This is a genomic window from Streptomyces rhizosphaerihabitans (assembly GCF_025399795.1).
In the GTDB taxonomy this organism is placed as follows: domain Bacteria; phylum Actinomycetota; class Actinomycetes; order Streptomycetales; family Streptomycetaceae; genus Streptomyces; species Streptomyces rhizosphaerihabitans.
On sequence record NZ_JAODTZ010000047.1, the window covers coordinates 1 to 57,671 of the forward strand.

Below are 57,671 nucleotides of genomic sequence, written 5' to 3' on the forward strand. Positions count from 1 at the left end.
CGCCGCGACGCGGTCCGCGACGGCCGCCCGTTCCGACTCCGAGCGCAGGCCCAGCAGCAGCGGGACACGGCCCTCGACGGGACGTACGCCCAGCAGGACCGGGACACCGACCGAGGCCAGCTCCTCGGCGACCGCGCGGGCCAGGACCGCCCAGCCGCCGCCGGGGGCGAGGCCGTCGGCGAGTCGCATCACGACCGGCAGGAGCGGGCCGGCGCCGGGCTTGAAGCCGAGCACCCGGGCCTGTGCGGGCGCGTCCTCGGCCTCGATACGGCCCTCGGCGAGGTCGGTCAGGAAGTCGCCGCGCCCCCGCGCGGCCAGTTCCTCCTCCTGGCGTGCCTGCATCAGCACGACCGCCAGGATGCCGGCGGCCCGTTCGGCGGCGATCCGGTGCACCGGGGCGACCGGCGCGCCGACCGGCAGCAGAACCAGGCGGGCCCGTACGGAACCGGTGCCGGGGCCGCCGCCGGGCACGTCCACCAGGGTGGTCCCCGCGGGCGGCTCCTCCTTGTGCTGGCCGCGCAGCCCCTCCCAGACCTGGAGCGGGTCGGCGCCCGTGGAGCCGGCCCCGGCGGCGTACAGGAGCTGTCCGTCGGCCGTCTCCAGGAAGACCGGGTTTCCGCTGAAGTCGGCCAGAATGCGCAGGACTTGAGGCACTCCGCCGCCGCCGAGCAGGGCCTCGGTGCAGCGCCGGTGGACTTCTTCGGCCTGTTGGAGCAGCGCGTAGTGGCCGTTGACGATCTCGGTGTGGATCTCCTCCGTGACCGTCACGAAGGGCACCTCGCGATGCAGCTGGACCAGCGGCAGACCGGTGGACCGCGCCGTCTCCACGAGCGCGGCGGGCAGCCGGGTGAAGCGCGGGCCGAGCTCCACGACGAGCGCCGCGATTCCGCGCTCGGCGAGGGTGCGGACGAACGCGCGCTGGTCGGCCGGGCGGGTGCCGAGACCGTAGCCCGTGGTCAGCAGCAGTTCGCCGCCCTTGAGCAGCGAGGCGATGTTCGGGACCTCGCCCGCGTGCACCCAGCGCACGGTCCGTTGCAGCCGGTCGGCCCCCGCGATGATCTCCGGCAGCCCGCTGCGCAGTCCGGGCAGCTCAAGCGCCCGCTGCACGGTGATTCCGGCGCCTTGGGTGTCGTAACGGCTGTCCATGCAGCGGACGCTACCCGCGGACGGGTTCCGGAGGCATCTCCGGCCGGTGGCAGGACATGCCGGGCTCCGTCGCGGGCGGCGCCCCGGCAGACACGGCGAGGGCCGGAGGGCCCGGGAACGCCGCGGTCAAGCCACCGGTACCGGGGTGATGTTGTGGTTGAAGCGGAAGACGTTGTCCGGGTCGTACTCGGCCTTCACCGCGGCCAGCCGCCGCAGGTTCTCGGCGCCGAGGCCGGCCGTCACGCGGTCGGTGCCCTCGTCCCCGATGAAGTTCAGATAGACCGCGCCGGTGCTCCACGGCCGGACGTCCTCGCGGACCTTCCTGACCCACGCGACGCACCGTTCGTCGTCGGCGGGGCTCTCCCAGATCCCGAAGGGGTGCACGGCCCAGGGCGCGTCCCGGTAGGGGACCGGGAACCGGGACGGGCCGGCGGCGATGGCGCCGCCCTGCGGGAACAGCGCGTGCTGGTTGCCGGTGGGGACCGGCATGGCGTCGCCGAGGGCGCAGTAGACGTCCACGAAGTCGTCGGGCGCGCCGGTCAGGTACTCCGCCGACCAGTAGTTCCGCATCCCGGGCGGGTCGTCGAGCATGCACTGGAAGTCGGGGTAGGGCAGGGCGGTGACGATCTCGACCTCGTGCGGCAGCGCCAGCAGCGGTTGGGCGACCTTGCGCATGTCGTCCTCGCCGCCCGCGTACGCGACCAGCGCGCCGCACAGCCGCTTGCCGACCAGGTGCTCGGGCATGAACTCCTCGGGCGGGCCGGTCAGGTAGATGACGCCGCCGCTCGCCTCCGGGGGACCGTTCTCGATGATCTCGCGGTAGATGCGGACCACGTCGGGGCCGGCGTCCGGCTGGAACATCACCATGGCGATCGAGAACTCGGGCAGCGGGTGCAGCTTGAGGGTCAGCGCGGTGGCGACGCCGAAGTTCCCGCCGCCGCCGTGCAGGGCCCAGAACAGCTCCGGGTTCTCCTGGTCGGTGGCGCGCACCGGCGAACCGTCGGCGGTCACCAGCTCGACCCCGAGCAGATTGTCGACGGCGAGGCCGAGCGACCGGTCCAGCCAGCCGCTGCCGCCGCCGAGAACGAAGCCTCCGACGCCGGTCGTCGAGACACGGCCGCCGGTGGTCGCGAGGCCGTAGGGCTGGGCGGCCCGGTCGAGATGGCTCATGACGGCGCCGCCCTCGACCCGTACGGTCTCGGATCCGGGGTGGACGGTGACCGCGTGCATCCGGCTGAGGTCGATGACCAGACCGCCGTCGTTGAGCGACATGCCGGAGACGCTGTGGCCGCCACCCCGCACCGCGATCGGCAGATCCAGCTCCCGCGCGAAGCGCACCGCGCGCGACACGTCGCTCTCGCCCTCGCACAGCGCGATCACGGCGGGCCGCCGGTCGATCATCGCGTTGAAGATCGTCCGGGCTTCGTCGTACCCCGGATCGTCCGGGGTGACCACGTCACCGGAGAGATCGGCGCGGAGTGCGACCAGTGCCGCGCCCGCTTTCGAAAGGGGAGCCATGGGGAGCCGCCCCCTTCCATGAGGGGACAGGACTGCTTCCAGGCTAGGCGGGTACGGCGGATCGGGCACGCCGGGGAGGCGGTGTCCCGGGCGCCCGATCCGGGGCGGGTTCAGCCGCCGTACGCCCCGCTCGCCGTCAGCCGCAGGGCCGTGTCGATCAGCGGAACGTGGCTGAAGGCCTGCGGGAAGTTCCCGACCTGGCGCTGCAGGCGCGGGTCCCACTCCTCGGCCAGCAGCCCGAGGTCGTTGCGCAGGGCCAGCAGGCGCTCGAAGAGCTTGCGGGCCTCGTCGACCCGGCCGATCATCGCGAGGTCGTCGGCCATCCAGAACGAGCACGCGAGGAACGCGCCCTCGTCGCCTTCGAGACCGTCCACGCCCGCGTTCTCGCCGGAGGTCGGATAACGCAGGATGAAGCCGTCCGAGGTGGACAGCTCGCGCTGGATCGCCTCGATGGTGCCGATCACCCGCTTGTCGTCCGGCGGCAGGAAGCCCATCTGCGGGATGAGCAGCAGCGAGGCGTCGAGCTCCTTCGAGCCGTACGACTGCGTGAACGTGTTCCGGTCCTTGTCGTAGCCCTTCTCGCACACGTCCCGGTGGATGTCGTCACGCAGTTCGCGCCACTTCTCCAGCGGCCCGTCCGCGTCCCCGGACTCGATGAGCTTGATGGTGCGGTCGACGGCGACCCAGGCCATCACCTTGGAGTGCACGAAGTGCCGCCGCGGACCCCGGACTTCCCAGATTCCCTCGTCCGGCTGGTCCCAGTGGCTCTCCAGGTAGCGGATCAGCTTCAACTGGAGCAGCGAGGCGTAGTCGTTGCGGGACAGACCCGTCATATGGGCCAGGTGCAGGGCCTCGGTGACCTCGCCGTAGACGTCGAGCTGGAGCTGGTGCGCCGCTCCGTTGCCGACCCGTACGGGCGCCGAACCCTCGTACCCGGGAAGCCAGTCGAGCTCGGCCTCGCCCAACTCCCGTTCCCCCGCGATGCCGTACATGATCTGGAGGTTCTCCGGGTCGCCCGCGACCGCGCGCAGCAGCCACTCGCGCCAGGCGCGGGCCTCCTCGCGGTAGCCGGTGCGCAGCAGCGAGGAGAGGGTGATGGCCGCGTCGCGCAGCCAGGTGTAGCGGTAGTCCCAGTTGCGTACGCCGCCGATCTCCTCCGGGAGGGAGGTGGTGGGCGCGGCGACGATGCCGCCCGTGGGCGCGTACGTCAGGGCCTTCAGCGTGATCAGGGAGCGGACGACGGCCTCGCGGTAGGGGCCGTGGTACGTGCACTGGTCGACCCAGTCGCGCCAGAACTCCTCGGTCGCCTCAAGGGACTGCTCCGGTTCGGGCAGCGGGGGCGGCTGCTTGTGCGAGGGCTCCCACGAGATTGTGAAGGCGATCCGGTCGCCCGGCGCCACCGTGAAGTCGGCGTACGTGGTCAGATCCTTGCCGTACGTCTCGCAGTCCGTGTCGAACCAGACCGAGTCCGGTCCGGCGACCGCGACCGTGCGCCCCTCGTGCCGATGCACCCAGGGCACCACGCGGCCGTACGAGAAACGCATCCGCAGCGCGGAGCGCATCGGTACCCGGCCCGTGACGCCCTCGACGATGCGGATCAGCTGCGGTGCGCCGTCACGAGGGGGCATGAAATCGGTCACCCGGACCGTACCGCGCGGTGTGTCCCACTCGGATTCGAGGATCAGTGAGTCGCCGTGGTACCGGCGGCGACTCGCGGTGGGGGGCTGGGCGTCGGCCGCGTGCGCGGGTCCGAGCCGCCAGAATCCGTGTTCCTCCGTACCCAGCAGTCCCGCGAAGATGGCATGGGAGTCGAAGCGGGGCAGGCACAGCCAGTCGACTGTGCCGTCCCGGCAGACCAGCGCTGCTGTCTGCATGTCTCCGATGAGTGCGTAGTCCTCGATGCGCCCGGCCACGTGCATCTCCAGTCGAACGGCCACGTCGCCCCTTCGCGGGGCGGTCGCTCTTGCGGTCAAAGGGAACGTAGGTACTGCGGAACAGTAGGCAATGGGATGGTCGATACCTGCGGAACGTCGATGATGGGGGACGTCCGTCATGCGTCGCTGCGAAACGTCAGTTGTCGGTGCGATGGGCGATGCGATTGTCGTCTCGAAACGAACTGACAGGCCCTCTTTGTTCCGGATACGTGCGGGATGGTGCCGTGTGCCGGAAGGCTCGGCAGCGAGTGTCCGAGCAGGATACGACGCACGTGGGAGATCCGCGTGCTGCTCCGGGCAACCCGGCTGAGCCGATCGAGTGAGCGGTGTGCGAGGTGTGTGCCCGGGTGTGCACGGAGCGTGGCCGGAAGCGGCCTCGTCCGGTCGCTGATACCCTGGTAGCCCGTGGACCGGTGGGCAAGAAACCCCCGAACCGCAGCGACGGCACCCCCGGAAATCTCCGGGCCCCACGCCGGCACGCACCCCAGACCGCGACCACGGGAGCCCCCTCTTGGCCATGCCGCCCAGTGCTTTTCGAAACAGCACAGCCACGACGACCAAGCACATCTTCGTCACCGGGGGTGTCGCCTCCTCCCTCGGCAAGGGACTGACCGCCTCCAGCCTGGGCGCGCTGCTCAAGGCGCGGGGTCTGCGCGTCACGATGCAGAAGCTCGACCCGTACCTGAACGTCGACCCGGGCACCATGAACCCGTTCCAGCACGGCGAGGTGTTCGTCACCAACGACGGCGCCGAGACGGACCTGGACATCGGGCACTACGAGCGCTTCCTCGACGTGGACCTGGACGGCTCGGCCAACGTGACCACCGGCCAGGTGTACTCCACCGTCATCGCCAAGGAGCGGCGCGGCGAGTACCTCGGTGACACCGTGCAGGTCATCCCGCACATCACCAACGAGATCAAGCACCGCATCCGCCGCATGGCGACCGACGACGTCGACGTCGTCATCACCGAGGTCGGCGGCACGGTCGGCGACATCGAGTCCCTGCCCTTCCTGGAGACGGTCCGCCAGGTCCGTCACGAGGTCGGCCGCGACAACGTGTTCGTCGTGCACATCTCGCTCCTCCCGTACATCGGCCCGTCCGGTGAGCTGAAGACCAAGCCGACGCAGCACTCGGTCGCGGCGCTGCGCAACATCGGTATCCAGCCGGACGCGATCGTGCTGCGGGCCGACCGCGAGGTGCCCACCGCCATCAAGCGCAAGATCTCGCTGATGTGCGACGTCGACGAGGCCGCCGTGGTGGCGGCGATCGACGCCAAGTCGATCTACGACATCCCGAAGGTCCTGCACACCGAGGGCCTGGACGCCTACGTCGTCCGCAAGCTGGACCTGCCGTTCCGTGACGTGGACTGGACGACCTGGGACGACCTGCTCGACCGCGTCCACAACCCGGTCCACGAGATCACCATGGCGCTCGTCGGCAAGTACATCGACCTGCCCGACGCCTACCTCTCGGTCACCGAGGCGCTGCGCGCCGGCGGTTTCGCCAACAAGGCCCGCGTCAAGATCAAGTGGGTCACCTCGGACGACTGCAAGACCCCCGCGGGCGCGGCCAAGCAGCTCGGCGACGTCGACGCGATCTGCATCCCCGGCGGCTTCGGCGACCGCGGCGTGTCCGGCAAGGTCGGCGCGATCCAGTACGCCCGCGAGAACAAGATCCCGCTGCTCGGCCTGTGCCTCGGCCTGCAGTGCATCGTGATCGAGGCCGCGCGCAACCTGGCCGACATCCCCGACGCCAACTCCACCGAGTTCGACTCCGGCACCGGCCACCCGGTCATCTCCACGATGGCCGAGCAGCTCGACATCGTGGCGGGCGAGGGCGACATGGGCGGCACCATGCGCCTGGGCATGTATCCGGCCAAGCTCGCCGAGGGCTCGATCGTGCGCGAGGTGTACGACGGCAAGGAGTACGTGGAGGAGCGCCACCGGCACCGCTACGAGGTGAACAACGCCTACCGCGCCGAGCTGGAGAAGAAGGCCGGCCTGCAGTTCTCCGGCACCTCCCCGGACGGCAAGCTCGTCGAGTACGTCGAGTACCCGCGCGATGTCCACCCGTACCTGGTCGCGACGCAGGCGCACCCCGAGCTGCGCTCCCGCCCGACCCGGCCGCACCCGCTCTTCGCGGGCCTGGTCAAGGCCGCGGTGGCGCGCAAGACGGGCAAGTAAGGCCGAGCAGAACCAGGTTGTACGGTGACCGGGGTGCGGGTCCGCGGGTGTTCCCGCGGGCGCGTGCCCCGGTTCCGTCACCGGACCGGACTCTTTCTGCGTGTGGGAGGACAGGCCATGACGATCAAGGACACCCCCGAGGAGTGGGAGGTCCGGGCGACCGAGACCCCCTTCAAGGGCAACAAGACCTCGGTGCGCACCGACGACGTGGTCATGCCCGACGGATCGGTCGTGCGCCGCGACTACCAGGTCCACCCGGGCTCGGTGGCCGTACTCGCCCTGGACGCCGAGGACCGCGTCGTGATCCTGCGCCAGTACCGCCACCCGGTGCGCCAGAAGCTCTGGGAGATCCCGGCGGGTCTGCTCGACATCCCCGGTGAGAACCCGCTGCACGCCGCCCAGCGCGAGCTGTACGAGGAGGCGCACGTCAAGGCGGAGAGCTGGGGCGTGCTGACCGACGTCTACACCACGCCCGGCGGCTGCGACGAAGCCATCCGGATCTTCCTGGCCCGCGATCTCTCCGAGGTGGAGGGCGAGCGGTTCGAGGTCGAGGACGAGGAGGCCGACATGGAGCTGGCCCGCGTCCCTCTCGGCGAACTCGTCCGCGGTGTGCTGGCCGGCGATCTGCACAACAACTGCCTGGTCGTGGGCGTCCTCTCGCTCGTTGCCGCGCGGCAGGGCGATGGACTCGAGGCGCTGCGCCCGGCCGGGGCACCGTGGCCCGCACGCCCCTTCGAGGCCTGATCCCGCCGCTGGAGCGACTCCGCCGTCCCGCTGCTCCGCCCCGGACGGGCCGTATACGCCCATCCGGGGATGCCAGTCCTACGATCGGCTGATCCGATCGGGGGACGTCTCCGTCGCGCTCCGCCCGGATCGTCGCAGAGCGTGAACTAGGCTCTGGAAACGCCCGAACCGGAGTCCCGGCGGGCTTGCGCGTGCAGTGGAACGGGAGCGTGGCCCGTGGCGGATCAGGCAGTGGACGACGGCGGCACCAAGGTGTCGGCCAAGGGGCAGCGCCCGGCTGCCGGGTCCGCTCCTACGAAGAGTCAGTTCCTGGGCCGTGCAAGAGAGTTGAAGGAACTCCGGGCGGACATCGAGCGGGCGGGCCTCGACACCATCGCCGGCCGCAAGGCCCCGCGGGCCAGGGTGCTGCTCATCGCGGGCAAGCCCGGCTCCGGCCGCAGCGCGCTCGCCGCTCAGCTCGCCGCGCAGGTCGCCGAGAGTTACCCCGACGGCATACTGCGCGCCCGGCTCACCGAACCCGACGGCACGCCGGTGTCCACCGAGGCCACCGCGCGGGAACTGCTCACCGCCCTCGGACTGTCCACGCCCCCCGGAGCCGACGCCGACGACCTCGGCGAGCGGTTGCGCGAGGCCCTCGCGATCCGCCGGGCGGTGCTCCTGCTCGATGACGCGGCAGACGCCGAACAGGTCGACGCGCTGCTGCCCGACTCCCCGGACTGCCTGGTCATCGCCGTCTCCGGCGGGCCGCTGACCGGCATCGCGGACGTCCGCCCCTGCACCCTCGGCGGCCTGGACACCAAGTCCGCCCTCGAACTCCTCGACCACTTCACCGGCTCGGTGCGCATCACCGTCGACCCGCTCGCCGCCGAAGGGCTGGTCGAACTGTGCGCGGGCCAGCCCACCGCGCTGGTGCTGGCCGGCGGCTGGCTCGCAGCGCGCCCTGCCTCCGCCGTCGCCGACCTCGCCAAGCAGCTGCGCACCGAGGGCGAGGACGGCACCCCGCTGGCCCGTGTCTTCCGGCTCTCGTACGCCTCCCTGCCGAGCACCTCGGCGCGGATACTGCGACTGCTCTCGCTGGCCCCCGCGGGCCTCGTCGATCCGCACACCGCCTCCGCGCTGGCCGGCTGCTCGGTCCAGGCGGCACACACCGCGCTGGACGAATTCGTCGCCCTCGGCCTGCTGCGGGCGGTTCCCTCGCCGCTGCCGCAGTACGAGGTCCCCGGCTGTTTCCAGCCACTGCTCCGGGCGCTCGTCGACACCCATGACCGGCCCGCCGAGGTGCAGCTGGCCCGCGCCCGGATGCTGGAACGGACCGTACGGCTGCTGGTGTCCTGCCGTGCCATCACCGAGACCGACAGCTCGCCGGCCCGCGAGAAGCTCGCCGGAATGCCGCGTGCCCTGCGCTTCTCCAGCCCCCGGGCGGCAGAGGACTGGCTGCGCGTCCGGCAGCCCGCGCTGCTCGCCTCGGCCCGGCTGGCGGTCGCCGACGGGGAGCTGGACACCCTTGCCCGACGGCTGATGGCCGCCCTGGTGCGGGCGATGGTCGTCCATTTCGGCACCCGGGCCGCGGCGTCCGAGCTGTACGGGATCCACCGGCTCGTCCTGGATGTCGCCGAACGCCGGAACCTGCCCCGCGAGAAGGCCGCGGCCCTGCTCAATCTGGCCGATCTGGACGCGCAGACCGGCCGCAGGACCGACGCCCTCGCCCGCTACCGTGCCGCGCTCGACGCCGGACGCGAGGCGAACGACCCGTACGCGACCGGCCGCGCGATGGAATCCGTAGGCGGTGCCCACCAGGAGCTCGGGGACCACGACCGGGCCGCCGACTGGTACGGCAGGGCGCTCGCCCAGCGGCTCGCGCGGGACGAGCGTGTGGACGCCGCCCGGCTGTACGGGCGCATCGCCACCGTGCACACCTACGCGGGTCGCTACGGCGAGGCGCAGGTCAACTGGCGCGCCGCGGTCGCCGGGCACCGCAAGAACGGTGATGTCGCCTCCCAGGCAAGGGCGTTGAGCGAGATGGCGCGCGTCCAGGAGTACGCGGGGCGGCCCGAGGAGTCGCTGCGCACCTGCCAGGAGGCGGTCGAATGGGCGCGTCGCGCGGACGACGCACGCCTGCAGGCCGCGCTGCAGCTCAGGCTGGCCGACACTCTGGACCGGCTCGGCGACCCGGCCGCCGCCCGGCTGCACCGCGCGGCGGCCGAGCGCATGCTGGGAGATGAGCTCCCGGAGAGCGCATCCGGCATGGAACACGACGCTAACGCCTACGAAATCCGCAGTGCATCCGCTGAAGATTGATGCATTGAAAGGCTAGACAGAGAGAACCCCTTCATTAGACTGGCTCCGCCGCGTTCTTCCGTGGTGTCTCCCGGTGTGCTCCCGTACGTCGGGTATGACATGCATTGCCTGGCTTGCATCGCCTCGGCATGCATAGCCCCAGAGCCCTCTGAATCAAGGACCGTGATCGACGTGAAGGTCGGCATCCCCCGCGAGGTCAAGAACAACGAGTTCCGGGTGGCCATCACCCCCGCCGGCGTGCACGAGCTCGTGCGCCACGGCCACCAGGTCTTCGTCGAGCAGAACGCCGGTGTCGGCTCCTCGATCACGGACGAGGAGTACGTCTTCGCCGGTGCGCAGATCCTGCCCACTGCAGACGAGGTCTGGGCCACCGCCGACCTGCTGCTGAAGGTCAAGGAGCCCATCGCGGAGGAGTACCACCGGCTCCGCAAGGACCAGACGCTCTTCACCTACCTGCACCTGGCTGCCTCCAGGGAGTGCACGGACGCGCTCCTGGAGTCCGGCACCACGGCGATCGCGTACGAGACCGTCGAGCTGCCCAGCCGCGCGCTGCCGCTGCTCGCCCCGATGTCCGAGGTCGCGGGCCGTCTCGCTCCGCAGGTCGGCGCCTACCACCTGATGCGCGCCAACGGCGGCCGCGGTGTCCTGCCCGGCGGTGTCCCGGGTGTGCTGGCGGCCAAGGCCGTCGTCATCGGCGGTGGCGTCTCCGGCTGGAACGCCGCGCAGATCGCCATCGGCATGGGCTTCCACGTGACCCTGCTCGACCGCGACATCAACAAGCTCAAGGAGGCGGACAAGATCTTCGGTACGAAGATCCAGACCGTCGTCTCCAACGCCTTCGAGCTGGAGAAGGCCTGCCTCGAGGCCGACCTCGTCATCGGTGCCGTGCTGATCCCCGGCGCCAAGGCTCCGAAGCTGGTCACCAACGAGCTCGTCTCGCGGATGAAGGCGGGAAGTGTCCTTGTCGACATCGCGATCGACCAGGGCGGCTGCTTCGAGGACTCGCGTCCGACCACGCACGCCGAGCCGACCTTCCCGGTCCACAACTCGGTCTTCTACTGCGTCGCCAACATGCCCGGCGCGGTGCCCAACACCTCGACGTACGCGCTGACCAATGCCACGCTGCCGTACATCGTCGAGCTCGCCAACCGCGGCTGGGTCGAGGCGCTGCGCCGTGACGACGCACTGGCCAAGGGCCTCAACACCCATGACGGCAAGGTTGTCTACCGCGAGGTCGCCGAGGCCCACGGGCTGGAGCACGTCGAGCTGGAGAGCCTGCTCGGCTGAGTTTCCCGGCGGCTCCAGGAGTCGACATCGCGGCCGACTCCAAGCCGACAAAAGGCGATACGTCAACACGGGTCGTCAACACCGCGCACCCGGCCGGACCTTGCCCGACAAGGTCCGGCCGGGTGTGTGTCGGGTCACTTTGCGACACTCGTTCAACTCGCCGCGAACGTAACTCTTCAACCGATTCGCACACCGGTGAAACCTGCCGTGCGACGGCCTTACGCCCTTGACAGAGGGGTGTTCGGTTGCCGACACATCGGGTCGGGTCCGGCGGATTGTGTTGCTGCGGACCGGTGACACGCCATAGAGTCGCCAACCGTCGGCATGGTGCCACGCTGACCTATCGAGAAGTTTCCTGGTCACCAAGGAGGTAAGACGACTTGTGAATGAGTCGACATTTACTCCCGGGGGTGGTCAACCAGGAATGCCGGCGCGGGGCCAGAGCCCCACGGGGCTCGAGGCTGTCGGCTCCGTCGCTGTCCGCACCTTCGCAGCCCATCAGAGTCCCCGGATGACTCAGACAGCACACCCGAGCATGGATGGCCATCACGTGAACGCCATGGCCGGCAACGGAAGTGGCGGGAACCACACCCACTTCGCCGACTACGACGAACTGCCCGAGGGGCACTTCTACGACCCCGACGCCGAGTACGAGCCCGATCCGGAGTACGCGGCCACGCTCGCGCCCGACGCGGCCCGTCAGCGCCGTGAGCGCGTCGGACCGACCGGACGCCCGCTGCCCTACTTCCCGATCCCGGGTCCGCTGACCAGTCACGGCCCCGCGACGATCATCGCGATGTGCAACCAGAAGGGCGGCGTGGGCAAGACCACGTCGACCATCAACCTGGGGGCCGCGCTCGCGGAGTACGGACGCCGGGTGCTGCTCGTCGACTTCGACCCGCAGGGCGCGCTGTCCGTGGGTCTCGGCGTCAACCCGATGGAGCTCGACCTCACCGTCTACAACCTGCTCATGGAGCGGGGCATGGCGGCCGACGAGGTGCTCCTGAAGACGGCGGTCCCGAACATGGACCTGCTGCCCAGCAACATCGACCTGTCCGCCGCCGAAGTACAGCTGGTGAGCGAGGTCGCCCGCGAGTCCACGCTGCAGCGTGCCCTGAAGCCGCTGATGGCCGACTACGACTACATCGTGATCGACTGTCAGCCCTCGCTCGGCCTGCTCACCGTGAACGCGCTGACGGCGGCCCACAAGGTGATCGTGCCGCTGGAGTGCGAGTTCTTCGCGCTGCGCGGTGTCGCACTGCTCACCGAGACGATCGAGAAGGTCCAGGAACGGCTCAACCCCGAGCTGGAGCTCGACGGCATCCTCGCCACGATGTACGACTCCCGCACGGTGCACAGCCGTGAGGTGCTCGCGCGCGTCGTCGAGGCCTTCGACGATCACGTCTACCACACCGTGATCGGCCGGACCGTCCGCTTCCCGGAGACCACGGTCGCCGGTGAGCCGATCACCACGTACGCCTCCAACTCCGTCGGTGCCGCCGCCTATCGTCAGCTCGCCAGGGAGGTGCTCGCCCGGTGTCACGCCGAGTGAGTCTCCCGGGGGCCGACGAACTGTTCCGTACCACCGGGGGCATGGCGCTCCAGTCGTCCACCCCCAACCGTCGGACCAACGGCGAGGCCCGGGTGCCGGCTCCGGCCGGCGAGAGCGACGCGGCGGCCGGGGAGGACGCGCCCCAGTCGGTGCCCGTCCAGGGCGGTGACGGGGAGGGCGACGAACATGTCGCCGCCGGCGCCGAGTCGTCCGACGCGGGAGAGTCCCGCAGCCGGGGCGGTGCCCCGGACCGCTCGGGGCGGCGTCAGTCGGTGCAGGAAGGCTCTGCCGCCCCTTCCACGTCCGTGCAGTCGTCCCGCAAGCGGGGGCGCGCCGCGAACCGCCGGCCCAGCGGGCGGGAGCGGCACGACGAGAAGATCACGGTGTACGTGTCCGCCGAGGAGCTGATGGACCTCGAGCACGCGCGCCTGGTGCTCCGTGGGGAACACGGCCTCGCCGTCGACCGCGGGAGGATCGTCCGCGAGGCGGTCGCCGTGGTCCTCGCCGATCTGGAATCCCGCGGGGACGCGAGCATTCTCGTACGACGGCTGCGCGGGCGGTAGCGGTAGCCTTCGACGGCTATGACCTCGAACGTCCCGCCCCCGTCCGCCGCCTCCGGCGGTCGTCGGCGTGCGCTGGGGCGTGGCCCGGGGACCGCGCCGGCCCCCGTCGAGACACCGTCCGAGCCGTCCGGCCCGTCCACCGAGCCGCCCGGGCCGCCCCCAGAGGGCGCCGAGAGGCCCGGAGGGCCCGGGACACCGTCCGAGCCCTCCGGGACGCCCGGAGGAGGCCCTGAGCCGTCCGTGATGCCCAGGACCTCGGGGGAACCGCCCGGGACGCCTGGAGGCGGCCCTGAGCGGTCCGCGAGGCCCGCGGGGCCGCTGGAGCGATCGGCGGCGGCCGCAGAGGTGGCAGAGGTCGCCGAGGCGCCCCCGCCACCCCCGAGCCCGGCCGAGCCGACGCTGACCCCCACCGAGCCGTCCGGCCCGTCCACCGAGCCACCCGGGCCGCCCCCAGAGGGCGCCGAGAGGCCCGGAGGGCCCGGGACACCGTCCGAGCCCTCCGGGACGCCCGGAGGAGGCCCTGAGCCGTCCGTGATGCCCGGGATGCCGGCGGAGCCGCCTGAGGCGTCGGCGGAGGAACCTGGGCCGTTCGCCAGGTCTGAGACGCCGGTCGTGCCGCCCGGGGCACCCGGGGAGGGCACTGAACCGGCCGCGACGCGCCCGGCACCCCTGAGCGCCACCGAGCCGCGGGGGAAGCCCGCCGAGCCGTCCGGGGTGCCCGGGGCGGGCACTGAACCGGCCGCGATGTCCGCGGGCGTGTCCGTGCCGTCCGCCTCGCCCGAGCCGCCCGTCGAGCGTTCGGCGACGCCAGGGAAGGCGTCCGGCCCGGCTCCGGGGTCCGCGGTGCCCCCGGAGGGGGGCTCCGACGTTCCCGCCGACTCCGGTGACGGTGTCTTCAAGGTGCGGCTCTCGAATTTCGAGGGGCCCTTCGATCTGCTGCTCCAGCTGATCTCCAAGCACAAGCTCGACGTCACGGAGGTGGCGCTCTCCAAGGTCACCGACGAGTTCATGGCGCACATCAGGGCGATGGGCCCGGACTGGGACCTCGACCAGACCACCGAGTTCCTGGTCGTCGCGGCGACGCTGCTCGATCTGAAGGCGGCCCGGCTGCTGCCGACCGCCGAGGTCGAGGACGAGGCCGATCTGGCCCTCCTGGAGGCGCGGGACCTGCTGTTCGCGCGGCTGCTCCAGTACCGCGCGTACAAACAGATCGCGGACATCTTCAACGCGCGTCTCGAAGAGGAGGCCCGCCGCTACCCCCGTACCGTCGGCCTGGAGGCGCAGTACGCCGAACTGCTGCCCGAGGTCGTCATCAGCATCGGAGCGGAGGGGTTCGCGAAGCTCGCCGTGAAGGCGATGCAGCCGAAGCCCAAGCCGCAGGTGTATGTCGACCACATCCACGCGCCGCTCGTCAGCGTGCAGGAACAGGCCCGGATCGTGGTGGCGCGGCTCCGGGAACTCGGCGAGGCCAGCTTCCGCTCGCTCGTCGAGGACACCGACGACACCCTCACGGTGGTCGCCCGCTTCCTGGCCCTGCTGGAGCTCTACCGGGAGAAGGTCGTCGCCCTGGACCAGGAGGAGGCCCTGGGGGACCTCATGGTGCGCTGGACGGGCGGGGAGGGCGACGACCGGCCGAAGGTGACCGACGAGTTCGACCGGCCCCCGGAAGCGGTGAAGGGCGAGACAGGGCGCGGCACCAAGGAGGAGAAGGCGTGAGCGAGGAGACCACCCACACCCCCGCGGGGCCGCGCACCGTCGCCGACCTCGGTCTCGGGCCCGCCCTGGAGGCCGTCCTGATGGTGGTGGACGAGCCGGCCACCGAGGAACACCTCGCCAGGATCCTCGAGCGGCCCAAGCGGCAGATCGCGGACGCACTGCGCGCGCTGGCCGACGAATACACCGTCCAGGGCCGCGGTTTCGAGCTCAGGCTGATCGCGGGCGGCTGGCGCTTCTACTCGCGTCCCGAGTACGCGAGTGCCGTCGAACGCTTCGTCCTGGACGGTCAGCAGGCCCGGCTCACCCAGGCGGCCCTGGAGACGCTCGCCGTCGTCGCGTACCGCCAGCCGGTCAGCCGATCCAGGGTCTCGGCGGTCCGCGGAGTCAACTGTGACGGCGTGATGCGCACCCTCCTTCAGCGCGGTCTGGTCGAGGAGGCGGGCACGGAACCCGAAACAGGTGCGATCCTGTACACGACGACGAACTACTTCCTGGAGCGAATGGGCCTGCGCGGTCTGGACGAGCTCCCGGAGCTCGCGCCCTTCCTCCCCGAGGCGGACGCGATCGAGGCCGAGACGCTGGAAGGGGTCCCGTCGTTCGATCCGGATGCACCGGATGCAGATGCAGACGACACGACGACGACGGAACTTTGATGCGAAGCAGTGGCAGTGGCAGTGGCAGTGGCAGCGGCAGGAACAGCGGGAGCGGCAACCCGCGGGGAACCGGTGGGAGCGGCGGTTCGCGCGGGAGCGGCAGTCCCCGTGGGACCGGCGGGGGCGGCGGCTCGCGTGGCAGCGGCAACCCGCGTGGGACCGGCGGGGGCGGCGGCTCGCGTGGAGCCGGTGGGAGCGGCAACCCTCGTGGAGCCGGCGGGAGCGGCAACCCTCGTGGAGCCGGTGGGAGCGGCACCCGTGGGACGGGTGGGAGCGGCTCCCAGCCGAGGAGTGCGGCGGCAGGCCGTGACGATCAGCCGAAGCGTCCCAGCAAGCCCCGTCCCGAGGAGCGCCGCTACGACGTAGGCCCCGGGGGCACGCACGAAGGCCCGAAGTCCGGGCGCGGAGCCTCGGCGCGCGGTGGCGCCAAGGGCGGCCCCAAGCAGGGCCAGCAGCGCGGCGGCCGTACCGAGCCCGCGCGCTCCCGCGAGTACGAGACCCGGACCGAGGAGCGCAACCGCGACCGGTACGCGGGCAAGCCGGAGATCAAGCTGCCCAAGACCTTCCCGGGCGCCGAGGAGGAGGGCGAGCGCCTGCAGAAGATCCTCGCGCGGGCGGGCTACGGCTCCCGGCGCGCCTGTGAGGAGCTGGTCGACCAGGCCAGGGTCGAGGTCAACGGCCAGATCGTCCTGGAGCAGGGTCTGCGCGTCGACACGGAGAAGGACGAGATCAAGGTCGACGGGCTGACCGTCGCGACGCAGTCGTACCAGTTCTTCTCGCTGAACAAGCCGTTCGGTGTCGTCTCCACGATGGAGGACAACGAGGGCCGCCAGTGCCTCGGCGACTACGTGACGAACCGCGAGACGCGGCTCTTCCACGTGGGCCGGCTCGACACCGAGACCGAGGGCGTCATCCTGCTCACCAACCACGGCGAGCTGGCGCACCGGCTGACCCATCCCAAGTACGGCGTGAAGAAGGTCTACCTCGCGCACGTCCAGGGCCCGATCCCGCGTGACCTGGGCAAGCGGCTCAAGGACGGCATCCAGCTGGAGGACGGGTACGCCAAGGCGGACCACTTCCGGGTCGTCGAGCAGACCGGCAAGAACTACCTCGTCGAGGTGACCCTGCACGAGGGCCGCAAGCACATCGTGCGCCGCATGCTCGCCGAGGCCGGCTTCCCGGTCGACAAGCTGGTGCGCGTCTCCTTCGGCCCGATCACCCTGGGCGACCAGAAGTCGGGCTGGCTGCGCCGCCTGTCGAACACCGAGGTCGGCATGCTCATGGCCGAGGTCGGTCTCTAACCCCGGAAGCCCCGGAGTCCCACGGCTCCCGCGGTCCCGCGGAGCTCCACGCGTACGACGGCCGGTCCCGGAACTTCTCCGGGGCCGGCCGATTCGTTTTCGCCTCCCCGGCGGTCTGTACCGGTGAGCGGACCACCGGTGTGCCCCGGTGCGCCCCGTGCGAGCGAAGGGAGCGGCGATGACCGCGACGACGGACCGCGACGATTTCGTCCGGCTGACCGATCCGTACCGGCGGGAGCTGCTCGCCCACTGCTACCGCATGCTCGGCTCGGTCGACGACGCCGAGGACCTCGTCCAGGAGACGTATCTGCGGGCCTGGCGGTCCTACGAGGGGTACGAGGGCCGGGCTTCCTTGCGCACCTGGCTCTACCGGATCGCCACCAACACGTGTCTGACGGCCCTGGAGGGGCGAGGGCGCCGTCCACTTCCCACCGGGCTCGGCGGGCCGGGAGACGCACCCGAGGGGCCTCTGCGGGCCCCCGCGACGGACATCCCCTGGCTCCAGCCACTGCCCGACAGGCTCGTCGACCCGGCGACCGTCGTCGCGGCGCGCGGAAGCCTGCGGCTCGCCCTGGTCGCCGCGCTGCAGAACCTGCCCGCGCGGCAGCGGGCCGTGCTCATCCTGCGGGACGTGCTGGCCTGGCGGGCCTCCGAGGTGGCCGCCCTGCTCGACACGTCGACCGCGGCGGTCAAGAGCACCCTCCAGCGCGCGCGTGCCCGGCTCGACGAGGTCGCGCCGGAGGAGGACCTGGTGGTCGAGCCCGACGGGACCGACGACCGCGAACTCCTCGACCGCTATGTGAAGGCCTTCGAGGACGCCGACATGGAGTCGCTGCTGGGGCTGCTGCGGGACGGGGTCGAGCTGGAGATGCCGCCCCACCTGGAGTGGTTCAGCGGCAAGAAGGACGTCCTGCGGTTCCTGGGCGTACGGGTGCTGTCCGGGCGCGGGACGGGCTGGATCCGCATGGTGCCCGTCCGGGCCAACGGGCAGCCCGCCGTGGCAGCCTACGAGCGCGGGATCGACGGCGTGCTGCGAGCGCACTCCGTGCAGGTGCTCACCGTCGAGGCGGGCGGTGTCGCACGGCTCACCGTCTTCCTGGACCCGGGGCTGTTCGCCGCCTTCGACCTGCCCCGGATCCTCCCGTGAATCCCGGAGAGCTCCTGGAGCGGTCGTTCGCGTACACGCTGGGCAGCGTCGCCGCCGTGCCGCGCGAGGGCCTGCGGTGGCCGACGCCGTGCGCCGAGTGGGACCTCGGGGAATTGCTCCGCCACCTCGACGACTCGGTGGAAGCGCTCTACGAAGGCGTCGCGGACGGGCGGGTCGGGCTGTGTCCGGCTCGCCCCGCCGCCGATCCGGTGTGCGCCTTCCGCGAGCGGGCCGGCGCCCTCCTCGGCGCCTGGACGGCGGTGTCCGCGGCGCCGCGCGTCCCGGCCGTGGGGGACCGGTCCCTCGACGCGGGGCTGCTGGTGGCCGTCGGCGCCCTGGAGATCGCGGTGCACGGCTGGGACGTCGCGCGGGCCTGCGGGCGGGGGCGGCCGATCCCGTCCGCGCTCGCCGTGGAACTGCTGCCTCTCGCGCACCTCGTGGTCGCGGACGCCGACCGCGGTGTGCGCTTCGCCGACCCCGTCGGCGTACCGCCGCGGACCCTGCCCGGCGGCCTGCTCCTCGCCTTCCTCGGCCGGCGCCCGCAGCCGCGATTCCTTTTCGGCGCGGGTCCGGTCCGTCTTCCGTGATCGATCCTCACGGAAGGAACCGTCATGACCGAAACCGCCGCACGCGCTCCCGTCCAGCAGCCGTCCGCCGTGCCCGCACCGCGTGTATGGACCGTGATCCTGGCCGGACTCGGGGCGCTGCTCTGTTCTCTCGACGTGGTCGTCGTGGCCACCGCCCTGCCCGCCCTGCGGGCCGACTTCGGGGCGAGCCTGTCCGACCTGGAGTGGACGATCAACGCGTACAACCTCGTGTTCGCCTGCCTCACCCTGACCGGTGCCGCGCTCGGCGACCGCTTCGGGCGGCGGCGCATGTACGTCGTCGGGCTCGCCGTCTTCACGCTGGCCTCGGCCCTCGCGGCGCTCGCCCCGGGGCCGGGCCAGCTCATCGCCGCGCGGGTGCTTCAGGGAGCCGGCGCCGCCGTCCTGCTGCCGCTCACCCTGACCCTGATCAGCGAGGCGTTCCCGGCCGAGAAGCGGGGCGTCGCGATCGGAGTGTGGGGTGGGGTGACCGGCCTCGGTGTCGCGGCCGGTCCCGTGCTGGGAGGCGCCGTCACCGAGGGCCTGTCCTGGCAGTGGATCTTCTGGCTGAACGTGCCGACCGGGCTCGCGATGCTGCCGCTGGCCGCGCTGAAACTGCGCGAGAGCCGCGGCCCCCGTCCGCAACTCGATGTCTTGGGGCTGCTGTTGGCCGCCGTCGGACTGACCGGCCTCGCCTGGGCACCGGTGCGGGCCCCGCAGGCGGGCTGGGGGAGCGCCGAGGTTCTGGGCGCGCTGGCCGTCGGAGTCGTCTTCACGGCGGCCTTCCTCGGCTGGGAGCGGTCGGGGGCGCGCTACCCGATGCTGCCGCTCGGGTACTTCCGGCGGCGCGCCTTCTCCACTGCCAACGGCGTCGCCTTCCTGACGTTCATGTCGCTGCTCGGCTCTCTGTTCATGATCACGCAGCTGTTCCAACTCGGGCTGGGCAACTCGCCGTTGCAGGCCGGCGTCCGCATTCTGGTGTGGACCGGCATGCCCCTGCTCGTGGCACCGCTCGCGGGCGCGCTCGCCGACCGGTTCGGGAACAGGCCCTTCATGCTCGGCGGACTCGTTCTCCAGGCGACAGGCCTCGGACTGCTGGCCTGGCAGGTGCAGCCCGGTGTCGGCTACGGACGGCTGGTGCTGCCGCTGATCGTCGCGGGCATCGGTATCTCCATGGTCTTCCCCACGGTCGCGAACGCCGTGACCTCCTCGGTGCCGCCCGCCGACGCGGGTGTCGCCGCCGGCGTCAACAACGCGCTGCGCGAGCTGGGCGGGGTCTTCGGGATCGCCGTCGCCGCGGCCGTGTTCACGCGCTACGGGGGCTACGGCTCGGCGGACGACTTCGTCAACGGCTGCGGTCCGGCGCTGTGGGTCTCGGCGGGAGTCGCGGCCGCTGGAGCGCTCGTGGCCGCCCTCGCTCCGGCGCGCGCTCGGGCGCAGGGACCGGACGCGCACCGCGCCGAGGTCCGGCAGCCGGAGACGTCGCGCGCCCGGGTCTAGCGATCGGCCCGTCCTCCGCCACCCCGGCACGCAAGGCCGCCATGGCTTCCGTACCGGCGCCGGGAAACCGCAACTTCCCTGGCCGAAAGCCTTGTTGACATCCTCTCACCCCCTTTATAGTCGTACTGACCATGGTCAGACTGACCATAAAGAGGGGGTGTGGGGGTGGCGACAGGGGAAAGCCGTGCGCCGGGGGGCGCGGCACCCGAGGGCTACGACAAGTACGCCTTCGAGCCCTTCGCCGTCACCGTCGACCTGGCCGTCCTGACGGTGCGCGCGGGCGCACTCCAGGTGCTGCTCGTCGAGCGGGGCCGGGAACCGTACGCCGGCCGCTGGGCCCTGCCCGGCGGCTTCGTGCTGCCCCGCGAGTCGGCGGAGGCGGCGGCCCGGCGTGAACTCGCCGAGGAGACCGGTCTGTCGGACATCTCGGGACTCCACCTGGAACAGCTGCGCACCTACAGCGAACCCGACCGCGACCCTCGTATGCGGATCGTCTCCGTCGCGTTCGCCGCGCTGCTGCCCGACGCTCCCGAACCCCACGGCGGCGGTGACGCGGCGCAGGCCCAGTGGCTGCGCTTCAATGCGCTCGGTCCGCTCGCCTTCGACCACGACCGGATCCTCGCGGACGCCCACGAACGCGTGGGCGCCAAACTGGAGTACTCCTGTCTCGCCACGTCCTTCTGCCCGCCCGAGTTCACCCTCGGAGAGCTGCAGCACGTCTACGAGACGGTGTGGGGCACCGCGCTCGACCGGCCCAACTTCCGGCGCAAGGTCCTCGCCACGCCCGGATTCGTCGAACAGGTCCCCGGTGCCGCGCGTCTCACCGGCGGCCGCGGCAAACCCGCCGCCCTCTACCGCGCGGGCGGCGCCAAGGTTCTGCACCCACCCCTGCTGCGTCCCACCTCGTAAGGACGGCCCCGATGACCAGCACGACCCTAGCGAAGCGCGCCGCCACCGGTTCCCTTATCGGCCTGGCCCTCGGCGACGCGCTCGGGTTCCCCACCGAGTTCAACACCGTGCCCGACATCCTCGAGAAGTGCGGCCCCTGGCGGCAGATGGCACTGCCCAGGCCCGCGATCGTCACCGACGACACCCAGATGACACTGGCGCTGGCCAAGGGACTGCGCACCGCCATGGACCGCGGTCTGCTCGGCCCGCTGCGGATGGAACGGCCGGTGCGCGAGGAGTTCGTGGACTGGTACCAGTCGCCCGAGAACAACCGCGCCCCCGGCCGCACCTGCCTCGTCGCCTGCAACCTCCTCAAGAACGACGGACTCCGCTGGCAGGAGGCCAGTCAGACCGGCTCCAAGGGCTGCGGCGCCAACATGCGCGTGGCACCCGTCGGACTCGTCGGCGGGCTCAGTGACGAACAGCGCGCGGGCGCCGCACAGCTCCAGGCCGCGCTCACCCACGGCCACCCCACCGCGCTCGCCGCCTCGGACCTCACCGCGCACGCCGTCCGGCTGCTCAGCCAGGGCGTCGAGCCGGCGGCCCTGATCGGTCTGCTGCGCTCGTACGCGCACGAGAACCGGCACCGCTACCACTCCCGCTGGCTCGGCGACCTGTGGACCTTCTGCCACGACGCCACACCGGAGCAGTACATCTCCCGCGGCTGGGACGAGTGCATCGCAGTCCTGGACAACCTCCGGAACGCCGTGCGCACCGTTTCTCCCGAGGACGACCCCTGCCTGGCCACCGGCGCGGGCTGGATCGCCGAGGAGGCGCTCGCCACCGGCCTGCTGTGCTTCCTGATGTTCGCCGACGAACCCGTCACCGCGCTGCGCCGGGCCGCCTGCACCTCGGGCGACTCCGACTCCATCGCCTGCCTGACCGGGGCGTTCGCGGGCGCCTACCACGGCTCGGAGGCCTGGCCGACGGCCTGGGCCGACCGCATCGAGTACCAGAGCGACCTCATGTCGCTGGGAGCGCTCTGGGATGCTTGAGGGATGACAGACGTCCTCGGTACCGGCACCGACCTCGCGAGCGTGGTGGGCGAACAGCCCGACCCCGTGCTCTTCGCCACCGTCTCCGGGGCACACCTGTACGGCTTCCCCTCGCGCGACTCCGACGTCGACCTGCGCGGCGTCCATCTCCTGGCGACGGCCGACCTGGTCGGACTGAGCGAACCGGAGGAGACCCGGTCCCGCATGTGGTGGGAGAGCGGCGTCGAGATGGACCTGGTCACCCACGACCTGCGCAAGTTCGTACGGCTGATGCTGCGGCGCAACGGCTATGTACTGGAACAGCTGCTCTCGCCGCTGGTCGTGCACACCGGAGACGAACACCGTGAACTGATCTCGCTCGCCCCGGGGGTCCTCACCCGTCATCACGCCCACCACTACCGGGGGTTCGCGACCACCCAGTGGCGGCTCTTCGAGAAGAGCGGCGAACTCAAGCCGCTGCTCTACACGTTCCGTGTGCTGCTCACCGGCATCCACCTCATGCGCAGCGGCGAGGTGCAGGCCGATCTGCCCACGCTGGCCGGGCAGATCGCCTCTCCCGCGTATCTGCCGGACCTGATCGCCGCGAAGGCGGAGCGGGAGCACGGGGCCGCGGACGTCCCGCGCGCACGCGTGGAGGAGGATGTGGAGCGGCTGCACACGCTCCTCGACGAGGCACAGGACGCCTCGGCGCTGCCGGACGCCCCCTCCGCGTACGACGCTCTGCACGCCTTCGTCGTCAGGGTCCGTCTGGACGGCGTCCGGGGAGGTCGGGACGGTGTCCGGGGCCCGGAAGGGGTCGGGGAAGGTCTACCGGCCCCCGGCGGTGTCCTGGAGCGCTGAGGCGCGGCGGACCCGGACCAGGAAGTCCTCCACGCGCGCGTGGTCCGGCTCGGGCGGCAGCGGGCTGCGGGCGGCCGCCTCGTCGGTCTCCGTCGCCAGCCGGGACATCCAGCGCTCGAACTCGCCCCAGGACACCTCGCCCCGCTTCACCGCGAGCAGCGGCTCGCGCTGCTCCAGGACGTCGATCGTCAGGGTCCCGGTGCGCAGCAGATCGCGCGAGCTCATCAGCAGGCGCAGCAGATGCATGGCGTGCTTCCAGCGCGGGGCGCCGTACTTGCGGACGTCGGCCGCCAGCTTCTTGTGCTGGCCCAGCGCATAGCGGGCGAACGTCTCGTGCGCCTGACGGGACAGGAACGCCTGCCGGAGGGCGAGGAGTTCGCGCCCGGTGTCGTCCACGTACTCGACCAGCGGCGAGTGCAGACACTCCAGGATGTTCGGGTTGGCGCGCAGCGCGAGCGCGCAGAACCGCTCCAGCTCCCAGCTGAACTGCTCCTCCGCCGGGCCCTCGACATGCGTCGGCGGCTTCTCGAAGCGCCAGAACAGCGCCGTCGGGGCGAGGAAGACGCCCCGGCGGTCCGTGTCGCTGCCGTCCGTGGCCAGCCCGAAGGCACGTGAGCCCATCACGCAGGAGTAGACCGTGTGGTCCCGCACCAGTGAGACCGCGGAGGCCGAGATCCTGGACGCTGAGTCCGCAGAGGCCGAGATCCCGGACGCCGAGTCCGCCGGCGCGGGTGACACGGGGGGCATTTCCGGTGCCGGGGACGCCGGGGGTACCTCGGATGCCGTGGAGGTCTGGGATACGGGAAGCTCGGAACGCATGCCCGGAGCGTACGGGCCCTCTCACGCCAGGCGGATCGAGTTTCCCTCCACCGTGATCTTCTCCGCGGGCAGCGGACGCGGCGCCGGACCGGCTTTCACCGCCCCGTCCTCGACGCTGAACCTGCTTCCGTGGCACGGGCAGTCGATGGTGCCGTTCGCGACCTTGTTCACCGTGCAGCCCTGGTGCGTGCAGATCGCCGAGAAGGCCTTGAAGTCGCCCTTCGCCGGCTGGGTGACCACGATCTTCTGGTCCTTGAAGATCGTGCCCCCGCCGACCGGGATGTCGCTCGTCGTGGCGAGCTCCTGGCCGCTGGACGCCTTCGGGGACGAGTCCGAGGAGCTGTCGCCGCTTCCGTACTGGCTGCATCCCGCGAGCAGCGCGGACGCCCCCGTGGCGAGGATCACCGTGCGCCGCGTCGAGCGGTTGGTCATGTCGTCACTCCGAATGTACGGAAGAACCAGAAGGCGGACGTCAGCCAGATGGCCGTGAGCACGGCGAAGACGAGGCCGCCGATGATGGGCAGCAGCCAGCCGGGCAGGCGCTCCCAGCGGAGCAGCAGCATCTTGGCACTGAAGGCACCGAAGAAGAAGCACCCCAGGAGCGAGTGCCAAAGGACGCGTGTGCTGTACGTCTGATAGCCCAACGCGTACAGACAGTGCACCGCCACCGGCACCGCCACCAGGAACGCGATCCGTCCCGACCACCGGTGCAGCGCGGACGCCCAGCCCGGGCCCGGCAGCTTCCCGTACATCATGAGCGCCGAGACGAGCTGGACGAGCGCGAAGAAGAACGCCGTCGTCGCCAGCCAGGACTTCACGGCCCCCGTGCTGCTGAAACCGGCGAGATTGAAGGCCGTTCCCGCGGGGTCGTGGACCTTGCCGTAGACGCCGAGACCGACCGCGACCGCCGCGGCGACCAGGGCCGGCACGAGATAGCGGGCCGGGTTCGGGCCGCCGTGGGCGGGTGGCGGAGAGGGGAAGCCCCGGGTGGCGGCGTTCGGGTCCACGGTCATGAACGGCTCCCTGTGGAAGAGGCGGTCAGGGGGTGACAGGACGCGCGATGATCTTCTGTCCGTCGATCGTCACGGCGCCGGTCTCCGGGTCGATCACCGGTGCCGCCGAAGGTGTGCCGTCGCGCTCGACGACACCGACCTGCTTGCCACCCGGCAGCACGATCCAGCCGCCGTCGACCTTCGCGCCGCGCACGGTGGCTGTCGCCCGGTACAGGCCGGAGGGCTTGATCGCCCGGTCGGCCGTGAAGCCGTAGCGCTGCCCGCCGACGGAGGCGGTGCCGCGAATCCGCTTGCCGTCCTGGAGGGTTCCGTTCAGCTCGTCGCCGTTGCCGCCCGTGAGCTTCATGGTGCCGTCGTCCTTGACGTCACCCTTCAGCCAGGACTCCTTGTCGTGCCCGTCGCAGAAGTACGCGATCGCCTTGCCGCCCCGCAGGGAGACAGCGACCGCCGAGGAGTTGTCGTCGGTGCGGCCCGCGTAGTCGGCGTTGGGCAGGGCGCGGCGGGACGGCGAGGGGCTGGGCGAGGTGCTCGGTGACGGCGAGGAGGAGGCCGATGGGGCACTGGCCGACACCGAGACGCCCGGCGACGCCTGCCGGTACGGGTTCGACGCGTTCTTCGTCCCCGTCATCGCGTTGAGCGACAACATGAACACGGCGAACACGAGCCCCGCGAGAAGGGTGAGAAGGGGTCCTGGACGCTTCATTCGGGCCTCCCCCGAGGCGAGTCTCCTGCAATGAGAGCGGACTCGCGCGCTCGCGTCCAGAGGCGCACGGGCGCGTTCTCGCCACAAGTGACGGAATAGGGCGATTAGGGTGACATCGGCCGAGTCTGAGAGCCCGAGCGGGCCGCCGACGACATCGCCCGGTCGCTGCCTCGGGCGGTGGAACAAGCCCACCCCGGGCAGAGAGATGCCGTCCGCCACCTCTCTCGGGGACCTCGGCAAGCAGCAGTCCGTCCGAAGCGGGCAGCAGTTCGTCCGAAGCGGGCGGCAGCTGATCCGGGACGGGCGGCAGTCGATCAGGGGCGGGCGGCATGAGCCGGTCCCGGCCGGATCCGGTGTGTGGCCCCCGTCTCGTCAGGCGGGCGCCGCACACCCGCGCGCGGGGGGCTGACTACGCTGGTGTGACACGACGTGTACACAGATCAGCGAGGAGCATCACCGTGGCGGTACGAGCGGTCCGGGGCGCCGTCCAACTGGAACGGGACGAGGCCGGCCACATGGACGAGCAGGTCAGCGAGCTGCTCACCGCCATCCTGGAGCGCAACGCGCTCACCACGGACGACCTGATCAGCATCTGGTTCACGGCGACGCCCGATCTGCACAGCGACTTCCCGGCGGCGGCGGCGCGCAAGCTCGGCATCGTCGACGTCCCGCTGATCTGCGCGCAGGAGCTGGACATCGAGGGCGCGATGCCCCGGGTGGTCCGTGTTCTCGCCCACATCGAGTCCGACCGGCCGCGCGCCGACGTCGTGCACGTCTACCTGGGCGCCGCGGGCGCGCTCCGCAAGGACATCGCCCAGTGAGGACCGCACTCGTCATCGGAACCGGGCTGATCGGCACGTCCGCGGCCCTCGCGCTCGCCTCCCGCGGCGTCGTCGTCCACCTCGCCGACCACGACCCGGAGCAGGCCCGTACGGCGGCCGCGCTGGGCGCCGGCACGGACGAGGCCCCCGAGGGGCCGGTCGACCTCGTGATCGTCGCCGCACCGCCGGCGCATGTCGCCGCGACCCTCGCGGACGCCATGCGGCGCGGTCTCGCCCGTGGCTACCTGGACGTCGCCAGCGTCAAGGGCGGTCCCCGCCGCGAGCTGGAGGCGCTCGGCCTCGACCTCACCCCGTACATCGGCACGCACCCCATGTCGGGCCGCGAGAAGTCCGGGCCGCTGGCCGCGAGCGGCGACCTCTTCGAGGGCCGGCCCTGGGTGCTCACGCCGACCCGGGACACGGACACCGAGGTCCTGAACCTCGCGCTGGAACTGGTGTCGCACTGCCGTGCGGTGCCCGTCGTGATGGACGCGGACGCCCACGACCGGGCCGTGGCGCTCGTCTCGCACATGCCGCACTTGGTGTCCAGCATGGTCGCCGCCCGTCTGGAGCACGCGGAGGAGACGGCGGTACGGCTCTGCGGGCAGGGCATCCGCGACGTGACCCGGATCGCGGCCTCCGACCCCCGGATGTGGATCGACATCCTCTCCGCGAACCCGGGCCCGGTCGCGGACCTCCTCTCGGACGTCTCCGCCGACCTCGACGAGACGGTCCAGGCGCTGCGTGCCCTGCAGTCCTCCGACGAGGCCAAGCGCCGCGAGGGTGCCACCGGCATCGAGGACGTCCTGTGCCGCGGCAACGCGGGCCAGGTCCGCGTCCCCGGCAAGCACGGCTCCGCGCCGCGCACCTACGAGGTCGTGGCCGTCCTCATCGACGACCAGCCCGGTCAGCTCGCCCGCATCTTCGCCGACGCGGGGATGGCCGGGGTCAACATCGAGGACGTACGCATCGAGCACGCGACCGGTCAGCAGGCCGGTCTGGTGCAGCTGATGGTGGAACCGAAGGCGGTGCCGGTACTCGGCGCGGCACTGCGGGAGCGGGGCTGGGCGCTGCGCCAGTAGGCCCGACGACATGGGCCCGGGCCCGCCCGGGACCTGCGCGACGGGTCGCGGCGCCGACGCGTGCACGGCCGCAGACGGCTGCGGGAGGCGCAGTCGTGCGAGGCCCGGGAGGCGCCCTGGCGCCCGGCGGTGCGGGCGTGGCAGCGAGGATCGGCACGGGGCCAGGGCCCTGCGCCGATGGAGCTCCGGGACCGGCCCCGGGGCGGGCCAGTAATACGGGGTCCGTGGAGCCAGTAACCTTGTGCGGGGCGCGATCGCGTCCCGCAGAGACCTCCGCCCCGCACCAGGAAGGTGTTCCCACCGTGGACAACGGCGCCGCCCGTACCGCTCCGGCTGTGATTGTCGCCATCGACGGCCCCTCCGGCACGGGCAAGTCGAGCACCTCGAAGGCCGTGGCCGCGAAGCTCGGTCTGAGCTACCTCGACACGGGTGCCCAGTACCGCGCCATCACGTGGTGGATGGTCAGCAACGGCGTCGACATCACGGACCCCTCCGCGATCGCCGCCGTGGCCGACAAGCCGGAGATCATCTCCGGTACCGACCCGGCCGGGCCGACCATAACGGTCGACGGGACCGACGTCGCCGGCCCGATCCGTACGCAGGAGGTCACCTCCAAGGTGAGCGCGGTCAGCGCCGTGCCCGAGGTGCGTGCCCGGATCACCGAGCTGCAGCGCACCCTCGCCGGGTCCGCGCCGGCCGGCATCGTCGTCGAGGGCCGGGACATCGGCACCACCGTCCTGCCCGACGCCGACCTGAAGATCTTCCTCACCGCCTCCCCGGAGGCGCGTGCCGCCCGGCGCAGCGGTGAGCTGAAGGGCGCGGACATCGACGCGACCCGTGAGGCGCTGATCAAGCGGGACGCGGCCGACTCCAGCCGTAAGACCTCCCCCCTCGCCAAGGCGGACGACGCGGTCGAGGTGGACACCTCGGACCTCACGCTCCAGCAGGTCATCGAGTGCGTCGTCACCCTCGTCGAGGAGAAGCGGGCCGCCAAGTGACCGCACCCTCCGCGAGACGCGCCGAGGTCGGGCGCCGGATCGGCGTCGGCCTGATGTACGGGCTGTTCAAGCCGCGCGTGCTCGGCGCCTGGAAGGTCCCCGCGACCGGCCCGGCGATCCTGGCCGTGAACCACTCGCACAACATCGACGGGCCGATGGTCATGGGCGTCGCGCCCAGGCCCACACACTTCCTGATCAAGAAGGAAGCGTTCATCGGCCCGCTCGACCCGTTCCTGCTGGGCATCGGCCAGCTGAAGGTGGACCGCGAGATCGCCGACCGCACGGCCATCACCGACGCTCTCGGCGTCCTGGCGTCCGGCGGAGTCCTCGGGATCTTTCCGGAGGGCACCCGGGGCGAGGGCGACTTCGCCTCGCTGCGGGCCGGGCTCGCGTACTTCGCGGTGCGCAGCGGAGCCCCGATCGTCCCGGTGGCTGTGCTGGGAAGTTCCGAGAGGACCAGCCGGTTGACCAAGGCGCTGCCCCCGCTGCGCAGCAGGGTCGACGTCGTCTTCGGCGACCCCTTCGAAGCGGGCGACGGCAGCGGACGGCGTACGCGCCAGGCGCTGGACGAGGCCACCGGCCGCATCCAGAAACAGCTCAGCACCCATCTGGACCACGCCAGGCGTCTGACCCGACGCCCGGAAAACGCCGGGCGCCCCGTCGGGCGTTAGGCGACACTTAGTAGTGGATCATCCGGTTTACGGGCGTTCCACCGATCACCACGAATGAACGACGAGGTACGGACTTCATGAACGACCACATCCAGCCCGACGGCTCGGCGGAACACGAGCACGGGGCGCTTGGCGATGCCGAGTACGCGGAGTTCATGGAGCTCGCCGCGGAAGAGGGCTTCGACGTCGAGGACGTCGAGGGCGCGATCGAGGAGGCGGGCCACGGCCCGCTGCCCGTCCTCGCCGTCGTCGGCCGCCCGAACGTCGGCAAGTCGACCCTGGTGAACCGCATCATCGGCCGCCGTGAGGCCGTCGTCGAGGACAAGCCCGGCGTCACCCGCGACCGCGTCACCTACGAGGCCGAGTGGGCGGGCCGCCGCTTCAAGCTCGTCGACACCGGCGGCTGGGAGCAGGACGTCCTCGGCATCGACGCGTCCGTCGCCGCCCAGGCCGAGTACGCGATCGAGGCCGCCGACGCGGTCGTCTTCGTCGTCGACGCCAAGGTCGGCGCGACCGACACCGACGAGGCGGTCGTACGCCTTCTCCGCAAGGCCGGCAAGCCCGTCGTCCTGTGCGCCAACAAGGTCGACGGCATGAGCGGCGAGTCCGACGCCTCGTACCTCTGGGCCCTCGGTCTCGGCGAGCCGCACCCGGTCTCCGCGCTGCACGGCCGCGGCACCGGCGACATGCTGGACGCCGTCCTGGAGGCGCTGCCCGAGGCCCCGGCGCAGACCTTCGGCACCGCGGTGGGCGGCCCCCGCCGTATCGCCCTGATCGGCCGTCCGAACGTAGGCAAGTCCTCGCTGCTGAACAAGGTGGCCAACGAGGACCGCGTGGTCGTCAACGAGGTCGCGGGCACCACCCGTGACCCGGTCGACGAGCTCATCGAACTCGGCGGCATCACCTGGAAGTTCGTCGACACGGCGGGCATCCGCAAGCGCGTCCACCTCCAGCAGGGCGCCGACTACTACGCCTCGCTGCGCACCGCCGCCGCCGTCGAGAAGGCCGAGGTCGCGGTCATCCTGATCGACGCGTCCGAGACCATCTCCGTGCAGGACCAGCGCATCGTCACCATGGCCGTCGACGCGGGCCGCGCCATCGTCCTCGCCTTCAACAAGTGGGACACCCTCGACGAGGAGCGCCGCTACTACCTGGAGCGGGAGATCGAGACCGAGCTCGCCCAGGTCGCCTGGGCGCCCCGGGTGAACGTCTCGGCCCGCACCGGCCGCCACATGGAGAAGCTCGTCCCGGCGATCGAGACCGCCCTGGACGGCTGGGAGACCCGCGTCCCGACCGGCCGCCTGAACGCCTTCCTCGGCGAGCTGGTCGCCGCCCACCCGCACCCGGTCCGCGGCGGCAAGCAGCCCCGCATCCTGTTCGGCACGCAGGCGGGCACCAAGCCTCCGCGGTTCGTGCTCTTCGCCTCCGGCTTCATCGAGCACGGCTACCGGCGCTTCATCGAGCGCCGGCTGCGCGAGGAGTTCGCCTTCGAGGGCACGCCGATCCACATCTCGGTGCGGGTGCGCGAGAAGCGCGGCGCCAACAAGAAGAAGTAGCGCCCACGGGCAACGCGTGAGGGGCGGCTCCCTGGGGAGCCGCCCCTCACACATGACCGCTCAAGGACCTTGCCGCTTCAAAGACCCCTGCGCGGTGCGGGCGGCAGCGCGGCCGGGATGTGGTGCATCCCGGTGCCGTGCTGGCGTGCGCCCGGCTGCCAGACAGCCGTCGCCGTCGTGGTGTGCCCGTGCTGCGCGGCGATCTGCCGCGCGGTGTGCGCCCCCGCGCTGTACGAGCTGTACGTGCCCGACGAGCTGAACGAGTTCGAACCGCGCCCGAGGCTCCCGAAGGCCGTGAAGCCCAGGTTCTCCTCGCCGTGCCGGTCGCCCGGCAGGGTCCTGAAGGATCTGATCCACTCGGCGTAGAGCGCGTCGTAGATCGGCGTGGCTGACGGGCCGCCCTGATGAGGGTCCTGCACCGGTCGCGACGCCGGCACCTCTCTGCTCGAACGGAGGGGGGAGCCCGAGGGAGGGACCGGCTGGAAGGGCCGGTGGCCGGGGACGTCGTAGGTGTGCACGTACGTGCCAACGACCCCGGAGCCCAACAGATGCGGCCGGCACGGCCATTTCGCGGGTCGTCCGGAGTGAGCGGCGCACGCGGGAGCGCGAGGGCGCGGGGAACCGCGCGGGCAACCCGCCACGGCCGGTGCCGGCCGCCCCCCTTCGGTTTCCCGCCGAACGCCGACGAGGCGCCCCGCCTTCGGTTCCCGGCGGACCCGTCGAATCCCGGAGTGGGGCACAGGCCCTGGACCCCCGGCGCATCCCGCCGAAGGTCGGCGAGGCGCCCGCCCTCAGATCCCCGGCGGACCCCACCGAATGCCGGAGTGGCGCGCACGCCCTGGACCCCCGGCGCATCCCGCCGAAGGCCCGTGCATCGCCCCGCCTTCAGTTCCCCGGCGGACCCCGTCGAATCCCGGAGTGGCGCTGTGTCCTCGGTTCCCCGGCGAATGCCGGAGCGACGACCGTGCCCCTGGGTTCCCGGCGGGCTCCGCCGAGCCTTCGCGCGGCGCCGTGCGGTCGGTTCCCGGCGGACCCCGCCGGGAACCGTGCCGTGCCGTGCGGTGCCCTCACGTACCGGCGAGCGGCATCGCGGCCGCGACCAGCTTCCCGTTGGCCGCCGCCTTGTCGAGCGCGTCGCGCAGCAGGTCCTCCCGGGGCTGGCGCCCGATCGAGCCGACCGGTGCCGCGAACAGGAGCACCTGCTGGTGCTTGTTGGCGGCGGCGCGCCAGCTCTCGGTGACCTGGAGTGCCTGGTGGGCCTGCCACCAGGCGACGGGCGAGCCGCCGCCGGTGCCCGGCTGGAGCACGGCGTGCAACTGGCCCATGGCCAGCAGCACGGACCAGCCGTGCAGGACCGGCGGCACCGAGTTCAGCTCGATCGCGGGCATGAAGCCCTGCTCGATGAGCAGGGGCAGGAAGTCGTCGCCGATGTCGGTCGAGCCGGGGCGCACGATCGGCCCGGTCGGCTCGACGACGAGCGCCGGGTGCAACTCGCCGTTGATCAGCACGAGTCCGCTGGTGACACCGAGCACGGCCTGCTCGGGTCCGGTGTCGGCGGGTGTGCCGTCGGGGTGGATCGAGCGGACGGCGCCCTGGAGCTGCTCCTCGGTGACCTGCACGACCTGTGAGGGCAGGCAGGTGGCGTGGGCGAAGGCGAGGACGGCGGTCTCGTCGCCGATGAACAGGACGGTGCTGGTGCGCTCCTGTTCCGAGTCGCCCGGGGTGCGGCACGACGTGCAGTCGTAACTGCCGGGGGCGTTCTCTCCGGCGAGCAGCCGGTCGGCTTCTTCGTCGCCGATCTCGGCGCGTACGTCGTCGCTGACGTCGAGCATGCGCGGCACGGTGGCTCCTCGGGATGCGGTGCATGGCGGTGCCGGGTGGCTCCCGGCCCATGAATCGGGGGTTCCCGGCTCATGAAGATGTCAACGGGTGATCTGTGGCCGGAGTCACGCTCGAGAGCGAACGGAATCGAACCATCCGACGCCCAGGGTGAAGATGCCCCCGGAATTGGTTACTCCGAGTCAACTTCCGCGAGTCGTAGGGAAGTTGATCGGGTGAAGTGGGTCACAGACGGCAAGAGGCGCAGGTCGACAAATCCGGAAATCACCCAATGAAGTGGGTGGCTGAAAATCGATGATACCCGCGGTAACGGCTAACTGGCCTCGAATGACAAAGAGTTGGTTGATATCGGGGCGCCCGGGTCCATAGGTTCCTGCGCTGTGTGCAACGAGCACCGCTCGGGTACGTCCGCCGGCCGATCCGCACCGGATCACAGCACGGCCGTCGGCGGACGGGTCGGAGCGCGCCGGCCGCGTCCAATGCGCAGGCCGTCGCGTCCCGTCCTGGGGGACCCCGGGTGTTTCGAGAGGGAAATACATGTCCGCATGTGCCGACAGCACTCACGAGAACAGTCACAAGGCTCGTACGGCGAACAGGACACGTACGACGGCGGTCCTCGCCGGGGCGGCACTGCTCGCCCCGCTCGGACTGCTCGCCGCGACCGGCGACGCCGCCGCGGCCGACAGTGGAGTGTGGGACCGCATCGCCCAGTGCGAGAGCGGCGGCAACTGGCACATCAACACCGGCAACGGCTACTACGGGGGGCTCCAGTTCTCCGCCGGCACCTGGCGCGCCTACGGCGGCACGGCGTACGCGCCGACCGCCGACCAGGCCTCCAGGAGCGCGCAGATAGCCGTCGCGAGCAAGGTCCAGAGCGCACAGGGGTGGGGTGCCTGGCCCACCTGCTCCGCCCGCGCCGGGGCCTACGGCAACGCGCCCGCCTCTTCGGGCGCCGGATCGGCCGCAGGGACGGCGACCACCAAGTCGGCGCCCCGGTCCGCCCCGGCGAAGCGGGAACCGGCGAAGGAGCCGGCGAAGGCGCCGGCCCGTCCGTCGGGCCACGTCAACCGCGGCTCGTCCCGCGGCGACTACACAGTCCGCGAAGGCGACACCCTGAGTGCCATCGCCGCGCGGCACGGGACCACCTGGCGGAAGATCTACGCCGACAACAAGACCGTCATCGGCGGTGATCCCGATCTGATCGTGCCCGGGCAGCGGCTCGACATCTGAGCCCCGCTCCCCCTCGTCCCGGGCACGGGGCCCCGCCCGGTCCTCCGACCGGGTGGGGCCCCGGGCGTGCCGGGCGCGGCTGGGCGGGCGAGCGGGTCGCGCTGCTTAGCGTGGCCCGATGTCCTTCATGCCGATCAGGCGGACCCCGCCGACCACGTGGACCGCGTCCGGGCTGTCGAGCGGGCTGTCGAGCGGGCGTGTGCGGTACGTGGCCGTGGTCGCCGCCGTGCTGGCCGTTCTCGTTCCCCGGAACGCGGAAGCCGTGCCGCCGCCACCGCTCCCCGGTCCCGGACCGGCCCGTGGTACCTACGACTGCGCGAACGACGAGTGGCCCTGGACCTGTCTCGCCGAGTGCGAGAGCAACGGGCACTGGCACGCGAACACCGGGAACGGCTTCTACGGGGGGCTCCAGTTCTTTCAGTCCACCTGGGTCGCGTTCGGGGGGCTCGACTACGCTCCCCGCGCCGATCTCGCCACGCGCGCCGAGCAGATCAAGGTCGCCAAGAAGGTACAGGCCGTCCAGGGATGGGGGGCCTGGCCCGACTGTTCCAAACTGTACGGACTACAGGGCCCCTTCCATGTGGTGAAGACCGGCGAGACGCTCGCGTCGATCGCCCGCAAGTACCGGGTCGAAGGCGGCTGGCAGACGCTCTACAAGGTCAACAAGAAGAAGATCGGCAGCAGTCCGAACCGGTTGATCAAGGGCATCCAGCTCGTCATCCCGAAGGCGGCGGGCGCTGCCCGGACCGCGGACCCCGCCCTGTTCGGCCCGCCCCTGAACCCGGCGGCCCCCCGCTCCGTGCCGCCGTCTCGGCCGCCTCTCCGCTGAACACGACCGCGCCACGCCGCAGTTCATGGACGTACGTCGTCCGGCCCGGCCGCCCGCGCAGCCCCGGCGGCAGCCGCTGCTCGGCGACCACCACACACGCGTCGAGAGCACCGAGCAACGCGTACGTCCGGGCCGCGACCGCCGGCGACATGCCCTGCGCGGGTTCGTCGACGAGCACCACGCGCACGCGCGCCGACAAGGCGCGGGAGAGGGCCAGCATGCGCTGCTCGCCGCCGGACAGGGTGCCGGCGCGGCGGGGGAGGAGCGGCGCCAGCTGCGGGTAGGCGTCCAGGGCGGCCGCGAGGTCGGCCGCCGCGAGCTCCAGGTTCTCGCGGACGGTCAGGGAACCGAACACGGCCCGGCGTTCCGGAACGAGGCACAGCCCGTGCCGGGCCCGCTCGAACGCGGGCAGGCGCGTCACGTCGACGCCGTCCCAGACGACGGCACCGGCGGACAGCGGCACGGTTCCGGCGAGGGCGCGCAGCGCGGTCGTACGGCCGGAGCCGTTGCGGCCCAGCAGGACGGTGAGGCCCGGGCCCGGGGCGACCAGGGTCACGCCGTGCAGGGCCTCCAGGGGGCCGTAGCGCACGCGCGCGTCGCGCAGGGCGATGCTCATCCGCCGGTCCTCGTGTCCAGGACGCGGTCGGCGGGCCCCGAGGTGACGATCCGTCCGGCCGCCATGACATGGACGGTGTGGGCCAGGTCGGCGACCAGATCGAGATCGTGCTCGACGACCAGGAGGGCCATGCCGTCCGCCGCCAGCGCCCGCAGCACGCGGGCCAGCGCGGTCACCTCGCCGGTGTCGAGACCGGCCGCGGGTTCGTCGAGGAGCAGCACCTTGGGGCTCCCGGCGAGCGCCCTGGCCAGTTCGACGCGCCGGAGCGTCCCGGTCGGCAGCCCCGCCGCGGGCAGCGACCGCACCGGCCCGTCAAGACCGAGCAGCCGCAACGCCCGCTCCACCGCCCCCGGATCGGCGATCCGCCCCTGTTCGGCGCCGACCCGCACGTTCTCGGCCACGGTCAGCGAGGGGAAGACCGCCAGTTCCTGAAAGGTCCGCGCGATCCCCAGCCGCGTCCTCGCGTGCGCCGCCAGACGGGTGATGTCCCGCCCTCCGAGCAGCACGTGTCCGTACGAGGGACGCAGGGTCCCCGCGAGGCAGTGGAAGAGGGTGCTCTTGCCGGCCCCGTTGGGCCCCACGACCGCGGTGACCCGAGCCGGCGGAATGTCGAGGAAGACCCCGTCGAGAGCGGTGAACCCGCCGTAGGCGACATGGAGCCCACGGGCCGTCAGCGGCCGCGGCGGCGTCCGGGCGGCGCGGCGGGCGGCCTCCGCGGCTGCTCCCGTCGCGCCGTACCGGCTCGGGGACCCGGCTGGTACGGGTGGACCGGGCCGGCCCGGAGACACGGCTGGTACGGGTGGACCGGAGCGGCGCGGGGGCTCGGCCGCCACGGGGTGCGCCGCCGGCATCTGCGGCCGGTCCACGGTGGCCGGGGCCACGGCCCCCGTGGGAGCCCGTGGTACGAACTCCCCGGGCCGCCCCGCGTCCGCCGGGCGCAGATGGCGGCGGACGCGCGCGCCCAGGGGTGTCAGGGTCGCCCGGCGGTGGAGCCGAAGCCGGGACATCGCCGTGCGCAGAGCCTCGTACGGGCCCTCCGGGAAGCGGCCGACGAGCACGGCGAGGAGACCGATCAGGGCGGCCGCCACCCCGCCGCGGGCCCCCGCGTCGAGCCCGACCAGCAGAGCCGCGGCGACGAGCGCACCGAGGACGCTGTCGGCGCCGAGCACCACGACCGCCGCGAACCAGAGCAGTCCGCGGACGGGGTCGTACGCGGTGGCGTCGAAGGCGCGCAGGCCCATGCCGAGCATGCCGCCGCCCAGCGCGGCCAGCGCGGCACCCGCGACGAACGCCGTCAGTTTCAGGGCCGGGACGCGGATGCCCGCCGCCGACGCGCCCGCCTCGTGGTCACGCATGGCGGCCAGGGCGCGGCCCGTGCGGCCCCGGCGCAAGGTGTGCGCGGCGAGCAGCGCGACGGCCAGCAGGACGAGTTCGAGGACGTAGTACGCGCGGTCGCCGCCGAACCCGGCCGGGCGGTCCAGGGACAGCCCGGCCACCGCGTACGGCTGGGCGAAGACGAACCGGCTGACGCCCACGCCCACCGCGAAGGTGGCCACCGCGAGCGCCAGGCCGTGCCGTTTGATGGCCGGCCACCCGGTCAGCAGGCCGAGCGGGGCCACCAGCAGCACGGCCACCGCCAGCGCGGCCAGCCCGGGCAGCCGTGGCAGACCCGGGAAGCGGCCCGCGGCCAGCAGCGCAGTGAAGAGGGCGCCCAGACCGGCGTACGCGGCCTGCCCCAGCGAGATCTGGCCGCCGCGGCCGGTGACGACGACCAGGGACAGCAGGACGACACCGAGCGCGGGTACCTGCACCGACGTGTGCAGGTCGGAGCCCGCGAAACCGAGGGGCAGCAGGAACAGGACGACGGCCACGGCCCACGCCCCGGACGGTGCAGGCACGCGGGCCTTCGCCGTGCGCGGGAGCGCGTCGCGGGTGCCGATGCCGGGCAGCACGAGCGCGGCGACGAGCAGCGCGACCACGAAGAGGTTGGCACCGACCGCCTGGAGCAGCGGCTCCGCCCAGCCCGAGGGGTGCAGCCGGGTCAGCTGGCTCTGGGCGACACCGATGCCGAGGGCGACCACGACGGCGACCGGGAGGCTGCGCATCCGGGCCGCCACCGCGACCGCCATCACCTCCATGACGAGCAGCGGCAGGCCGTACGGGTCGAGCCGCACGTACGGTGCGAGGAGCACGCCCGTCAGGCCCGCCGTGAACGAGCCGAAGGCCCAGCCCGCCGCGGCCACCCGGTCCGCGTCGATACCGCCGAGCACCGCGAGCGGGCGGTCGTCGACGACCGCCCGCAACTCCGTGCCGAAGCGGGTCCAGCGGGTCACCGCGCCGACGCCCGCGGCCAGCAGGGCGGCCACCGCCAGCTGCCCCCACGGATCCGCCGACACCAGCGTCGGCGCGTCCGCCCGCGCCCCGGTGCCCCACACCAGCGCCGCCCCGCCGACCAGCAGAACGAAGACCCCGATGGACGCGACCAGGGTCTGCGCCGGGTCGCCGCCGAGGAGGGCCGACGGCCGGAAGACGAAGCGCTCCAGGGCCATGCCGATGGCCGGAGCGACCAGCAGCAGGGTCACCGAGGCGCCGAGCGCGAGCGGCCAGCCCCACTCGACCGTGAACTGACGCAGCAGATACGCGCACACCATCGCGATCGCACCGTGCGCGAAGTTGAGCACGCCGGTGGCGCGGTAGGTGACGATCAGCCCGATCCCGGTCAACGCGGCGGCACTGCCGACCGACAGACCGGCGAGGGTGAGGTCGTACGTCAGTGAGGACATCAGCCGTCCGGACCGGCGGACGGACGTTCGGGAGCGGACGGGAGATCGAGCGTGGGCGGCCGTTCGGCGAGGGGCGGCCCGCCGGACGCGGGGGAGGGCAGCGCGCCGCCGGACGGGTCGTCGTCGGTGTCGGGTTCGCAGATCGGGCAGGGCCCCAGATCCCCGCTCGCCAGGACGCGGGAGTCGGCCGGTACGGCCTCCGGCTTCCCGGCGACCAAGGGGCAGTCCGCGCGGTGGTACAGGGTGCCGCCGGGCACCATGAGGAGCTCGCCGCTGACGGCCACGGGTGCGACCGCCGCCGGTCCGGCATCCTCGGCGTCGGCGGGCGCGGCGGCCACCAGCAGCCCGTACAGCTCCTCGACGCGAGCCGCCGCCAGCGCGTTCCTGCCGTGTGTGAGCAGCACCGCCCCGGCGATGATCAGTGCGGCACCGGGCACGGTGCAGGAGGCGAGGTAGGGCAGCTGGCGTTCCGCGTACCGCTCGCCGGAGATGCCGTACCAGCCGATGACGCACAGCACCGCGCCTGCGGCGAGGGCGGCCCAGCCGGCCCACAGGACGGGGTGCACGGTCCGCAGTCGAGCTGTCCGCATCCGGACTCCCACACGTCGTGTATCTGTCCATGTCAGCCAATGGCTTGCACTATGCCTTCTGGAAGCTGACCCTGAAAGCACCGGGCGCACATGGCCCGGACCGACACCCGGTGGTGAGCCAGATGGTTCTCGGGAGCGACCTCAGGCGGGGGAACGTCCGGGGAGTGGCGGTGACGGCGGTCCTCGTCCTCGCCGCGGCCCTCACGGCGTGCAGCGACGACAGCGGCGGCGCGAGTTCGGCTTCGCCCACATCCTCGGTGGAGCAGTCCACCAGCGCTCGGCCCAGCGCCACGGCTCCGGCCGACCCGGCGGCGGCCCAGAAGGAGATCAAGCAGAACTGGGAGAAGTTCTTCGACCCGGCCGTCTCCACGAAGGAGAAGCAGGCCGTCCTGGAGAACGGCGACCAGATGGCCCAGGTGCTGCAGGGCTTCAACGGTGACCAGCGCGGTCAGCAGGTGAAGGCGAAGGTCGAGAAGATCGAGTTCACCTCGCCGACCGAGGCCGACGTCACCTACACGCTGACCCTGAACGGCGCCACCGCCCTGCCGGGCGCCTCCGGTACGGCCGTCGAGCAGGGCGGCACCTGGAAGGTCTCCGTCAACACGCTCTGCGCGCTGGTCCAGCTGAGCGGCGACGCGTCGTCGAGCGCTGCCCCGGGCTGCTGAGCAGCGGTGCGGCGCACAGCGACGGGCGCCGCCGTCGCGGGCCTGCTGCTCCTGGCGGGCACGGCCTGCGGCAGTCGGCTCCCCGAGAGCGACTTCGGGAACCGCGCCACGCCCCCACCCCGGGAGGCCGCCGCGCCGATCCGTGTCGGTGTCATCAGCAGCGCCACCAGCCCCGTCGGCGGCTTCGCGTTCACCGGACCGCGTGACGGAGCCAAGGCCTACTTCGACCGGCTCAACGCCCAGGGAGGCATCGGCGGGCGGCCGGTCGAGGTGCGGCTGTGCGACGACGGCGGCAGCGGCGTCGGCAACAACACGTGCGTGCACCGGCTGATCGACGAGGACAAGGTGGTGGCCATCGTCGCCACCACCGCCCTCGACTACGCGGGCGCCTCCCAGGTGTCCCACGCGCGCGTGCCCGACATCGGCGGCCAGCCCATCGGCCCCGCGTACGACACCTATCCGCACCTCTACGGCATCTACGGCAGCCTCGCGCCGCGCGACGGCACCCCCGGCTGGGACGGCGAGCTGTACGGCGGTACCGAGGTCTACCGCTACTTCAAGCGCGTCCAGGGCGCCCGTACGGCCGCCGTCGTCTCCTACAACCAGTCCGCCTCCGCCGCCTACGCCCGGCTGGTCACCCAGGGACTCAGGGCCGAGGGCTACCGGGTCGTCGGCGAGCAGGTCGACTTCGCGCTGCCCAACTTCCGCGCCGCCGCGGCCGACCTGAAGGACCAGGGCGCCGATCTCGTCTTCGACGCCATCGACACCCACGGCAACGCCCAGCTGTGCAAGGCCATGGACGACGTCGGCGCCCACGTCATCGCCAAGGTCACCAACGTCCAGAACTGGACGTCCACCGTGCCCGAGGACTACAAGGACGCGCCGCGCTGCCGCAACGCGCTGTGGGCCACCGGGTCGAGCCGCAACTACGAGGACGTCGGTGACACGGCCGTACGGGAGTTCCGCGACGCGACCCAGGGGCTGAAGACGCATTCCCAGTGGCAGCTGGAGGGGTGGGCGGCGGCGCGGTGGTTCACGGACGCGGCGAGGTCCTGCGCCCCGGCGGACGTCACTCGCGCGTGTGTCGACGCCTTCATGAACCGGGGGAAGCCCTACACCGCGGGCGGGCTGCTGATCCCCGTCACATACGAGCGGCTCGCAGAGCCGCCGAAGTCACGCAGGACCTGCCTCTCGGTGGCCCGCTGGCGCGACGGCTCTGGATGGGTCTCCCAGGGCGACATGAACGCGACCTGCTTCGACGTACCGCAGATCGCCTACCGCCCGTGAGGACCGCCGTCGTCCCGAAGGCTCCGCCCCGGATCCCGCTCCTCGAACGCCGCAGGGGCTGAGATTCCCACGCTCCCTTGCGGACCGTGGCTGTCCGCAAGGGCTGGCAGACTCGGCGGCATGTTGGAGACATCCGCACGACTGCTGCGCCTGCTCTCACTCCTGCAGGCCCACCGCGAATGGTCGGGAGCGGACCTCGCCGGGCGGCTGGGCGTCACCCCGCGCACGGTCCGCCGTGATGTGGACCGGCTGCGTGAGCTGGGCTATCCCGTCAACGCCAGTCCCGGTACGGGCGGCGGCTACCAGCTCGGCGCGGGGGCCGAGCTGCCGCCACTGCTCCTGGACGACGACGAGGCCGTCGCGGTGGCCGTCGGACTGCGCACGGCGGCCGGTCAGGGCATCGAGGGCATCGGCGAGTCCTCCGTACGCGCCCTCGCCAAGCTGGAGCAGGTCCTGCCGAGCCGGCTGCGGCGCCGGGTCGGTGCCCTGAACGCCTTCACCGTGCCGATGCTGCGCGGTCCGCAGCCCTCCGCCGTCGACCCCACCGTCCTCACCGAACTGGCCAACGCCTGCCGCGACAGCGAGCGGCTGCGTTTCGAGTACCGCGACCACGCGGGTTCCTCGACGCGCCGCACCGTCGAGCCGTACCGGCTGGTGTGCACGGAGCACCGCTGGTACCTGGTCGCCTGGGACGTGGACCGGGACGACTGGCGTACGTTCCGGGCCGACCGCATCACACCCCGGCCGCCGCACGGACCGCGCTTCACACCCCGCACGCCACCGGCCGAGAACCTGGCCGAGTACGTGTCCCGGGGTGTCTCGACCCGCGCCTACGCCACGAACGCCGTCGTCCGGCTGCTGGTGCCGCTGGAGGAGGCCGCCGCACGGATCTCACCCTCGGCCGGGACCCTGGAGGCTTCGGGGAACGACAGCTGCGTTCTGCGCACCGGGGCGGCGAGCCTCGACGTCATGGTCATTCACGTGATGCTGATGGGTTTCGAGTTCGAGATCGTCGAGCCCGCCGAGCTCGTCGACGCGATCAGGACGGCCCGGGACCGGCTGTCCCGGGCGCTGGAGAGGCCGGGTCCCGAGGGGGCGCCGATCACGGCCCGGGTGACGTAGGGGACATCCGGGGGCCGGCGGAGGCCGTGCGGGGGTTCTGTGCCGGCGGCGTGTATTTCTTATGCGGCGTCAGCTTCCGCGGTGCGCGGCGGAATCGGAGCGGACCGGAATGGAAAAGCGTCATCGAACGTACGGCCTCGCGTATTCCGCAAGATTATTCGAGACGCCCGCACGACGACTCCGAATTACGTTCGAAGGCGTGCGGAACGCCGGGGGAGACCTCGTATGGGTGACGGAGTTCGGCGAAACACGTGTCGTGATCCTGTGACAGAAGTGTGACCGGTGGGGGATAGGTGACGCTTGGTCGCCGATCGGGCTTCCACCGCCGGGGCGCGCCGCCTAACGTGGCGGTCATGGCACCCATTCACCCCTCTCACGCAGAGCCGCAGGACAGTCCGGAGAGCTATGTCGGACTGGAGGTGAGCAGCGCCGAGGAGCGCGCGCGGGAGCACGGCTGGACATCGGTGCGCTCGCTGCCGCCGGGCGCGATCATCACCATGGAGTACCTGGTGGGGCGGCTGAACTTCGAGGTCACGGACGGTACGGTGACGCGCAGCTGGAAGGGCTGAGCGCCCGGCCGCGGCGGACGCGCGCCCGTTCCGGCGCGGGAGTGCCGGAACACGGTCGGGCGCCGCGACGGGATGTGCGAAGGCCCCCGGCTCGTCGAGCCGGGGGCCTTCGCGGTGCGGGGAGAGGCTGTGCGTACCGGCCCCGCAGTCTTCTAGCTACCCGTCAGTGGGCGGGCCGAGGCGGCCGTGGCCGCGCGCGCCGGACGGTCCGGGTGCGGCGGGCGGCGGCTGCCCGCAGGTGTCACCGGAGTGCGTTCCGAGCGGGCGGTGTGCGGGCCGGGCGCCAGGTGGACGGGGGCTCTGGGCGGACGGGACGCGACCGTCTCGCGGGCCGGCACCTCGCTGTCGACGGTGGGCCGTGGGGACATGACCGGCGCGCCGACCGGCGAGGGTACCGGTGCCCCTGTCGGTGCCGGTGCGGCCGCCGTACGGCCGCGACGGGAGCGCCACAGGTCGCGCAGCGAGAAGATCCCGGCCTCGGAGCGGGCGATCAGCGGCTCGCACCAGGGCAGCGCCAGCAGGATCAGCAGACCCGCGGCCCAGCCCAGCAGGACATCGCTCAGCCAGTGCGTACCCAGGTACACGGTGGTGAGGCCGACGCCCAGCGAGGTCACGGCGGACAGTGCCGAGAGCCAGCGTCTGGCTCTCGGGGTCGACGCCAGATAGGCCAGGATTCCCCAGGTCACGACGGCGTTGGCGGTGTGGCCCGAGGGAAATATATCGCCGCCCAGGCCCATTTCGTTCGAGCCGATGGTGATGGCGTAGTGCGGGCCGAGACGGCCCATGCCGAGCTTCGCCGCGCCGACCGTGATGTTGAGCAACAGGAGGGACGCGCCCAGGGTGAGCAGCGGGCGCAGTGTGTGCTGCCGCCAGGAGCGCCAGCCCAGCCACGAGGCGACCATCACGGCGGTGGGGCCGCGCTGGCCGAGGACCACGTAGTAGTCGAGGAACGCGTGGATCTCCGGCCACTGCTGGTAGGGCCGGAAGAACATGACCTGCCAGTCGAACCGGACCAGCCATGACGTGATCGCAACGGCCCACACGATCGCCAGGTAGAAGGCCAGGGTCGCCGCGAAGAGGACAACCCTGTGCCGACTCATCTTCGGCACATCGATGTGGGCCGGTCGTTCCGGCTCACGGTCCAGCCGGGCGAAGACCCGGTCCAGACGGGTGAGGTTTCGTTCGGTACGCACTCAATCGACGTTACAGCGAGTGAGCTGCGTTCCAGGCCGATTCACTCGGTTTGTGATGACGATGTGATGTGGGATTCCTCTCAGGATCATGTTTATTTCCAATGAATCTCCAATCCCCGGCGTGCGGAGCCTTCAATTCCATTGATCTCTGAGGGTCTTCGATTTTATGGCACTTTTATATTCGTTCACCGAATGATGGTGTCGAATTCTCCGGCCGCTCACCGGCCCGGACGGGGCGCCGCCTGGCCGGTCACGGCGGCCCCGAGCCGTTCAGCCAGAAGGCCCCGTAGGCCGCCGAGGCCACCGCGACGCCCCCGAGGATCAGCGCCGACCTGAGGGTACGCAGCCGGGCCAGGGCCACCGCGAGAGGGAACAGGAGGGGGAAGGCCGGCAGCAGCAGGCGCGGTTTCGAGCCGAAGTAGCTCGACGCGCACAGGGCGAGCGCGACGACGATCCCCGTGTGGACCAGCAGCGCCGGCGGCTGTCCCTGGCGTACGCATGCCACGTAGAGCCACAAGATCAGTGCGACCCCGACGATCAGCCCGACGCCGGCCAGGGCGGACGGGAACGAGGTGAGCTTTTCGGCCACGAACCGGCCGAAGGCGTAACCGCCGTCGAAGCCGTTGCGCCAGCCCGCCTGGACGTCGAGATAGCCCAGCGGGCCCTTGCCCGTGCGGTGACCCACCCACAGCACGTAACCGGCGGCGCCGAGCGGCGCGATGATCATGGCAAGGGCGCGCCGCCACACCTGCGCGCCGTCCGTCCGGGGCGTGCTTCCGCCTTGCGCGCGTTCTCCCACGAACGAGGTAATCGCCGCCACCCACAGGGCCGCGACCACCGCGACCCCCACCGGCCGGGTCAGCCCGGCGAACGCGGCGAGCAGGCCCGCGGTCAGCCAGCGGCCGGTCAGCACCGCGTACAGCGACCACGCGGCGAGGGCCGTGAACAGTGACTCGCTGTACGCCATCGACTGCACGATGCCGACGGGGAGGACCGCCCACACCAGCGCGGCGCACACTCCGGCCCGGTGGCCGTGGACATGATCGGCGACCGCGAAGATCCCCCAGGCCGCGGCGATCGAGGCCGCCGCCGAGACCAGCAGGCCCGCGTCCGGGTACGACAGCGGGGTCACCGCCGAGCCGAGCCGCTCCAGCCAGGGCAGCAGCGGGAAGAACGCGAGGTTCGCGTGCACGTCACCGTTCGGCAGACGGACCTCGTAGCCGTAGCCGAGCTCGGCGACCCGGGTGTACCAGAGCGAGTCCCAGCGCTGCGACAGCAGCCGGTGGGCGCTCTTGCCGTTCGCCGCGCTCCACACGGCGAGGGTGACGAGGCCCAGGACGCGGACGGCCGCGTACCCGAGGAGGGCCGGTGCGGCACGGCGCAGGGCGCCCGTGTGGGGCGGCGTCGCGGCGGGCGTCTCTGGATCGGTCACGGGCCCGATTATCGGCGGACCCCGGAACCGGCGGGCCGCGCGGGGCGTGATGAGCGGCGGGGGCGTGGCGTACGCCACACTCCTGGCCAGGCGAACGTGAGAGGTCCGCCACGTGTCATGGGTGAGAACTCGCGTACGCTGACGGCTCACTCGCCTTTGTTGCGTGGGCCCGGGATTCCGCTCTTCGGGCCGCAGCCCCCAGGGAGTCCCCACCCTGCGGATCCGCCGAACGCGAGGGAACCTGTGGAGGTACGTACATGTCCGGGACGACCACGGCCGCTGCGCGATGCCGTCGGGAGACCGGGGCCGGTGCCAACCGCTGGGTGGTCCTTGTCGTCCTGTGCGTCAGCCTGCTGCTGGTCGCCCTCGACGCCACCGTGCTCCATGTCGCGGTGCCCGCCGTCACCGAGGACCTCAAGCCCGGCGCGATAGAACTGCTCTGGATCGTCGACGTCTATCCGCTCGTCTGCGCCTCGCTCCTCATCCTCTTCGGCACGCTCGGTGACCGCATCGGCCGCCGGCGTGTCCTCCTCCTCGGATACCTCCTCTTCGGTGTCGCCTCCGGTATCGCGGCCCTCGCCGAGAACGCACAGCTCCTGATAGGCGCCCGGGCCCTGCTCGGCGTCGGCGGCGCGATGATCATGCCCGCGACCCTGTCGATCCTGCGTCAGGTCTTCCCCGACCGGCGCGAGCGGGCGCTCGCGATCGGCATCTGGAGCGCGGTCGCCGCCGTCGGCGCAGCGGTCGGTCCGCTGCTCGGCGGCTTCCTCCTCGAACACTTCTGGTGGGGATCGGTCTTCCTCGTCAACATCCCGCTGATGATCGTCAGCCTGCCGGTCGGACGGCTGCTGCTGCCCGAGTCCCGCGGCGAGCGCGACGGTCCCTGGGACGTGGTCGGGGCGCTGATGGCCGCCGCCGGTCTGTTCGGACTCGTCCTCGGCGTGAAGCGCCTCGGCGCTGGTGAGGCACCCCTCAGCCTCTTCACCATCGCGCCGCTGATCGTCGGCGGAGTGCTGATGGCCGCCTTCGTACGGCGGCAGCGGCGGCGCGCGCATCCGCTGGTGGACCTGCGCATGTTCGCGCGTCCCGCTTTCAGCACGTCGATCGGCTGCATCGTCCTTGCCATGCTCGCCCTGGTGGGGCTCGAACTGATCGCCGCGCAGTACTTGCAGCTCGTGCTCGGACTGTCACCGCTCCAGACCGGACTGCGGCTGCTGCCGCTCACCGTCGCGGCGATGGCCGCGGGGCTCGCGGGGGCGAAACTGCTGCGGCGGTTCGGGCCGCGCGCGATGGTCTGCTTCGGTTTCTGTCTCACCGCGGCCGCCGTGGTCACGCTCACCGCGATGGGCGGGAACGACAACACCGGGCTGCTGCTCTTCGGCTTCGTGCTGCTCGGCTTCGGTCTGGAGACCACGCTCTTCGGGGCGTACGAGTCCATGCTCAGCGAGGCGCCGCAGGCGCAGTCGGGCGGCGCCGCGGCGATCGGCGAGACCTCCTACCAGCTCGGCGCCGGTATAGGGATCGCCCTGCTGGGGAGCGTGATGAACGCGGCGTACGCGCCCGGACTGTCGTCCGTCCCCGGCGTCCCGGCGGCCGATTCGGCGGCGGCGGGCCACTCGCTCGGCGAGGCGTACCAGGTCGCCGACCGGCTCGGAGGCACGACCGGCGGCGCCCTGCGGCAGGCCGCCCGGGACTCCTTCGTGCACGGACTGCATGTGACGCTGCTGGTGAGCGCGGGCCTGTTGCTGCTGGGCGCCGTGATGGCGCTGAGGCTGCCCCGGGTCATGGAGTGCGGGGCACCCGCGACGAGCTCCGCCCCGGACGCGAACTCCTCCCAGGCCGGGACCGGCTCCGGCACGGACTCCGCCTCGGGCCCCGCCGGGATCCCGGCTCCCCGGGACGTCGCCGAGACCCCCGTCTCCGCGTAGGTCTTCCGGTCTCCGCGCCGTTCCCGCTTCGGCGCACCGCCCCCTTCGTGGTGGTCGGCGGGCCTGCTGCCGCCGCGCTCCCGGAGTGCTGTGCGGAAGTGGCCTGGACTTGCGGGACACTGCGTCGTAACGTCGGGTCGAGATTCTTAACTAGCGGTGCTAGTTATTACCCTGCCGGAGGCTGTCGTATGTCCGCGTCCTCGAAGCTGCCGCCCTTCGACCCCGCCGATCCGCTCGGGATCGACGACCTGCTGGACGCGGAGGACCTGGCCATCCGCGACACCGTGCGGAGCTGGGCCGCGGACCGGGTGCTCCCGTACGTCGCCGACTGGTACGAGAAGGGCGAGCTGCCCGGCATCCGGGAACTGGCGCGGGAGCTGGGCGGGATCGGCGCCCTCGGCATGTCGCTCCAGGGGTACGGGTGCGCGGGGGCCAGCGCCGTGCAGTACGGCCTCGCCTGTCTGGAGCTCGAAGCGGCCGACTCCGGCATCCGTTCGCTCGTCTCGGTGCAGGGCTCCCTCGCCATGTACGCCATCCACCGGTTCGGCAGCGAGGAGCAGAAGCAGACCTGGCTGCCGCGCATGGCCTCCGGCGAGATCATCGGATGCTTCGGACTGACCGAACCCGACCACGGCTCCGACCCCGGTTCCATGCGGACGCACGCCAAGCGCGACGGCGGGGACTGGGTCCTCAACGGGCGCAAGATGTGGATCACCAACGGTTCCGTCGCCGGTGTCGCCGTCGTCTGGGCGCAGACCGACGACGGCATCCGCGGATTCGTGGTGCCCACCGACGCGCCCGGATTCTCCGCCCCCGAGATCAAGCACAAGTGGTCGCTGCGGGCGAGCGTGACCAGTGAACTGGTCCTCGACGACGTACGGCTGCCCGCCGACGCCGTCCTGCCCGACGTCGTAGGCCTCAAGGGTCCGCTCGGCTGCCTCTCGCACGCGCGGTACGGAATCGTCTGGGGCGCGATGGGCGCGGCACGCTCCAGTTTCGAGTCCGCCGTCGCGTACGCGAAGACGCGTGAGCAGTTCGGGCGCCCCATCGGCGGCTTCCAGCTCACCCAGGCCAAACTCGCCGACATGGCCGTCGAACTGCACAAGGGCATCCTGCTCGCCCATCACCTGGGCCGCCGTATGGACGCGGGACGGCTCCGTCCCGAGCAGATCAGCTTCGGCAAGCTCAACAACGTACGCGAGGCCATCGAGATCTGCCGTACCTCGCGCACGATTCTCGGTGCCAACGGGATCTCGCTGGAATACCCCGTGATGCGGCACGCCACGAATCTGGAGTCGGTGCTCACCTACGAGGGCACCGTCGAAATGCATCAGCTCGTACTGGGCAAGGCGCTCACCGGGCTCGACGCCTTCAGGTGAAGGCCCCGCTCGTGAAGCCCCGGCAAGGCAGGGCCGGTGAGCGGCCCTGCCTCAGCTCTGGTTGAAGAAACCGTCCGTCTGACGGCTCGCGGCCTCGCCGCTGACGATCTCCGTGTTGGCCGGTGTCAGCAGGAAGACCCGGGTGGCGACCCGCTCGATGGTGCCGCGCAGGCCGAAGGTCAGGCCGGCCGCGAAGTCCACCACGCGCTTGGCGTCGGCGGCCTCCATGGACGTGAGGTTGATGATGACCGGGACGCCGTCCCGGAAGAGTTCGCCGATACCGCGTGCGTCCCGGAAGCTGTCCGGGGTGACCGTGCCGATCCGGCGGCCCTTCTCCTCCGCCGTCTCGGAAGCAACCTTCACGCGCGGGTCGGTGACCCACGCGTCGCCGGAGTCCTGACCCTCGGCGTAGTCGTCGTCGTAGTAACGCTCGTCATCGTTGTCGTCGACGAGGCCAAGCCAGGCACTCGCCTTGCGCACCGATCCCATGGACGCCTCCTCTCACAGCGGTCTTTCGTGCTTCCGCATCCCCATGGTCGTCCATGATGCGGATGTCGCGCCAAGTGGATAGACGCCGCGTGGGGGTTTCGTGACGGTACTGGTGCACAGCGAATCCGTCGAGAGCCCGCGTCCCCCAAGGGTCTTACGGGGTAAGGCTGCTGACTGAGAGTGAAATATGATTTCTTGCGGCGACCGGGTGACGAGCGGTGCGTACGGGTGAATGCGGCGGTCGATACGATGCCGCACCTCAGCGTCGTACGTGTCACGGGGGAGTGTCGTGTTCGGAATCGTGAGGCCCTGCAGTCATCGCCTCGGTGAAGGGCTCAAGACGCAGTGGATGGCGCATTTGTGCGGGCTGTGTCTCGCGCTGCGCGGGGACCACGGCCAGTTCGCGCGGGTGGTCACCAACTATGACGGCCTGCTGATATCGGTTTTGACGGAGGCTCAGGCCGAGCGCGCGACGGGATGGCGGCGCGCCGCCGGGCCCTGTCCGCTGCGCGGCATGCGGACCGCCTCCGTCGCACAGGGCGAGGGCGCGCGGCTCGCCGCCGCCGTCTCGCTGGTGCTCGCCTCGGCGAAGGTGCGCGACCACGTCGCCGACGGGGACGGCATCCTGGCGCGCAGGCCGGTCGCGGTCGCCGCGCGCCGGGTGGCCGCGAGCTGGGGCAGGGCCGGCGCGCGTACGGGGTCCGAGGTCGGCTTCGACACGGCCGTGCTCGTCGACGCGGTGGACCGGCAGGTCGGGATCGAGGCGCTGGCCGGGCCCGGAACGTCGTTGCTGACCGTCACCGAACCCACCGAGACCGCCACCGCCGCGGCCTTCGCGCACACCGCCGTCCTCGCGGGCCGCCCCGGCAACGCGGCTCCACTGGCCGAGGCCGGGCGGCTCTTCGGGCGGCTCGCTCATCTGCTGGACGCCGTGGAGGACAGGGAAACTGACGCCGCGTCGGGTGCCTGGAACCCGCTCACGGCCACCGGGACCTCGCTCACCGAGGCCCGCCGGCTCGCCGACGACGCCCTGCACGGTATACGGCTCGCCCTGCGGGAGGCCGAGTTCACCGACAGCAGGCTGGCGCATGTGCTGCTCGCCCATGAACTGGGCCGGTCGGTGGACCGCGCGTTCGGGACGTCGGGGTGTGGACACCCGGCGGACGGAGCGCATGGGGTGCAAGGAGCGGACGCAGCGCATGGGGTGCGGGGAGTGCATGGAGCGGACGGAGCGCATGGATCGCCTCGCTCCCCCGACTCTCTCGATTCCGGTGATTTCGGCAGTTCCCTCCGTTCGCCGGGCTCCGCGGTCCTGCTCGGACCCGAGGGTTCCTTCGGGCCGCCGCCTCAGCACGGCGGGAATCCGTACGCCGACGGCGGCAACCCCTTCGGCGGCGGGCCGTCCTTCCAGCCTCCGGCCCCCGGCAAGCGCGGATTCTGGGCCGGCTGCGCCGCCGCCATCGGGCTGTGCTGCACCTGCAAGATGTGCTGCGCCGACGAGTACGAGGGGCCATGGTCACGCAAGAAGCGCGAAGGGTGCCTGAACGACTGTGACTGCGACTGCGGTTGCTGCGAGGCATGCCAGTGCTGCGAGTGCTGCTCGTGTTGTGACTGCGGGCTGTAACTGCGGGTTGTGACCGCGGGGTTGTGACCGAGGGCCACGACCGAGGGCTGGGCCGCTGGTTTGACTGCACGTCATGACGGCGGGTTTGAACCCGAGTTGTTACTCCGGATTCGACCGGAGTTCGAACGGCTCGGGCTCGCCGCCACGGTCGGCGCGATCTTCGACGAGCCGTACGAACTCGCCCGCGGGCTCGCCACGCCGGACCATCTCGGCGGGAGCCGGGCGGCCTGGAACGTGGTGACCTCCTCGGATGCCTCCGCCGCGGAGGACCCCCGCCGGGGCGGGGGTCCGGACGCGGGGGACCGCGCGCGGGATTCAAGGACCGGTCCATCCGGCAGACCGTCATCGAGATGTCCGGACGCCGGACGATCGTCGGCACACCGGAGGCGGTCGCCGCCGAACTCGACGAGGGCGTGCGAACGGGTGCCGCCGACGGCTTCGTCCTCGTACCCCCTGCGACACCCGGCGGACTCGACGAGTTCGTGTATTCGGTCCGGAACGCGCCGCTCCGGGAGCGCGGCGCGTTCCGGACCGAATACACGGGCACCACGTGGCGCTCACGCCTCGGCCTGGCCGAGCCCGTATGGAAGGGTTGATCACATGACGACGGACGCACCCGAGGACTGGAAGCACTGGCAGGAGCACCGTGTCGCGACGGTGTCCGCGCCGTACGGCCCGCTCGCGCTCACCGGAACCCACTGGATCGAGGACTATCCGGAAGGGCGACTTCCGGACATCCCCGGGCAATGGGCCGTCAAGGGCGACGGAGTGGCCCTGACAGCGGTCGCCGAGGAAGGGCTCACGGTCGACGGCGAGCTCTTCACCGGCGACATCGTGCTGGACGCCGACTACGGGCCGGCCGGCGGAGCCCGGGTCGGGCACGGGGAGCGGCGGTTCGTCGTCCTGGTGCGCGAGGGGATCTGGGGCGTACGCCGTTACGATCCCGCCGCACCCGCCCGGCAGGCCTTCGAGGGCATCGAGGCGACCCCGTACGACGCGCGCTGGTCGGTGCCCGGACACTTCACTCCGTACGGCGAGGGCCGCACCGTGCGCGTCGAGAACGCCGACGGAGTCGCCCGGGGGCTCGCGCTCGGCGGTGTCCTCGCCTTCACCCTGGACGGGCAGGACCTCACCCTCCAGGTGTCGGTCGAGAGCGACGGCTCGTTGTGGGCCGTCTTCGCCGACACCACCAGCGGGTACGGCAGTTACCGCTTCCGGTTCCTGCGCCCGGCCGCGCCCGGCGCCGAGGGGCACACGACGGTGGACTTCAACCGGGCCGTGCTTCCACCGTGCGCGTTCGCCGACCACTTCGTCTGCCCGTTCCCGCCGCCCGGAAATACGCTGGGCGTGGCCGTCGCCGCGGGGGAGCGCCGATTGGGCTGAGGCCTCCGGGGCGCCCGAAGGCGCGGGGGAAATCTGAAGCCTCCAGTGGTCCGATGATCAACCTCCTTCGTGCGTATGCAAGTTGAACGCTGCACGGCCGAAAGGCGCCCTTGTGCCCGTCGGCCGTGCCGCCGAATACTCCCCCTCAGCGCTTGTCAGGAGCATGGCTTGTTCGGAATCCGGACGGGCAGCTCCCGGCTGCGCCTCACGGGCCCCAACCCCACGACACGAGGGCCCCTTACTTCCCTTCGGAGGAATGAAACGTGAGGATCAAGCGCACCACCCCCCGCAGTGGCATAGCGAGACGGAGTCGGCTGATCGCCGTGACCACCGGACTCGTCGCCGCCGCAGCGTTCGCGGTCCCCAGCGCCAACGCGTCCGACGCCCAGACGTTCAGCGCCACCCAGCTGAGCAGTGCCAAACAGTCGGTACTCAAGTCCGATGTCGCAGGCACCGCTTGGGCGGTCGACGCCAAGACGAACCGTGTGGTCGTCACCGTCGACAGCACGGTCTCGAAGGCGGAGATCGCGAAGATCAAGCAGCAAGCGGGCGGCAACGCGGCCGCGCTCACCATCAAGCACACCCCGGGAACCTTCAAGAAGCTGATCACCGGCGGCGACGCCATCTACGGCGGCTCCTACCGCTGTTCGCTCGGCTTCAACGTGCACAGCGGGAGCACCTACTACTTCCTGACCGCCGGCCACTGCGGTGAGGTCGCCTCCACCTGGTACTCCAACTCGGGCCACACCACGACGCTCGGCACGAACGTCAGCTACAGCTTCCCGACCAACGACTTCGCGCTGGTCCGCTACACCAACACCTCGGTCGCGCACCCGAGCGCGGTCGGCAGCCAGACGATCAGCAGCGCGGCCACGCCCAGCGTGGGCACGACGGTCTACCGGCGCGGCTCGACCACCGGTACGCACAGCGGCCGGGTCACCGCCCTGAACGCCACCGTCAACTACGGCAGTGGTGACGTCGTCTACGGCATGATCCAGACCACGGTCTGCGCCGAGGGCGGAGACAGCGGCGGCCCCCTGTACGGCGGCAGCGTGGCCTACGGCCTGACCTCCGGCGGCAGCGGCAACTGCACCTCCGGCGGTACGACCTTCTTCCAGCCGGTCACCGAGGCGCTGAGCTACTACGGCGTGAGCGTCGGCTGACCGACCGGTCGCGCGACGGACCGGCCGTTCGTCGACTCGTCGACCCACGGGGCCGGCACCCCCCACGGTATTCCGCGCGACCGGACCCGCAGCAGTCAAGCGGGCGAGCCCCCGTACGCAACTGGCGTGCGGGGGCTCGCCCTTGTTCCGGTCACGGAGTTACCTTCGAAGCGCACGCTGTGCACGCCCGGTGCGCCCACGTCGGACCCTGGGGGGCCGTGATGGTCGAGGAACTGGTGGCGGCGGGAGTCTCCGTCGTGTCCGTGGGGCTGGTCTACACGATGGCCGCCGCCCGCGTCGTCAAACAGTACGAACGGGGCGTGGTGCTGCGGCTCGGCAAGCTGCGCTCCGAGGTCCGCCCTCCCGGCTTCACCATGGTCGTGCCCTTCGTGGACCGGTTGCGCAAGGTCAACATGCAGATCGTGACCCTGTCCGTGCCGGCCCAGGAGGGCATCACCCGGGACAACGTGACGGTCCGGGTGGACGCGGTCGTCTACTTCAAGGTGGTGGACGCGGCGAACGCGGTCATCCAGGTCGAGGACTACCGTTTCGCGGTCTCCCAGATGGCGCAGACGTCGCTGCGCTCGATCATCGGCAAGAGCGACCTGGACGACCTGCTGTCCAACCGCGAAATGCTCAACCAGGGGATGGAGTTGATGATCGACAGCCCGGCGATCGGCTGGGGTGTGCAGATCGACCGGGTCGAGATCAAGGACGTGTCGCTGCCGGAGACGATGAAACGGTCGATGGCCCGGCAGGCCGAGGCCGACCGCGAGCGGCGCGCCCGGATCATCAACGCGGACGCGGAGCTGCAGGCGTCCAAGAAGCTCGCGGAGGCCGCCGAGGTGATGTCGGAACAGCCGGCGGCGCTCCAACTGCGCCTGCTGCAGACGGTGGTGGCGGTCGCGGCCGAGAAGAACTCCACACTCGTCCTGCCGTTCCCGGTGGAGTTGCTGCGCTTCCTGGAGCGGGCCCAGTCGGGACAGCCGCCGGTCGTTCCTGAGCGGGCCCCCGATCCCCACCGGCCCGCCGTTCCCGAGCAGGCAGCCGTTGTCCAGCAGCCCGCCGTTCCCGAGCAGGAACCTGACCCCCAGTAATCCGCCGTTCCCGAGCAGGCAGCCGCTCCCCGGCAGCCCATCGTTCCGGAGCGGTCGCCAGCTCCTCAACAGGGAGCCGTGCTGCAGGAGTCGACCGATCCTCAGCAGACGCCCTTGTCCGAGCGTCCGGTCGCGCCCGAGTGGCCCGTCGGCCCTCGGGAGCCGGTCGTGCCGACGGTCGTACCGACTGCCGGGGCAGGTGCCGGGCAGGCGTCGCCGACTGCCGTTCGGTGCTCGAGCAACCGGTGCAGGAGCAACCGCCGGGCGGGGAAACCTCCTTGGACCGATCCCGTGGAGGGGCGATATCAAGACAGGCTCAGATCTCACGGGCCCCGGCGGCGTGAGGCGCGTGCGGTGTTTGCGGTGGGAATCCACGGGGGGTGACCACACACAGTCAGGGTGTAGGACCCGTACGGCTGTTGTCGTACACGCGTCCTGAAGTCGACCTTGTGGGTTCCCTGTGCGTCTCGGAATAGTGGGCGAGGAACAACTGGCATGGACGTGACGGTACGGACTTTTCTGCCGTGCTCAGGGCCCATGCCCGTACGCCTTCCGGTCCCGGAGGTCCCCACAACCTCCCGGACCGACCCCCCACAGGAGGACGTGAGTTGAAGCACCGACGTATATCCAAGAGGCGTGCCCTCATGGCGGGTGCGGGCATAGCCGCACTGGTCGCCGCCGGAGTCACCTTCCAGACTGCGAACGCGAGCGAGGTTCCGAAGGGCTCCGTGCCGCACACCCTCTCCGCCACGGCGGCCGGAAAGCTCGCCTCGACCCTCGGCAAGGACCTGGGCGCCGACGTGGCGGGAACGTACTACGACGCGAAGTCCCGGCACCTCGTCGTCAACGTGCTCGACGAGAGCGCGGCCGACGCCGTCACGGCGGCCGGCGCCAGGGCCAGGATCGTCGAGAACTCCCTCGCCGAGCTGACGAGCGCCCGTACCACCCTCAAGAAGGACGCGACCATCCCCGGTACGTCCTGGGCGACCGACCCGGAGACCGACAAGGTCGTCGTCACCGCCGACCGCACGGTCTCCGGGGCCGAGTGGGCCAAGCTCACCGAGGTCGTCGACGGCCTCGGCGCCAAGGCCGAACTCCAGCGCACGAAGGGGGAGTTCAAGCCCTTCATCGCCGGTGGTGACGCCATCGGCGGTTCCGGCGGGCGCTGTTCGCTCGGCTTCAACGTCGTCAAGGGCGGCCAGCCGTACTTCATCACCGCGGGTCACTGCACCGAGGCGATCTCCACCTGGTCGGACTCCAGCGGCAAGCAGATCGGCACGAACGAGCAGTCCAGCTTCCCGGACAACGATTTCGGCCTGGTCAAGTACACGGCGACCGTGGACCACCCGAGCGAGGTCGACCTGTACAACGGCTCCACGCAGCCCATCGCCAAGGCGGGCGACGCCACCGTCGGCATGAAGGTGACCCGCAGCGGCTCCACGACCCACGTGCACGACGGCACGGTCACCGGCCTGGACGCCACCGTGAACTACGGCAACGGCGACGTCGTCAACGGCCTCGTCCAGACCGACGTCTGCGCCGAGCCCGGCGACAGCGGCGGCTCGCTCTTCTCCGGCGACACCGCGATCGGCCTCACCTCCGGCGGCAGCGGCGACTGCACCGCGGGCGGCGAGACCTTCTTCCAGCCGGTGTCCGAGGCGCTCTCGGTCTTCGGCGCCCAGATCGGCTGACAGCCTTCCCGGTCCGGCCTCCCCGGGAAGCCGGAGCCCCGTCCCCGCGCCCTTCGCGGGGACGGGGCTCCCGGGCTTTCCCGGCCGCGGGAGCCGGACACCGAAAGAAGAAGGTCTGCCGCACGCCGACCCTCACCGTGCGCTACGCCGACCGCTCCGCGACCACCCGCAGTCGCACCCTCAAGGAACCGGCAGCCCACTCCTCGACACCGACCGGCGCCGCGTACCGCATGTACGAGGCGCTCGGCCTCCAACGCGCCAGGGTCCGTGTGATCGCCCTGCGCGCCGAGGGCCTGACCCCCGCGGCGGGGGCCTCCCACCAGCTCGCCTTCCGACCCGGTCGACGAGAAGGTCCGCCGCATCGAGGAGGCCGCGGACCGGGCGCGGGCGAAGTTCGGCCCCCATGTGATCGGCCTGGGGGCGCCGGCCGCGTGACGTCCGTGCGAGGGCGGGCGGCTCTGCCCGGAGGGCGGTCTCCCGTCCCGCCTTCCCGGCGGGGCCGTCCCGCACCTCCGGACAGCCCCTAGTTGGCCCAGGGCGGTGTGAGGACCGAGCCGTCGGCCAGTTCCGCCCGGAGGCCGATGGAGGTGGTGACCCAGGAGAGCGCGGTCTCCCGGGTCGGGTTCTCGATGTCGAGGGTCGCGCCCGGGGTGATGATCACGGTGTCGCCCGCGGCGATCCGCTCGGTGGTGCCGTCGAGCGTCACCAGCAGCTCGCCGGAGAGGAGAAGAAAGATCTCCTCGCGATTGACGGTGTGAACGGGGGCCCGGTGCCCCGCGGGAATCTCCGCGCGCCAGGCGCACAGCTCCTTGCTGCCGCTGTTCGGAGCGGCGTACGAGAAGAAACGGGCGCCGTGGATCTCGTGGACGACGGCTTCGGACGAGCGGACGACGGGCACGGGTGCCTCCTGGGGGCGATTGTATTTGGTCAAGTAGCTTGACCGATTGCTTGGGAATATAGTCAAGCAGCTTGACCAAATCGTCAAGGGTGTTTCAATGCGTGCGTGCAGAACTCCGAGGCCATGGCCCTGTCCGCCGCCCTGCTCGCCACCGCCGGTGAGCTGACGCAACGTATCCATGAGGGCGTGGTCGCCCGCGGGTTCGAGGGGCTGCGCCCCGCGCACGGCTTCGCCTTCGCGCGGCTCGCGCCGGACGGGGCGACGGTCACCGACCTCGCCGCCCATCTCGGGGTCACCAAGCAGGCCGCCAGCCAGCTCGTCGAGGAGCTTGTCCGCAAGGGGTATGTCGAGCGGCGGCCGCATCCCGACGACGCGCGGGCCAGGCTCGTCGTGCTCACCGAGCTCGGGTGGGCGTGCACCCGAGCGGCGGAAGAGTCCGCCGCGGATGCCGTGCGGGCGTGGGCCGATGTGCTGGGAGAGGGCGAAATGCGCGCGTTGTATACGCGTTTGGTGAGCATCGCGCCCTACGGTCCCATCAGGCCCGCCTGGTGACGCTCGGTCGACCAGGGCAGTCGCTCCGGTTATCACTGGAAGTTTTTACTGACGCGTAACTTCACACATCTGCTACTCGACCGTAACTTGACGAGTGAACAGCATGCTCGTGATCCGGATCACAGGGCGTACACCCCCACAACTCCCTTGAGCCGCAAGGAGATCACCCGATGCTGCCCTGGAAGCGAGTGCTCAGACCCCTGGCCGCGCTCCTGCTGACCGCCACGGTCGCAGTCGTCCCCGCCGCCACAGCACAAGCTGATTCCGCCCCCAGTAGTGGCTGGAACAACTACTCCTGCAAGCCGTCCGCCGCACATCCCCGCCCCGTAGTCCTCGTCCACGGGACCTTCGGGAACTCCGTCGACAACTGGCTGGCCCTCGCGCCCTACCTGACCAGCCGCGGGTACTGCGTCTTCTCCCTCGACTACGGGCAGCTGCCCGGGGTCCCCCTCTTCAACGGCCTCGGCCCCATCGACCGGTCGGCCGCGCAGCTCCAGGTCTTCGTCGACAAGGTGCTCGCCGCGACCGGCGCCGCCAAGGCCGACCTGGTGGGCCACTCGCAGGGCGGCATGATGCCCCGCTACTACCTCAAGTTCCTCGGCGGAGCCGCCAAGGTGAACGCCCTCGTCGGTATCGCCCCCGACAACCACGGCACGACCCTCAACGGCCTCGCCAACCTGCTGCCGTACTTCCCCGGCGCCGAGGACCTGCTGTCCGCGGCGACTCCGGGACTCGCGG

Annotated in this window: 50 protein-coding genes and 3 pseudogenes (1 of these 53 running past the window's edge); 37 read left to right on the forward strand and 16 right to left on the reverse strand. The window is 71.5% G+C overall.

The features are described 5' to 3' along the window. The 3 genes from N4G66_RS34110 to N4G66_RS34120 all read right to left on the reverse strand — a co-directional run. The coding region (locus N4G66_RS34110; protein WP_261708160.1) for a PucR family transcriptional regulator ligand-binding domain-containing protein at positions 1–1,146 on the reverse strand (1,146 nt) is incomplete at its 3' end. Between the two features lie 126 nt (positions 1,147–1,272). Further along, positions 1,273–2,664, reverse strand: coding sequence for an FAD-binding oxidoreductase (locus N4G66_RS34115; RefSeq protein ID WP_261708161.1), 1,392 nt, complete (start codon positions 2,662–2,664; stop codon positions 1,273–1,275). Between the two features lie 110 nt (positions 2,665–2,774). Further along, complete coding sequence (locus tag N4G66_RS34120; protein ID WP_261708233.1) at positions 2,775–4,577, reverse strand: glycoside hydrolase family 15 protein; 1,803 nt, start codon at positions 4,575–4,577, stop codon at positions 2,775–2,777. A gap of 538 nt (positions 4,578–5,115) precedes the next feature. On the opposite strand from N4G66_RS34120, the gene N4G66_RS34125 reads away from it, so the two are divergent. The 15 genes from N4G66_RS34125 to N4G66_RS34195 all read left to right on the forward strand — a co-directional run bounded on the left by N4G66_RS34125 (position 5,116) and on the right by N4G66_RS34195 (position 22,911). Further along, positions 5,116–6,783: a CTP synthase gene (locus tag N4G66_RS34125; RefSeq protein ID WP_261708162.1), complete on the forward strand. Its 1,668-nt coding sequence runs from the start codon at positions 5,116–5,118 to the stop codon at positions 6,781–6,783. 117 nt (positions 6,784–6,900) lie between these two features. Further along, a complete protein-coding gene (locus tag N4G66_RS34130; protein ID WP_261708163.1) occupies positions 6,901–7,527 on the forward strand; it encodes an NUDIX hydrolase in 627 nt (208 codons plus the stop codon). 216 nt (positions 7,528–7,743) lie between these two features. Beyond that, entirely contained in the window at positions 7,744–9,825 is a 2,082-nt protein-coding gene (locus N4G66_RS34135) for a tetratricopeptide repeat protein (RefSeq protein WP_261708164.1), read from the forward strand. 162 nt (positions 9,826–9,987) lie between these two features. Then, positions 9,988–11,112: an alanine dehydrogenase gene (gene ald / locus N4G66_RS34140; protein WP_261708165.1), complete on the forward strand. Its 1,125-nt coding sequence runs from the start codon at positions 9,988–9,990 to the stop codon at positions 11,110–11,112. A gap of 424 nt (positions 11,113–11,536) precedes the next feature. Then, a complete protein-coding gene (locus N4G66_RS34145; protein WP_261708166.1) occupies positions 11,537–12,664 on the forward strand; it encodes a ParA family protein in 1,128 nt (375 codons plus the stop codon). Further along, the gene (locus N4G66_RS34150; RefSeq protein ID WP_261708167.1) at positions 12,649–13,227 is read left to right on the forward strand and encodes a hypothetical protein; all 579 of its coding nucleotides are present in this window, start codon (positions 12,649–12,651) and stop codon (positions 13,225–13,227) included. Before N4G66_RS34145 ends, N4G66_RS34150 begins: the two co-directional genes overlap by 16 nt. A gap of 543 nt (positions 13,228–13,770) precedes the next feature. Continuing rightward, on the forward strand, positions 13,771–14,943 hold the full coding sequence (locus N4G66_RS34155; protein ID WP_315903730.1) for a segregation and condensation protein A: 1,173 nt from the start codon (positions 13,771–13,773) through the stop codon (positions 14,941–14,943). Next, the gene (gene scpB, locus N4G66_RS34160) at positions 14,940–15,596 is read left to right on the forward strand and encodes an SMC-Scp complex subunit ScpB (RefSeq protein ID WP_261708169.1); all 657 of its coding nucleotides are present in this window, start codon (positions 14,940–14,942) and stop codon (positions 15,594–15,596) included. Before N4G66_RS34155 ends, scpB begins: the two co-directional genes overlap by 4 nt. Further along, entirely contained in the window at positions 15,596–16,897 is a 1,302-nt protein-coding gene (locus N4G66_RS34165) for a pseudouridine synthase (protein WP_261708170.1), read from the forward strand. The genes scpB and N4G66_RS34165 overlap by 1 nt, the downstream gene beginning before the upstream one ends. Positions 16,898–17,075: 178 nt before the next feature. Beyond that, positions 17,076–18,044, forward strand: coding sequence for a sigma-70 family RNA polymerase sigma factor (locus N4G66_RS34170; protein WP_391858936.1), 969 nt, complete (start codon positions 17,076–17,078; stop codon positions 18,042–18,044). Then, entirely contained in the window at positions 18,041–18,631 is a 591-nt protein-coding gene (locus N4G66_RS34175) for a TIGR03086 family metal-binding protein (RefSeq protein WP_261708172.1), read from the forward strand. The genes N4G66_RS34170 and N4G66_RS34175 overlap by 4 nt, the downstream gene beginning before the upstream one ends. 24 nt (positions 18,632–18,655) lie before the next feature. Continuing rightward, positions 18,656–20,128, forward strand: coding sequence for an MFS transporter (locus N4G66_RS34180; RefSeq protein WP_261708173.1), 1,473 nt, complete (start codon positions 18,656–18,658; stop codon positions 20,126–20,128). A gap of 165 nt (positions 20,129–20,293) precedes the next feature. Beyond that, the gene (locus tag N4G66_RS34185; protein WP_261708174.1) at positions 20,294–21,037 is read left to right on the forward strand and encodes an NUDIX hydrolase; all 744 of its coding nucleotides are present in this window, start codon (positions 20,294–20,296) and stop codon (positions 21,035–21,037) included. A gap of 11 nt (positions 21,038–21,048) precedes the next feature. Then, positions 21,049–22,071 (forward strand): ADP-ribosylglycohydrolase family protein, encoded by a 1,023-nt coding sequence (locus N4G66_RS34190; protein ID WP_261708175.1) that lies wholly within the window; start codon positions 21,049–21,051, stop codon positions 22,069–22,071. A 3-nt stretch (positions 22,072–22,074) separates the two neighbouring features. Beyond that, the gene (locus tag N4G66_RS34195) at positions 22,075–22,911 is read left to right on the forward strand and encodes a nucleotidyltransferase domain-containing protein (protein WP_261708176.1); all 837 of its coding nucleotides are present in this window, start codon (positions 22,075–22,077) and stop codon (positions 22,909–22,911) included. Here N4G66_RS34195 and N4G66_RS34200 read toward each other — a convergent pair. The 4 genes from N4G66_RS34200 to N4G66_RS34215 all read right to left on the reverse strand — a co-directional run bounded on the left by N4G66_RS34200 (position 22,879) and on the right by N4G66_RS34215 (position 25,446). Continuing rightward, positions 22,879–23,565: a nucleotidyltransferase domain-containing protein gene (locus tag N4G66_RS34200; protein ID WP_391858938.1), complete on the reverse strand. Its 687-nt coding sequence runs from the start codon at positions 23,563–23,565 to the stop codon at positions 22,879–22,881. The genes N4G66_RS34195 and N4G66_RS34200 overlap by 33 nt on opposite strands. A 186-nt stretch (positions 23,566–23,751) precedes the next feature. Beyond that, a complete protein-coding gene (locus N4G66_RS34205) occupies positions 23,752–24,162 on the reverse strand; it encodes a Rieske (2Fe-2S) protein (RefSeq protein ID WP_261708178.1) in 411 nt (136 codons plus the stop codon). Beyond that, complete coding sequence (locus N4G66_RS34210) at positions 24,159–24,743, reverse strand: DUF6529 family protein (protein WP_261708179.1); 585 nt, start codon at positions 24,741–24,743, stop codon at positions 24,159–24,161. The genes N4G66_RS34205 and N4G66_RS34210 overlap by 4 nt, the downstream gene beginning before the upstream one ends. 25 nt (positions 24,744–24,768) lie before the next feature. Continuing rightward, positions 24,769–25,446 (reverse strand): hypothetical protein, encoded by a 678-nt coding sequence (locus N4G66_RS34215; protein ID WP_261708180.1) that lies wholly within the window; start codon positions 25,444–25,446, stop codon positions 24,769–24,771. Between the two features lie 458 nt (positions 25,447–25,904). Between N4G66_RS34215 and aroH the strand changes: the two genes are divergently transcribed. From aroH to der, 5 genes are all read left to right on the forward strand, one after another. Beyond that, positions 25,905–26,267 (forward strand): chorismate mutase, encoded by a 363-nt coding sequence (gene aroH / locus N4G66_RS34220; RefSeq protein ID WP_037628600.1) that lies wholly within the window; start codon positions 25,905–25,907, stop codon positions 26,265–26,267. Then, positions 26,264–27,349, forward strand: a complete 1,086-nt coding sequence (locus N4G66_RS34225; RefSeq protein WP_261708181.1) for a prephenate dehydrogenase — start codon at positions 26,264–26,266, stop codon at positions 27,347–27,349. Before aroH ends, N4G66_RS34225 begins: the two co-directional genes overlap by 4 nt. A gap of 302 nt (positions 27,350–27,651) precedes the next feature. Next, complete coding sequence (cmk, locus tag N4G66_RS34230) at positions 27,652–28,347, forward strand: (d)CMP kinase (protein ID WP_261708182.1); 696 nt, start codon at positions 27,652–27,654, stop codon at positions 28,345–28,347. Then, on the forward strand, positions 28,305–29,018 hold the full coding sequence (locus N4G66_RS34235) for a lysophospholipid acyltransferase family protein (RefSeq protein ID WP_261708183.1): 714 nt from the start codon (positions 28,305–28,307) through the stop codon (positions 29,016–29,018). Before cmk ends, N4G66_RS34235 begins: the two co-directional genes overlap by 43 nt. Positions 29,019–29,095: 77 nt before the next feature. Next, on the forward strand, positions 29,096–30,574 hold the full coding sequence (gene der, locus N4G66_RS34240) for a ribosome biogenesis GTPase Der (protein ID WP_261708184.1): 1,479 nt from the start codon (positions 29,096–29,098) through the stop codon (positions 30,572–30,574). Between the two features lie 77 nt (positions 30,575–30,651). Here der and N4G66_RS34245 read toward each other — a convergent pair whose 3' ends face one another. After that, a complete protein-coding gene (locus tag N4G66_RS34245) occupies positions 30,652–30,993 on the reverse strand; it encodes a hypothetical protein (RefSeq protein WP_391858937.1) in 342 nt (113 codons plus the stop codon). 648 nt (positions 30,994–31,641) lie between these two features. Beyond that, positions 31,642–32,415, reverse strand: coding sequence for a hypothetical protein (locus N4G66_RS34250; RefSeq protein ID WP_261708186.1), 774 nt, complete (start codon positions 32,413–32,415; stop codon positions 31,642–31,644). Positions 32,416–32,950: 535 nt separating this feature from the next. On the opposite strand from N4G66_RS34250, the gene N4G66_RS34255 reads away from it, so the two are divergent. Together N4G66_RS34255 and N4G66_RS34260 are read left to right on the forward strand one after the other, a co-directional pair. Continuing rightward, complete coding sequence (locus N4G66_RS34255) at positions 32,951–33,643, forward strand: LysM peptidoglycan-binding domain-containing protein (RefSeq protein ID WP_261708187.1); 693 nt, start codon at positions 32,951–32,953, stop codon at positions 33,641–33,643. A gap of 118 nt (positions 33,644–33,761) precedes the next feature. Next, positions 33,762–34,472, forward strand: coding sequence for a LysM peptidoglycan-binding domain-containing protein (locus N4G66_RS34260; protein WP_315903732.1), 711 nt, complete (start codon positions 33,762–33,764; stop codon positions 34,470–34,472). Here the strand turns inward: N4G66_RS34260 and N4G66_RS34265 are convergent. From N4G66_RS34265 to N4G66_RS34275, 3 genes and pseudogenes are all read right to left on the reverse strand, one after another. Next, the gene (locus N4G66_RS34265; RefSeq protein ID WP_261708188.1) at positions 34,360–35,088 is read right to left on the reverse strand and encodes an ATP-binding cassette domain-containing protein; all 729 of its coding nucleotides are present in this window, start codon (positions 35,086–35,088) and stop codon (positions 34,360–34,362) included. The genes N4G66_RS34260 and N4G66_RS34265 overlap by 113 nt on opposite strands. Then, positions 35,085–37,871: an ABC transporter permease subunit gene (locus N4G66_RS34270; protein WP_261708189.1), complete on the reverse strand. Its 2,787-nt coding sequence runs from the start codon at positions 37,869–37,871 to the stop codon at positions 35,085–35,087. The genes N4G66_RS34265 and N4G66_RS34270 overlap by 4 nt, the downstream gene beginning before the upstream one ends. 116 nt (positions 37,872–37,987) lie before the next feature. Continuing rightward, positions 37,988–38,461, reverse strand: a pseudogene (locus tag N4G66_RS34275) (hypothetical protein); the annotation flags it as partial. Positions 38,462–38,583: 122 nt separating this feature from the next. Here N4G66_RS34275 and N4G66_RS34280 point away from each other — a divergent pair. The 4 genes from N4G66_RS34280 to N4G66_RS34295 all read left to right on the forward strand — a co-directional run bounded on the left by N4G66_RS34280 (position 38,584) and on the right by N4G66_RS34295 (position 42,104). Then, a complete protein-coding gene (locus tag N4G66_RS34280; RefSeq protein ID WP_261708190.1) occupies positions 38,584–39,126 on the forward strand; it encodes a hypothetical protein in 543 nt (180 codons plus the stop codon). Between the two features lie 6 nt (positions 39,127–39,132). Beyond that, complete coding sequence (locus tag N4G66_RS34285) at positions 39,133–40,413, forward strand: ABC transporter substrate-binding protein (protein WP_261708191.1); 1,281 nt, start codon at positions 39,133–39,135, stop codon at positions 40,411–40,413. Positions 40,414–40,533: 120 nt separating this feature from the next. Continuing rightward, entirely contained in the window at positions 40,534–41,535 is a 1,002-nt protein-coding gene (locus tag N4G66_RS34290) for a helix-turn-helix transcriptional regulator (RefSeq protein WP_261708192.1), read from the forward strand. Between the two features lie 353 nt (positions 41,536–41,888). Further along, positions 41,889–42,104: an I78 family peptidase inhibitor gene (locus N4G66_RS34295; RefSeq protein ID WP_261708193.1), complete on the forward strand. Its 216-nt coding sequence runs from the start codon at positions 41,889–41,891 to the stop codon at positions 42,102–42,104. A 152-nt stretch (positions 42,105–42,256) separates the two neighbouring features. Here the strand turns inward: N4G66_RS34295 and N4G66_RS34300 are convergent, their stop codons facing one another. Next, entirely contained in the window at positions 42,257–43,297 is a 1,041-nt protein-coding gene (locus N4G66_RS34300; protein WP_261708194.1) for a phosphatase PAP2 family protein, read from the reverse strand. 250 nt (positions 43,298–43,547) lie between these two features. Continuing rightward, entirely contained in the window at positions 43,548–44,729 is a 1,182-nt protein-coding gene (locus tag N4G66_RS34305; RefSeq protein WP_261708195.1) for a glycosyltransferase family 39 protein, read from the reverse strand. A 257-nt stretch (positions 44,730–44,986) separates the two neighbouring features. Between N4G66_RS34305 and N4G66_RS34310 the strand changes: the two genes are divergently transcribed. Continuing rightward, the gene (locus tag N4G66_RS34310; RefSeq protein ID WP_261708196.1) at positions 44,987–46,657 is read left to right on the forward strand and encodes an MFS transporter; all 1,671 of its coding nucleotides are present in this window, start codon (positions 44,987–44,989) and stop codon (positions 46,655–46,657) included. Positions 46,658–46,845: 188 nt separating this feature from the next. Beyond that, entirely contained in the window at positions 46,846–48,036 is a 1,191-nt protein-coding gene (locus N4G66_RS34315; RefSeq protein ID WP_261708197.1) for an acyl-CoA dehydrogenase family protein, read from the forward strand. A 51-nt stretch (positions 48,037–48,087) separates the two neighbouring features. On the opposite strand, the gene N4G66_RS34320 is transcribed toward N4G66_RS34315, so the two are convergent. Further along, positions 48,088–48,525, reverse strand: coding sequence for a cell division protein SepF (locus N4G66_RS34320; RefSeq protein ID WP_261708198.1), 438 nt, complete (start codon positions 48,523–48,525; stop codon positions 48,088–48,090). 289 nt (positions 48,526–48,814) lie between these two features. On the opposite strand from N4G66_RS34320, the gene N4G66_RS34325 reads away from it, so the two are divergent. The 7 genes and pseudogenes from N4G66_RS34325 to N4G66_RS34355 all read left to right on the forward strand — a co-directional run. Next, positions 48,815–50,149, forward strand: a complete 1,335-nt coding sequence (locus tag N4G66_RS34325; protein WP_261708199.1) for a DUF5685 family protein — start codon at positions 48,815–48,817, stop codon at positions 50,147–50,149. A gap of 317 nt (positions 50,150–50,466) precedes the next feature. Continuing rightward, positions 50,467–50,745, forward strand: a pseudogene (locus tag N4G66_RS34330) (F420-dependent methylene-tetrahydromethanopterin reductase); the annotation flags it as partial. A 4-nt stretch (positions 50,746–50,749) separates the two neighbouring features. After that, positions 50,750–51,532: a DUF1684 domain-containing protein gene (locus N4G66_RS34335; protein WP_261708200.1), complete on the forward strand. Its 783-nt coding sequence runs from the start codon at positions 50,750–50,752 to the stop codon at positions 51,530–51,532. A gap of 263 nt (positions 51,533–51,795) precedes the next feature. Then, positions 51,796–52,695, forward strand: a complete 900-nt coding sequence (locus N4G66_RS34340; RefSeq protein ID WP_261708201.1) for a S1 family peptidase — start codon at positions 51,796–51,798, stop codon at positions 52,693–52,695. A gap of 221 nt (positions 52,696–52,916) precedes the next feature. Then, positions 52,917–53,792, forward strand: a complete 876-nt coding sequence (locus tag N4G66_RS34345; RefSeq protein ID WP_261708235.1) for a slipin family protein — start codon at positions 52,917–52,919, stop codon at positions 53,790–53,792. Positions 53,793–54,400: 608 nt separating this feature from the next. Further along, positions 54,401–55,483 (forward strand): S1 family peptidase, encoded by a 1,083-nt coding sequence (locus tag N4G66_RS34350; protein WP_261708202.1) that lies wholly within the window; start codon positions 54,401–54,403, stop codon positions 55,481–55,483. A gap of 110 nt (positions 55,484–55,593) precedes the next feature. Further along, positions 55,594–55,918: pseudogene (locus tag N4G66_RS34355) on the forward strand (DinB/UmuC family translesion DNA polymerase); the annotation flags it as partial. Between the two features lie 88 nt (positions 55,919–56,006). Here the strand turns inward: N4G66_RS34355 and N4G66_RS34360 are convergent. After that, complete coding sequence (locus N4G66_RS34360) at positions 56,007–56,381, reverse strand: cupin domain-containing protein (RefSeq protein ID WP_261708203.1); 375 nt, start codon at positions 56,379–56,381, stop codon at positions 56,007–56,009. Positions 56,382–56,486: 105 nt separating this feature from the next. Between N4G66_RS34360 and N4G66_RS34365 the strand changes: the two genes are divergently transcribed. Then, positions 56,487–56,933, forward strand: a complete 447-nt coding sequence (locus N4G66_RS34365; protein WP_261708204.1) for a MarR family winged helix-turn-helix transcriptional regulator — start codon at positions 56,487–56,489, stop codon at positions 56,931–56,933. A gap of 170 nt (positions 56,934–57,103) precedes the next feature. Then, positions 57,104–57,671: the 5' portion of an esterase/lipase family protein gene (locus N4G66_RS34370; protein ID WP_261708205.1), read on the forward strand. The gene runs 293 nt beyond the window's last position; the window shows 568 of its 861 coding nt (coding positions 1–568); it begins with the start codon at positions 57,104–57,106; the stop codon falls past the right edge of the window.

Excerpts from the sequence above, each read along its gene's own strand:
- N4G66_RS34345 (WP_261708235.1), top strand. The coding sequence starts at position 52,917 with ATGGTCGAGGAACTGGTGGCGGCGGGAGTCTCCGTCGTGTCCGTGGGG.
- N4G66_RS34290 (WP_261708192.1), top strand. The coding sequence starts at position 40,534 with ATGTTGGAGACATCCGCACGACTGCTGCGCCTGCTCTCACTCCTGCAG.
- N4G66_RS34190 (WP_261708175.1), top strand. The coding sequence starts at position 21,049 with ATGACCAGCACGACCCTAGCGAAGCGCGCCGCCACCGGTTCCCTTATC.
- N4G66_RS34180 (WP_261708173.1), top strand. The coding sequence starts at position 18,656 with ATGACCGAAACCGCCGCACGCGCTCCCGTCCAGCAGCCGTCCGCCGTG.
- N4G66_RS34270 (WP_261708189.1), bottom strand. The coding sequence starts at position 37,871 with ATGTCCTCACTGACGTACGACCTCACCCTCGCCGGTCTGTCGGTCGGC.
- N4G66_RS34295 (WP_261708193.1), top strand. The coding sequence starts at position 41,889 with ATGGCACCCATTCACCCCTCTCACGCAGAGCCGCAGGACAGTCCGGAG.
- N4G66_RS34210 (WP_261708179.1), bottom strand. The coding sequence starts at position 24,743 with ATGACCGTGGACCCGAACGCCGCCACCCGGGGCTTCCCCTCTCCGCCA.
- N4G66_RS34335 (WP_261708200.1), top strand. The coding sequence starts at position 50,750 with ATGACGACGGACGCACCCGAGGACTGGAAGCACTGGCAGGAGCACCGT.
- N4G66_RS34260 (WP_315903732.1), top strand. The coding sequence starts at position 33,762 with ATGTCCTTCATGCCGATCAGGCGGACCCCGCCGACCACGTGGACCGCG.
- N4G66_RS34115 (WP_261708161.1), bottom strand. The coding sequence starts at position 2,664 with ATGGCTCCCCTTTCGAAAGCGGGCGCGGCACTGGTCGCACTCCGCGCC.
- N4G66_RS34125 (WP_261708162.1), top strand. The coding sequence starts at position 5,116 with ATGCCGCCCAGTGCTTTTCGAAACAGCACAGCCACGACGACCAAGCAC.
- N4G66_RS34310 (WP_261708196.1), top strand. The coding sequence starts at position 44,987 with ATGTCCGGGACGACCACGGCCGCTGCGCGATGCCGTCGGGAGACCGGG.
- N4G66_RS34205 (WP_261708178.1), bottom strand. The coding sequence starts at position 24,162 with ATGACCAACCGCTCGACGCGGCGCACGGTGATCCTCGCCACGGGGGCG.
- N4G66_RS34320 (WP_261708198.1), bottom strand. The coding sequence starts at position 48,525 with ATGGGATCGGTGCGCAAGGCGAGTGCCTGGCTTGGCCTCGTCGACGAC.
- N4G66_RS34130 (WP_261708163.1), top strand. The coding sequence starts at position 6,901 with ATGACGATCAAGGACACCCCCGAGGAGTGGGAGGTCCGGGCGACCGAG.
- N4G66_RS34215 (WP_261708180.1), bottom strand. The coding sequence starts at position 25,446 with ATGAAGCGTCCAGGACCCCTTCTCACCCTTCTCGCGGGGCTCGTGTTC.
- N4G66_RS34315 (WP_261708197.1), top strand. The coding sequence starts at position 46,846 with ATGTCCGCGTCCTCGAAGCTGCCGCCCTTCGACCCCGCCGATCCGCTC.
- N4G66_RS34265 (WP_261708188.1), bottom strand. The coding sequence starts at position 35,088 with ATGAGCATCGCCCTGCGCGACGCGCGCGTGCGCTACGGCCCCCTGGAG.
- N4G66_RS34145 (WP_261708166.1), top strand. The coding sequence starts at position 11,537 with ATGCCGGCGCGGGGCCAGAGCCCCACGGGGCTCGAGGCTGTCGGCTCC.
- N4G66_RS34280 (WP_261708190.1), top strand. The coding sequence starts at position 38,584 with ATGGTTCTCGGGAGCGACCTCAGGCGGGGGAACGTCCGGGGAGTGGCG.
- N4G66_RS34195 (WP_261708176.1), top strand. The coding sequence starts at position 22,075 with ATGACAGACGTCCTCGGTACCGGCACCGACCTCGCGAGCGTGGTGGGC.
- N4G66_RS34170 (WP_391858936.1), top strand. The coding sequence starts at position 17,076 with ATGACCGCGACGACGGACCGCGACGATTTCGTCCGGCTGACCGATCCG.
- der (WP_261708184.1), top strand. The coding sequence starts at position 29,096 with ATGAACGACCACATCCAGCCCGACGGCTCGGCGGAACACGAGCACGGG.
- N4G66_RS34155 (WP_315903730.1), top strand. The coding sequence starts at position 13,771 with ATGCCGGCGGAGCCGCCTGAGGCGTCGGCGGAGGAACCTGGGCCGTTC.
- N4G66_RS34255 (WP_261708187.1), top strand. The coding sequence starts at position 32,951 with ATGTCCGCATGTGCCGACAGCACTCACGAGAACAGTCACAAGGCTCGT.
- N4G66_RS34165 (WP_261708170.1), top strand. The coding sequence starts at position 15,596 with ATGCGAAGCAGTGGCAGTGGCAGTGGCAGTGGCAGCGGCAGGAACAGC.